52 protein-coding genes (1 of these 52 cut by a window edge) are annotated in these 56317 nt (G+C 67.0%); 27 read left to right on the top strand and 25 right to left on the bottom strand.

The window, feature by feature from the left end; all coding sequences use genetic code 11:
* Positions 1–179: 179 nt before the first annotated feature.
* From AC1DXS_RS15265 to AC1DXS_RS15290, 6 genes are all read left to right on the top strand, one after another.
* Entirely contained in the window at positions 180–1286 is a 1107-nt protein-coding gene (locus AC1DXS_RS15265; protein ID WP_477738333.1) for an efflux RND transporter periplasmic adaptor subunit, read from the top strand.
* Entirely contained in the window at positions 1283–4411 is a 3129-nt protein-coding gene (locus AC1DXS_RS15270) for an efflux RND transporter permease subunit (protein WP_477738334.1), read from the top strand. The genes AC1DXS_RS15265 and AC1DXS_RS15270 overlap by 4 nt, the downstream gene beginning before the upstream one ends.
* Positions 4412–4466: 55 nt before the next feature.
* On the top strand, positions 4467–5297 hold the full coding sequence (locus tag AC1DXS_RS15275; protein WP_477738335.1) for an oxidoreductase: 831 nt from the start codon (positions 4467–4469) through the stop codon (positions 5295–5297).
* Positions 5298–5408: 111 nt separating this feature from the next.
* The gene (locus tag AC1DXS_RS15280) at positions 5409–5816 is read left to right on the top strand and encodes a BLUF domain-containing protein (RefSeq protein WP_477738336.1); all 408 of its coding nucleotides are present in this window, start codon (positions 5409–5411) and stop codon (positions 5814–5816) included.
* Between the two features lie 26 nt (positions 5817–5842).
* Entirely contained in the window at positions 5843–6823 is a 981-nt protein-coding gene (locus AC1DXS_RS15285; RefSeq protein ID WP_477738337.1) for an alpha/beta hydrolase family protein, read from the top strand.
* A 414-nt stretch (positions 6824–7237) separates the two neighbouring features.
* A complete protein-coding gene (locus AC1DXS_RS15290) occupies positions 7238–8050 on the top strand; it encodes a hypothetical protein (RefSeq protein ID WP_477738338.1) in 813 nt (270 codons plus the stop codon).
* Positions 8051–8898: 848 nt separating this feature from the next.
* Here AC1DXS_RS15290 and AC1DXS_RS15295 read toward each other — a convergent pair.
* The 10 genes from AC1DXS_RS15295 to AC1DXS_RS15340 form a co-directional block, all read right to left on the bottom strand.
* Positions 8899–9399, bottom strand: a complete 501-nt coding sequence (locus AC1DXS_RS15295) for a universal stress protein (RefSeq protein WP_477738339.1) — start codon at positions 9397–9399, stop codon at positions 8899–8901.
* A 122-nt stretch (positions 9400–9521) separates the two neighbouring features.
* Entirely contained in the window at positions 9522–10883 is a 1362-nt protein-coding gene (locus AC1DXS_RS15300) for an MBL fold metallo-hydrolase RNA specificity domain-containing protein (protein ID WP_477738340.1), read from the bottom strand.
* A gap of 117 nt (positions 10884–11000) precedes the next feature.
* Complete coding sequence (locus AC1DXS_RS15305; protein ID WP_477738404.1) at positions 11001–11987, bottom strand: zinc-dependent alcohol dehydrogenase family protein; 987 nt, start codon at positions 11985–11987, stop codon at positions 11001–11003.
* A gap of 133 nt (positions 11988–12120) precedes the next feature.
* Positions 12121–13308 (bottom strand): efflux RND transporter periplasmic adaptor subunit, encoded by a 1188-nt coding sequence (locus tag AC1DXS_RS15310; RefSeq protein ID WP_477738341.1) that lies wholly within the window; start codon positions 13306–13308, stop codon positions 12121–12123.
* 162 nt (positions 13309–13470) lie between these two features.
* Positions 13471–15834 carry an ABC transporter permease gene (locus AC1DXS_RS15315; RefSeq protein ID WP_477738342.1) on the bottom strand — a complete coding sequence of 788 codons (2364 nt, stop codon included), beginning with the start codon at positions 15832–15834 and terminating at the stop codon, positions 13471–13473.
* Positions 15835–15838: 4 nt separating this feature from the next.
* Positions 15839–16534, bottom strand: coding sequence for an ABC transporter ATP-binding protein (locus AC1DXS_RS15320; RefSeq protein ID WP_477738405.1), 696 nt, complete (start codon positions 16532–16534; stop codon positions 15839–15841).
* A 240-nt stretch (positions 16535–16774) separates the two neighbouring features.
* The gene (locus AC1DXS_RS15325; protein ID WP_477738343.1) at positions 16775–17422 is read right to left on the bottom strand and encodes a nitroreductase family protein; all 648 of its coding nucleotides are present in this window, start codon (positions 17420–17422) and stop codon (positions 16775–16777) included.
* A 37-nt stretch (positions 17423–17459) separates the two neighbouring features.
* Complete coding sequence (locus AC1DXS_RS15330) at positions 17460–18383, bottom strand: ribose-phosphate pyrophosphokinase (protein ID WP_477738344.1); 924 nt, start codon at positions 18381–18383, stop codon at positions 17460–17462.
* On the bottom strand, positions 18380–19909 hold the full coding sequence (locus AC1DXS_RS15335) for a thymidine phosphorylase family protein (protein ID WP_477738345.1): 1530 nt from the start codon (positions 19907–19909) through the stop codon (positions 18380–18382). Before AC1DXS_RS15335 ends, AC1DXS_RS15330 begins: the two co-directional genes overlap by 4 nt.
* A 76-nt stretch (positions 19910–19985) precedes the next feature.
* Complete coding sequence (locus AC1DXS_RS15340) at positions 19986–21449, bottom strand: bifunctional aminoglycoside phosphotransferase/ATP-binding protein (RefSeq protein WP_477738346.1); 1464 nt, start codon at positions 21447–21449, stop codon at positions 19986–19988.
* Positions 21450–21619: 170 nt separating this feature from the next.
* Here AC1DXS_RS15340 and AC1DXS_RS15345 point away from each other — a divergent pair, with 170 nt between their 5' ends.
* Genes AC1DXS_RS15345 through AC1DXS_RS15365 form a run of 5 tightly spaced genes read left to right on the top strand, consistent with a single transcriptional unit; the run spans position 21620 to position 25364 of the window.
* The gene (locus AC1DXS_RS15345) at positions 21620–22048 is read left to right on the top strand and encodes a DUF1924 domain-containing protein (RefSeq protein WP_477738347.1); all 429 of its coding nucleotides are present in this window, start codon (positions 21620–21622) and stop codon (positions 22046–22048) included.
* Between the two features lie 34 nt (positions 22049–22082).
* A complete protein-coding gene (locus AC1DXS_RS15350; protein ID WP_477738348.1) occupies positions 22083–22562 on the top strand; it encodes a diheme cytochrome c in 480 nt (159 codons plus the stop codon).
* Entirely contained in the window at positions 22534–23301 is a 768-nt protein-coding gene (locus tag AC1DXS_RS15355) for a cytochrome b/b6 domain-containing protein (RefSeq protein ID WP_477738349.1), read from the top strand. Before AC1DXS_RS15350 ends, AC1DXS_RS15355 begins: the two co-directional genes overlap by 29 nt.
* A 33-nt stretch (positions 23302–23334) precedes the next feature.
* Positions 23335–24006 (top strand): response regulator, encoded by a 672-nt coding sequence (locus tag AC1DXS_RS15360; RefSeq protein WP_477738350.1) that lies wholly within the window; start codon positions 23335–23337, stop codon positions 24004–24006.
* Positions 24006–25364 (top strand): ATP-binding protein, encoded by a 1359-nt coding sequence (locus AC1DXS_RS15365; RefSeq protein WP_477738406.1) that lies wholly within the window; start codon positions 24006–24008, stop codon positions 25362–25364. The genes AC1DXS_RS15360 and AC1DXS_RS15365 overlap by 1 nt, the downstream gene beginning before the upstream one ends.
* Positions 25365–25460: 96 nt before the next feature.
* Here the strand turns inward: AC1DXS_RS15365 and AC1DXS_RS15370 are convergent, their stop codons facing one another.
* Together AC1DXS_RS15370 and AC1DXS_RS15375 are read right to left on the bottom strand one after the other, a co-directional pair.
* On the bottom strand, positions 25461–25919 hold the full coding sequence (locus AC1DXS_RS15370; protein ID WP_477738351.1) for a universal stress protein: 459 nt from the start codon (positions 25917–25919) through the stop codon (positions 25461–25463).
* Between the two features lie 70 nt (positions 25920–25989).
* Positions 25990–26376, bottom strand: coding sequence for a TraR/DksA family transcriptional regulator (locus AC1DXS_RS15375; RefSeq protein ID WP_477738352.1), 387 nt, complete (start codon positions 26374–26376; stop codon positions 25990–25992).
* A 239-nt stretch (positions 26377–26615) separates the two neighbouring features.
* Between AC1DXS_RS15375 and AC1DXS_RS15380 the strand changes: the two genes are divergently transcribed.
* The 6 genes from AC1DXS_RS15380 (at position 26616) to AC1DXS_RS15405 (ending at position 34100) form a co-directional block, all read left to right on the top strand.
* Complete coding sequence (locus AC1DXS_RS15380; RefSeq protein ID WP_477738353.1) at positions 26616–27221, top strand: hypothetical protein; 606 nt, start codon at positions 26616–26618, stop codon at positions 27219–27221.
* 33 nt (positions 27222–27254) lie between these two features.
* Entirely contained in the window at positions 27255–29810 is a 2556-nt protein-coding gene (locus tag AC1DXS_RS15385; protein WP_477738354.1) for a cation-translocating P-type ATPase, read from the top strand.
* A 115-nt stretch (positions 29811–29925) separates the two neighbouring features.
* The gene (locus tag AC1DXS_RS15390) at positions 29926–30456 is read left to right on the top strand and encodes a flavodoxin family protein (protein ID WP_477738355.1); all 531 of its coding nucleotides are present in this window, start codon (positions 29926–29928) and stop codon (positions 30454–30456) included.
* 4 nt (positions 30457–30460) lie between these two features.
* Positions 30461–30910: a universal stress protein gene (locus tag AC1DXS_RS15395; RefSeq protein WP_477738356.1), complete on the top strand. Its 450-nt coding sequence runs from the start codon at positions 30461–30463 to the stop codon at positions 30908–30910.
* A 33-nt stretch (positions 30911–30943) separates the two neighbouring features.
* Complete coding sequence (locus AC1DXS_RS15400; RefSeq protein ID WP_477738357.1) at positions 30944–33685, top strand: bifunctional acetate--CoA ligase family protein/GNAT family N-acetyltransferase; 2742 nt, start codon at positions 30944–30946, stop codon at positions 33683–33685.
* Positions 33651–34100, top strand: a complete 450-nt coding sequence (locus AC1DXS_RS15405) for a universal stress protein (RefSeq protein ID WP_477738358.1) — start codon at positions 33651–33653, stop codon at positions 34098–34100. Before AC1DXS_RS15400 ends, AC1DXS_RS15405 begins: the two co-directional genes overlap by 35 nt.
* Before the next feature lie 56 nt (positions 34101–34156).
* On the opposite strand, the gene AC1DXS_RS15410 is transcribed toward AC1DXS_RS15405, so the two are convergent.
* From AC1DXS_RS15410 to AC1DXS_RS15470, 13 genes are all read right to left on the bottom strand, one after another.
* Positions 34157–34810, bottom strand: a complete 654-nt coding sequence (locus tag AC1DXS_RS15410; RefSeq protein WP_477738359.1) for a BON domain-containing protein — start codon at positions 34808–34810, stop codon at positions 34157–34159.
* Positions 34811–34941: 131 nt separating this feature from the next.
* Complete coding sequence (locus AC1DXS_RS15415) at positions 34942–36384, bottom strand: trypsin-like peptidase domain-containing protein (protein WP_477738360.1); 1443 nt, start codon at positions 36382–36384, stop codon at positions 34942–34944.
* A gap of 52 nt (positions 36385–36436) precedes the next feature.
* Positions 36437–37363, bottom strand: a complete 927-nt coding sequence (gene arcC, locus AC1DXS_RS15420) for a carbamate kinase (RefSeq protein WP_477738361.1) — start codon at positions 37361–37363, stop codon at positions 36437–36439.
* A complete protein-coding gene (gene argF / locus AC1DXS_RS15425) occupies positions 37360–38358 on the bottom strand; it encodes an ornithine carbamoyltransferase (protein WP_477738362.1) in 999 nt (332 codons plus the stop codon). Before argF ends, arcC begins: the two co-directional genes overlap by 4 nt.
* 37 nt (positions 38359–38395) lie before the next feature.
* A complete protein-coding gene (locus AC1DXS_RS15430) occupies positions 38396–39604 on the bottom strand; it encodes an arginine deiminase (protein WP_477738363.1) in 1209 nt (402 codons plus the stop codon).
* On the bottom strand, positions 39604–41088 hold the full coding sequence (arcD, locus tag AC1DXS_RS15435) for an arginine-ornithine antiporter (protein WP_477738364.1): 1485 nt from the start codon (positions 41086–41088) through the stop codon (positions 39604–39606). Before arcD ends, AC1DXS_RS15430 begins: the two co-directional genes overlap by 1 nt.
* 28 nt (positions 41089–41116) lie before the next feature.
* Positions 41117–41539 carry a universal stress protein gene (locus tag AC1DXS_RS15440; RefSeq protein ID WP_477738365.1) on the bottom strand — a complete coding sequence of 141 codons (423 nt, stop codon included), beginning with the start codon at positions 41537–41539 and terminating at the stop codon, positions 41117–41119.
* Positions 41540–41573: 34 nt separating this feature from the next.
* Positions 41574–42017 carry a universal stress protein gene (locus AC1DXS_RS15445; RefSeq protein ID WP_477738366.1) on the bottom strand — a complete coding sequence of 148 codons (444 nt, stop codon included), beginning with the start codon at positions 42015–42017 and terminating at the stop codon, positions 41574–41576.
* A gap of 167 nt (positions 42018–42184) precedes the next feature.
* Complete coding sequence (locus tag AC1DXS_RS15450; protein ID WP_477738367.1) at positions 42185–42559, bottom strand: c-type cytochrome; 375 nt, start codon at positions 42557–42559, stop codon at positions 42185–42187.
* 8 nt (positions 42560–42567) lie between these two features.
* Positions 42568–43275 carry a sensor histidine kinase gene (locus tag AC1DXS_RS15455; RefSeq protein WP_477738368.1) on the bottom strand — a complete coding sequence of 236 codons (708 nt, stop codon included), beginning with the start codon at positions 43273–43275 and terminating at the stop codon, positions 42568–42570.
* A 400-nt stretch (positions 43276–43675) separates the two neighbouring features.
* Positions 43676–44365, bottom strand: coding sequence for a VIT1/CCC1 transporter family protein (locus tag AC1DXS_RS15460; protein ID WP_477738369.1), 690 nt, complete (start codon positions 44363–44365; stop codon positions 43676–43678).
* Positions 44366–44398: 33 nt separating this feature from the next.
* Positions 44399–44947, bottom strand: a complete 549-nt coding sequence (locus AC1DXS_RS15465; RefSeq protein WP_477738407.1) for a cytochrome b — start codon at positions 44945–44947, stop codon at positions 44399–44401.
* A 35-nt stretch (positions 44948–44982) separates the two neighbouring features.
* A complete protein-coding gene (locus AC1DXS_RS15470) occupies positions 44983–47841 on the bottom strand; it encodes a cation-translocating P-type ATPase (RefSeq protein ID WP_477738370.1) in 2859 nt (952 codons plus the stop codon).
* Between the two features lie 299 nt (positions 47842–48140).
* On the opposite strand from AC1DXS_RS15470, the gene AC1DXS_RS15475 reads away from it, so the two are divergent.
* The 10 genes from AC1DXS_RS15475 to AC1DXS_RS15520 all read left to right on the top strand — a co-directional run.
* Positions 48141–50426, top strand: a complete 2286-nt coding sequence (locus AC1DXS_RS15475) for a heavy metal translocating P-type ATPase (RefSeq protein ID WP_477738371.1) — start codon at positions 48141–48143, stop codon at positions 50424–50426.
* Positions 50427–50564: a cbb3-type cytochrome oxidase assembly protein CcoS gene (gene ccoS, locus AC1DXS_RS15480; RefSeq protein ID WP_007865537.1), complete on the top strand. Its 138-nt coding sequence runs from the start codon at positions 50427–50429 to the stop codon at positions 50562–50564.
* Between the two features lie 65 nt (positions 50565–50629).
* Positions 50630–52063: a cytochrome-c oxidase, cbb3-type subunit I gene (ccoN, locus tag AC1DXS_RS15485; protein WP_477738372.1), complete on the top strand. Its 1434-nt coding sequence runs from the start codon at positions 50630–50632 to the stop codon at positions 52061–52063.
* Between the two features lie 34 nt (positions 52064–52097).
* Positions 52098–52727 (top strand): cytochrome-c oxidase, cbb3-type subunit II, encoded by a 630-nt coding sequence (gene ccoO, locus AC1DXS_RS15490; RefSeq protein ID WP_477738373.1) that lies wholly within the window; start codon positions 52098–52100, stop codon positions 52725–52727.
* 11 nt (positions 52728–52738) lie between these two features.
* Positions 52739–52876: a cbb3-type cytochrome oxidase subunit 3 gene (locus tag AC1DXS_RS15495; protein ID WP_122956404.1), complete on the top strand. Its 138-nt coding sequence runs from the start codon at positions 52739–52741 to the stop codon at positions 52874–52876.
* Positions 52877–52936: 60 nt separating this feature from the next.
* Entirely contained in the window at positions 52937–53854 is a 918-nt protein-coding gene (ccoP, locus tag AC1DXS_RS15500) for a cytochrome-c oxidase, cbb3-type subunit III (protein ID WP_477738374.1), read from the top strand.
* A gap of 7 nt (positions 53855–53861) precedes the next feature.
* Positions 53862–55289 (top strand): cytochrome c oxidase accessory protein CcoG, encoded by a 1428-nt coding sequence (ccoG, locus tag AC1DXS_RS15505; RefSeq protein WP_477738375.1) that lies wholly within the window; start codon positions 53862–53864, stop codon positions 55287–55289.
* Between the two features lie 10 nt (positions 55290–55299).
* Positions 55300–55557 carry a nitrogen fixation protein FixH gene (locus tag AC1DXS_RS15510; RefSeq protein ID WP_477738376.1) on the top strand — a complete coding sequence of 86 codons (258 nt, stop codon included), beginning with the start codon at positions 55300–55302 and terminating at the stop codon, positions 55555–55557.
* Positions 55558–55599: 42 nt separating this feature from the next.
* Entirely contained in the window at positions 55600–55878 is a 279-nt protein-coding gene (locus AC1DXS_RS15515; RefSeq protein WP_477738377.1) for a hypothetical protein, read from the top strand.
* A 73-nt stretch (positions 55879–55951) separates the two neighbouring features.
* Positions 55952–56317: the beginning of a PAS domain-containing sensor histidine kinase gene (locus AC1DXS_RS15520; protein ID WP_477738378.1), read on the top strand. It continues 909 nt past the right edge of the window; the window shows 366 of its 1275 coding nt (coding positions 1–366); its start codon is at positions 55952–55954; the stop codon falls past the right edge of the window.

Below are 56317 nucleotides of genomic sequence, written 5' to 3' on the forward strand. Positions count from 1 at the left end.
GCCCATAGCTGGGCTATGGGCAAGCGCCGCGCCTTGCATCCCATCCCGAGAAGGTACTTGCGCGGCCCCGTTTAGACATTGAACAGGCTCTTAGTTAATCGGCCGCATTGATTGTGACTATTGACATATATGGTCACTAGTTCCAAAATGAAATCCTGTCTGGTTTTTACGGGATTTCCATGCCTAGCCGTCTCATTTCATTTGTTGTCCTGCCTGTACTGGCGCTGGTTTTAGCCGCTTGCGGCGACAAAAAGCCTTCAGATCCGCGTACCGAGGCACCCCTGGTGCGCGCGGCCACTGTGCGTGACGCGGCCCTTGCGTCGCGCACCTTCACCGGGACCGTGGCTGCCCGGGTGCAAAGTGACCTGGGCTTTCGCGTTCCAGGCAAGGTTCTGGAGCGCCTGGTGGACGCCGGGCAAAGCGTCAAACGCGGCCAGGTCCTTGCGCGCATCGACCCGGTTGACCTGAAGCTTGCGGCGCATGCCCAGCAAGAGGCGGTCGTTGCGGCCAGGGCGCGGGCGCAGCAGACGGCGGAGGACGAAGCCCGTTACCGCGACCTGCGCGGAACCGGCGCGATTTCGGCGTCGGCTTATGACCAGGTCAAGGCCGCGGCGGATGCCGCCAAGGCCCAGTTCAATGCGGCTGAAGCCCAGGCCGACGTGGCGCGCAACGCGAGCCGCTATGCGGAATTGGTGGCCGATGCCGATGGCGTCGTCATGGAAACACTGGCCGAAGCCGGCCAGGTCGTCAACGCAGGCCAAGCCGTGGTGCGACTGGCGCATGCCGGCCGCCGTGAAGCCGTCGTCCAGTTGCCGGAAACCCTGCGCCCCCCGGTCGGCTCAACCGGCGTGGCCGCGCTTTTTGGCAAGGAAGGCGCGGGCGCCCCTGCCAGGCTCCGGCAGATCTCGGATGCCGCCGACAAACTGACACGCACCTTCGAAGCCCGCTATGTGCTGGACGGCGAGTTGGCCGGCGCGCCATTGGGCAGCACGGTCACCATTCAGTTGTCGGATGCAGCTCCTGCCGCCCAAGGCGGTTTGTCGGTACCCATTGCCGCCCTGTTCGATGCGGGCAAGGGCCCCGGCGTCTGGGTGATCCAGGGTGAGCCGGCCAAAGTGTCCTGGCGGCCTGTCACGGTCCAGCGCCTGGGTGACGACAGCGCGCGCGTAACCGGCACCCTCAAGCAGGGTGAGCGTATCGTCGCGCTGGGCACGCACCTGCTGCGCGAAGGCGAGCAGGTCCGGGTCGCGGGCGAGGCCACCGTCGTCGCGAAAGCCAAGCCATGAGCGAGGGCCGCTTCAACCTGTCGGCGCTCGCCGTTCGCGAGCGCTCCGTCACCCTGTTCCTGATCTGCCTGATCTCCCTGGCCGGGCTGGTCTCCTTCTTCAAGCTCGGGCGGGCCGAAGACCCGGCCTTCACCGTCAAGGTGATGACCGTCATCACCGCCTGGCCCGGCGCCACCGCGCAGGAAATGCAGGACCAGGTCGCCGAAAAACTGGAAAAGCGGCTGCAGGAACTGCGCTGGTACGACCGCAGCGAAACCTACACCCGGCCCGGCCTGGCTTTCACCACCCTGAGCTTGCTCGACACCACGCCGCCTTCGGAAGTGCAGGAGCAGTTCTACCAGGCACGCAAGAAAGTGGGCGATGAAGCGGCCAATCTTCCGTCAGGCGTGATCGGGCCCATGGTCAATGACGAGTATGCCGACGTTACCTTTGCCCTGTTCGCGCTCAAGGCCAGGGGCGAACCGCAGCGCCTGCTGGTGCGCGACGCCGAGACGCTGCGCCAGCGGCTGCTGCACGTGCCGGGCGTCAAAAAAGTGAACATCGTCGGTGAGCAGCCCGAACGCATTTACGTCGAGTTCTCGCACGAGCGCCTGGCCACGCTGGGACTGGGCTCGCAGGAGGTGTTTGCTGCGCTCAACGGCCAGAACGCATTGACGCCGGCCGGCTCCGTGGAAACCAGGGGGCCGCAGGTGTTCATCCGCCTGGACGGCGCTTTCGACGAGCTGCAGAAAATCCGCGATACGCCGATCGTGGCGCAGGGGCGTACGCTGAAACTGTCGGACATCGCCACCGTCAGGCGCGGGTATGAAGACCCGGCAACCTTCATGATCCGCAACGGCGGCGAGCCCGCGCTGCTGCTCGGCGTGGTCATGCGCGACGGCTGGAACGGCCTGGACCTGGGCCAATCGCTCGATAAAGAGATTGGCGCGATCAACGCCGACCTGCCGCTGGGCGTGAGCCTGACCAAGGTCACGGACCAGTCGGTCAACATCAGCTCGTCGGTCGATGAATTCATGGTCAAGTTCTTCGTCGCGCTGCTGGTGGTCATGGTGGTGTGTTTTGTGAGCATGGGCTGGCGCGTGGGCATCGTCGTCGCCGCCGCAGTGCCGTTGACGCTGGCGACCGTCTTCATCGTGATGGCCGCGACGGGGAAGAACTTCGACCGCATCACGCTGGGCTCGCTGATCCTCGGGCTGGGCCTGCTGGTGGACGACGCCATCATCGCCATCGAAATGATGGTAGTGAAGATGGAGGAGGGCTACAGCCGCACCGCCGCGTCCGCCTATGCCTGGAGCCACACCGCCGCGCCCATGCTCTCCGGCACGCTGGTCACGGCTGTCGGCTTCATGCCCAACGGCTTTGCCCGATCCACCGCGGGCGAATACACCAGCAATATGTTCTGGATCGTCGGCATCGCGCTGATCGCTTCCTGGGTGGTCGCCGTGGTGTTCACGCCTTACCTGGGCGTCAAGATGCTGCCCGACCTCAAAAAGATCGAGGGCGGCCACGAAGCCCTCTACGACACGCCGCGCTACAACCGCTTGCGCCGGATGCTGGGGCGCGTCATCGCCCGCAAATGGCTGGTCGCCGGCGCGGTGGCAGGTCTTTTTGTGGTTGCGGTGCTCGGCATGGCGGTGGTCAAGAAACAGTTCTTCCCGATCTCCGACCGCCCCGAAGTGCTGGTGGAAGTGCAGATGCCTTATGGCACATCGATTGTGCAGACCAGCGCCGCCGCCGCCAAGGTGGAGGCCTGGCTGGCCCAGCAGCCGGAAGCCAAGATCGTCACCGCCTACGTCGGCCAGGGCGCGCCGCGCTTCTTCCTGGCGATGGGCCCGGAGCTGCCCGACCCTTCGTTTGCCAAGATCGTGGTTCGCACCGACAACCAGGATGAGCGCGAGGCCTTAAAGATTCGGCTGCGCAAGGCGATTGCCGACGGCATCGCTCCCGAGGCGCGCGTGCGCGTCACCCAGCTGGTGTTCGGCCCGTACTCGCCATTCCCCGTCGCCTACCGCGTCAGCGGGCCGGATGCGCAGACGCTGCGCAATATCGCCGCCGAGGTGCAACAGGTCATGGATGCCAGTCCCATGATGCGCACCGTCAACAACGATTGGGGCACGCGCAGCCCGACGCTGCATTTCACCCTGCAACAGGACCGCCTGCAGGCCGTGGGCCTGAGTTCCAGCGCCGTGGCGCAACAGCTGCAGTTTTTGCTGAGCGGCGTTCCGCTGACTGCCGTGCGTGAAGACATTCGCACGGTGCAGGTCGTGGCCCGTTCGGGCGGCGGCACCCGGCTCGATCCGGCGAAGATTGCCGACTTCACCCTGACAGGCGCCAGCGGGCAGCGCATCCCGCTGTCGCAGGTGGGAAAAGTCGAGGTGCGCACCGAGGAGCCCGTCATGCGACGGCGCGACCGCATGCCGACCATCACCGTGCGCGGCGACATCGCCGAAGGCTTGCAACCCCCCGATGTGTCCACCGCCATCAGGGCGCAGCTGCAGCCCATCATCGACAAGCTGCCGGGCGGCTACCGCATCGAGGAAGCCGGGGCCATCGAGGAAGCGGGCAAAGCCACCAAGGCCATGCTGCCCCTGTTCCCCATCATGCTGGCCATCACGCTGCTGATCATCATCTTCCAGGTGCGCTCGATCTCTGCGATGGTCATGGTCTTCCTCACCAGTCCGCTGGGCCTGATCGGCGTGGTGCCTACCTTGATCCTGTTCCAGCAACCCTTCGGCATCAATGCGCTGGTCGGCCTGATCGCACTGTCAGGGATCCTGATGCGCAACACCCTGATTTTGATCGGGCAGATCCACCACAACGAGCAGGAGGGTCTGGACCCGTTCCGTGCGGTGGTCGAGGCTACCGTGCAGCGTTCCCGCCCTGTGATCCTGACCGCCCTGGCCGCCATCCTGGCCTTCATCCCGCTCACCCATTCGGTGTTCTGGGGCACGCTCGCTTACACGCTGATAGGCGGCACCTTTGCAGGGACGGTTCTCACGTTGGTATTCCTGCCCGCCATGTATTCCATCTGGTTTGGGATCAGGCCGGCCGCGGACGAGGGCCCGCGGGCTCCCAGCCCGCATGAAGGCAAGCCCGATGTGGCGGATGCCGCATTGGCCCACTGATTTTCTTTTTCACCGCTTTTCTTTTTAAACACTTATCCATATCGAGGGATCTGTCATGTCAAATTCTCAAGTTGCTGCTAAAGCTGCGGCCCCAGTTGTTGTTGTCACAGGTGTGTCGTCAGGCATAGGCCGTACCACCGCGGAAAAGCTCGCAAGGCAAGGCTGCCAGGTCTTCGGCACCGTGCGCAGCATCGCAAAAACAAAACCGCTGCAGGGCGTTGAACTGGTGGAAATGGACGTTCGCGACGATGCATCGGTCAAACAGGCCATCCAGTCCATCGTCGACCGGGCAGGGCGCATCGACGTGCTCGTCAACAACGCGGGCGTGACCATGGTCGGCGCGGTGGAAGAAACCGCGATCCATGAAGCTGCGTCGCTGTTCGAAACCAATGTCTTCGGCATCCTGCGCACCGCGCAGGCAGTGCTTCCGCATATGCGCGCCCGGCGCTCGGGGCGTATCGTCAATGTCAGTTCCGTGCTCGGTTTGCTGCCTGCACCTTACATGGGACTTTATTCGGCGTCCAAGCATGCGGTGGAAGGATTGTCTGAAACCCTGGACCACGAGGTGCGCCAGTTCGGTATACGCGTCACGCTGGTCGAGCCGCACTACACCCGCACCAACCTGGACCTCAATTCGCCCCAGGCCAGCTCAACAATCGCCGCCTATGACCGTGAACGCGGCCTGGTGTCCCAGGCGGTAGCCGACAGCGTCAACAGCGCCCCCGAACCCGACGGCGTGGCCAACACCATCGTCGAAGCCGCCCTGGGCCCCTGGCGCATGCGGCGCACGCCTGCGGGGCAAGCATCGCTGCTCAGCAAATTGCGGCGGTTCATGCCCGCTGGTCCTGTGGATTCAAGCCTGAGGAAATCATTCGGGCTTGGCTGAGCGATTCCGCTGTTCAACAGGTGAGCAGAGTGGGATGATGGGTTCAAACACCCAGGGGAGCCAAGTTTCCCCGTCCCGATACTGCCAGTCCTGTTCAAGGAGCTCCGCGCCATGCTCAGACTACTCTATATCAGCGACGCCAAGGAAGGCATCAATGAAGATGCCGTGAACGGCGTCCTGAAAAGCGCGGCCAAAAACAACCCGCCCCTGGGCATCACCGGCCTTCTGGTATTTGGTGGCGGCGTGTTCGCCCAGATCCTTGAAGGCCCGGAGCAGGCGGTGCTGCGCAAGTATGTCCAGATCGCGACCGACATGCGCCACCACAACTGCCGCATCGTCTACATCACGACCACCAGCGAACGCATTTTTAAGGACATTTCCATGGCAGCGCTTGAAGCGCAGCCCATGGAGATGGCGCACATCGCCGAACTGGATGCCCGCCGGCACGAAACCATCCCGGCGGATGCGTTCACCGACCTCATGCACGTGTTTTTTTCAAGGATACAGGCGCTTCCTTGATCCGGGGATGAACTTAAGGCGAGGTCATGCGCACGCTACTTTTGGGTCTTATTCTTCTTTCGTTTGGACCGTTTTCTATTGCATATGGTCAAACTCAATCGTTCCGTGCGGGGATCGCCCGCATCGAGGTGCCGGCMGCGACACCTTTCGAGGCGCTCATTTGGTACCCGACGCAAGCGGATGAAGTTTCATGGCAAACCGGACCGGTTCTCGTTCCGGCGACACATGACGCACAGCCGGCCGCGGGAAACTTCCCTGTGGTGCTGCTGTCGCATGGTGGCGGCCTGACCGGAGGCAGCCCACTGCTGTTGAAGGAGTTGTCCGCGTCGCTTGCTCGGCAGGGCTTCATTGTGGTTGCGCCATTTCACGGGACCGCCGGCCTGCCTGTTCGACCATTCCAGGTCCAACTTGCGTTGGCGGCGATGCTGGACACCCCTCGTTTTGCAATGCATGCCGACCCGGCGCGACTTGGCATGGTCGGTTTTTCCCTGGGAGGGGCGGTCACGTTGAAGCTTGCAGGCGCCATACAGGATGAGGCTCACTTTGCAGCGCACTGCGTCGCTCATCCTGAAGACGTGATGTCATGCAACAACGCGCCCAGTGGACGCCGTTCCGGCGCGCCAAGCCCTGGCCCCTTGACGCGAGAGCGGGAGACACCCTTGCCTCCTCATCTCGCTTTGAAGGCTGTCGTGTTACTCGACCCATTGGCGGCGCTATTTCCTCGTGACGGCCTGCGGGCTGTGACGATGCCTGTCCTTCTCATCCGGCCCGAGCAGAGCAAGCTTTCAGGTGAAGGAAATGCCGATACCCTGGCGCTTACGTTGCCGGTTCCGCCGCTGTATCAGAAGATTTCGGGAGGGCACTTCGTGTTTGCCGATCCATGCACACCTTCGCAGAAGACAGCCTCGCCTGAAGTGTGCCTCGACCCTTCGGACGTTGACCGCGCGGCGGTACATGCCGGCGTCGAATCAATGGTCACAAAGTTCCTGGCCGAGAAGCTGCAATGAGCGTCACCGCTTGGGCTTGTTTTTGCCACGCACCGTTTCTATTGCGGTGGCTTTGAGCTTTCTGTGTGCACAGCCATCGACACCCCATTTTTCAAGAATACAGGCGCTGCCCAGATCCGCGGAGTCCGGGGCCGGAGTGGCAGTTTGTCACGCTTATGGCTACGCTTGCCACCTAATATTCGGGTCAACCCTCAGTAAAAAGTAGCATTTTTGGCAAGAGGCGTCAGTATGATGGCCCGAAGCGTGCTTGTGACGTTTTGTTACTAATTCGGCGGCCACAGCCCGGCTGCCTCCACATCAACGCCACTGCTTCAGGAGCCCAACATGCGTTATCTGTCCCTCATTTCCTTTTTACTGGCCGCCGCTTGCCTGACACCGGCTGCCCAGGCTCAAAGCTGCGATGGAGGGGCCTACATGAACCCCCAGCTCTTCCGCGGTGAAGCCGCCTACCAAAGCGCCGTGGCCGAACAGGAAATGCATGCCTTCATTGGCCGCGCCGGCCTGCCGCAGGCGCCCCTGTATGCCATCAAGAAAGTGGACGACATCACCTCGTCGGGGCGGACACCCTATTGCTGGGTCTACACCAACCAGGTCACCGGCCTGATGAGCGGCTACAAGCTCGCGGTGTTCAACAATGAAGTGGTCCAGCCCGCCGTGCTGGCCATCACCGTGGTCGGCAAGGCCGCGACGGACGCGGGCGCCGTGGCGCTGAAAACCCTGCCGCCGGCCGAGCAGAAAGCCGTGCTCGACCAGCTCCAGCGCTCCAAATGCTTCGGCACAGCCGCCGGCGTGGAAGCCGCCATCGCCAAAGCCGAGGGCCTGTGCGGCAATGTGGAGGACGTCGCGCCGCAAGCCACCGTCGGCCAGCAGGGCCTGATCGCCAAAGCCGTCTTCGCCTGGGAAGAGCAGTCCTGGGCAGGCGTCGTCACCCGCGAGCCCGCCGCCCTGGGCGCCAGCCTCAAAGGCCTGGCCGGGCGCTCCGAAAAGGTGCACCAGGCACGCCTCGTGGTGGTTCCGACCAAGGCCACCAGCGTCGGCTTTGGCTTGTACCTGCACGCCAGCGTGCCGGATGCCGCCGTCAAAAAAGCCATTGCCACCTTCCAGGGCCTGACGGCACCGTCCAAACCGCTCGCCGTCGCACTCGACCTGGGCCCGCAATTCTCCTTTGTGGTGCCGACCGCGGAGCAGTTGGAGAAGATGCGTGCGGCGATTGGGTTGGGTAAGTAAAGCCGTACGGATGCAGCTTCAGGCGGCCGCGACCTGCATGCGCTGGTGCGTGGCTTTTGCATGGAGGCACTCGAAGCCCAGTCCATGAAATGGCGCACATCGCCGAACTGGATGCCCCGCCGGCACGAAACCATTCTGGCGGATGCGTTCACGGACCCATGCGTGTTTTGCGAACTACACGGAGACGCAGTGCACTTACCGTGGTGGCTGACACTTCGGACCAACGGGTCGGGGCGATGACTTCGGTGCCTCCCAAAACAATTGCATCGAACTCGTAGCTGCGCGTGCACTCAGGAGGGTAGATCGGCTTGCCATCGACACCAAGAACGAGCGCAGGGGAGCACGCAGGAGCGTTGTGCTCTCAGCCCCCGTCGCCACGATGGCGCTGCTTTTCTGCTTCCAGGCGCTCTGCTTCTCGTGCCAAGTCGCGTCTGATCTTCTCAATGCGCAAAGCTTCTTCGGCAAGCTGCGCGAGTTCCTTCTCACTGAACCTCAGTGTGGAAGGAAGTGGCGCTTTGCAAGCTTCACACGTGGTGACCCGACGGTTGAACACCGAGAACCCGCACGCTGGACATCTGAATCGATTGGCTGCCGTCATCGGTGCGACAAGGTTTGCGGGGGTGGCATTCGCGAGCCTAACGAATGGAAGGGACTTCCCCGTCCCAAGCGAGCCGCACCCCGTCAGGGATGCGGTTTACGGCAACAAAGTGCCACGATGGAGAGGTCAAACTTTTAGCTCCGACGTAACTTGAGTACAAGTTAGTCTGCACTGAAACTGCGTTTTCATCAACTCACCTGGAAGGGGAAATCATGGCTATCGTAACCGTTGGAATTGACCTCGCCAAGAACTAGAGTGATGCCATGATCTCAGCACCCCTGCCATTGCCCGCCGCCTGATCCCCACCCTCCGAAGCCGCATCCCGAACCACCAGCACAGGCACGGGCGCCAGCCGCAAAATCTGCTCCGCGCCGCTGCCCAGCAGCACACGCCCCAGGCCGCGCCGACCGTGGGAGCCGACGACCACGAGGTCGGCGCCCCAGCGTTTGGCGGCTTCGGCCACGACTTCGCCCAGGCGTTTGCCGGGTTCTTCGCACAGGCTCTGGTCGGCTGTTATGCCGGCCGACTGCGCGATGGCTGTGGCGTCCGACAGCACTTTGGCGCCGCCTTCGCGCAGCATGCCGGCCAGGTCGCCTGAGTAAGTGCCGTCCGCCGCCACGGCTCCCAACTCATTGAGGGCATGCAGCAGCCGCACGCTGGCACTGGTTTCGCGCGCCATGCGCAGGCCGGCGACCAGGGCCTTGTTGGAGGTCTCGCTGCCGTCTACGGGGATCAGGATTCGTTTGAACATGGTGACTGCCTCGGTCTGAAGTTGCGATAAAGACAGTGTTGGCTGTTTTGGGGCCGGTGATGTTGACGTGCGTCAACCGAAGGTGACAGGGGCGCCTCAGCAGCGTGCGGTGGCGGGCACGTTCAAACCAGCGCTGCCGACTCCAGGTAGCCGGGAATTCTGCATGTCCAATGCAGCTCGCGTTCTATGCGCTGGCGCATCGCGTCGGCCGCTGCCGGCTCGCCGTGGGTGATGAAGGTCTGCCGGGGCGCGGACTTGAAGCCACGTAGCCAGCCCATGATCTCGGCCGCATCCGAATGGGCCGACAGGTCGTCCAGCATGGCCACTTCGGCGCGCACCGGCACCTCCTGGCCGTGGATGCGCACCGTGGGCGCGCCGCCGGCGATAAGGGCGCCGCGTGTGCCGCCGGGCTGGAAGCCGGCAAACACAATGGTGTTGCGCTTGTCGGGCGCGAAGGCCTTGAGGTGGTGGACCACACGCCCACCGGTGGCCATGCCGCTGGCGGCAATGATGACCATGGGGCCGTGTTTGGCATTGAGCAGGCGCGACTCTTCCGGTGATTCGACGATGTGGGCCGTATGCGCCATGGCTTCGCATTCGGCCGACGTCAGCCGCAGTTCGTTTTTGTGTTTCAGGTAGACCTGGGTGGCCTTGGCCGCCATGGGGCTGTTGAGGTAGACCGGCAGCTTGCGCGCAATGACGCCCTGGGTCTTGAGCACTTCGATGCAATGCAGCAGGCTTTGCGCGCGCCCCACCGCAAAGGCCGGGATCACCACCACGCCGCCGCGCGCTGCCGTGCGATTGATCACCTGGCCCAGCGCGAGCAGGGGGTCGGAGTCCTTGTGCAGCCGGTCCCCGTAGGTGGACTCCACCACCAGGTAGTCGGCGCCGTCCATGGGCGAGGGCGGCTTGAGCACCAGGTCGTTGGGCCGGCCTATGTCGCCGGAAAACAGCAGGGAGCGCGAGCCGTTGTCCAACCGCACGAAGGATGAGCCCACCATATGGCCCGAAGGCGTGAGGCTGGCGTTCAGACCCGGCGCCGGCTGCCAATGCTTGCCGGCGGGCACCGGGTGCAGCAGCTTGAGGCAGCGCAGCGCATCCTCGCGTGTGTACAGGGGCAGCGCCGGCGCGTGCTTCGAAAAACCGTGCCGGTTGGCGTATTCGGCTTCTTCCTCCTGCAGGTGGCCGGCGTCGGGCAGCAGGATGCGGCACAGGTCCGCCGTGCCCGGCGTGCAGAACACCTTGCCCTTGAAACCCTGGCGCGCCAGCAGCGGCAGGTAGCCGCTGTGGTCGATGTGGGCATGGGTCAGGATCACGGCGGCTATGCCGGCCGGATCCACAGGCAGCGGCGACCAGTTGCGCAGGCGCAGCGGCTTGTAGCCCTGGAACAGGCCGCAATCGACCAGCACAGCGGCATCGCCGGAGCGGACCAGGTATTTGGAGCCGGTGACGGTGTCGGTGGCACCCAGGAATTGGACTTTCATGGCGCCAGCTTAGGCGTGCCGCAAACCGGCCTGTTTGACATAGCGCAGAGAAACTGCATTTGACGGTGTGAGGGCGAGGGGGGAGGGCGGGCCGACCCGGCTGATGTGGCGGCGGGCTCAAGGCACGAGTACGGCGGCTCCGTTGAGCCGGCCGGCCCGCAGGTCCGCCAGCGCCTCGTTGGCCTGCTCCAGCGGGTAGGTGGTGGTCTCTGCGCGCAGCGGATGCGCCGCGATGAAATGCAGGAAGCCCGCCGCATCGGCGCGCGTAAGGTTGGCGACCGACACCAGTTGCCGCTCCTCCCAGAGCAGCCGGTAGGGAAAAGACGGGATGTCGCTCATGTGGATGCCGCCGCAGACGACGCGGCCGCCCTTGCGCACCGCGCGCAGTGCCATGGGCACCAATTCCCCCACGGGCGCAAAAATGATCGCCGCATCCAGGCGCTCGGGCGACGTCTCGTTCGACCCGCCGGCCCATACCGCGCCCAGCGAGCGCGCGAAGGCCTGGCCCTGGGTATCGCCCCGGCGCGTAAAGGCGTAGACCTTGCGACCCTGCCGCTGCGCGACCTGGGCGACCAGGTGGGCGGCCGCCCCGAAGCCGTAGAGCCCGAGCTTTTCCGCGTCGTCGCCCGCCATGCGCAAGGACCGCCACCCGATCAGCCCGGCGCACATCATCGGCGCCGTATGGACGGCGTCGGCCGATCGCGCCAGGGGCATGCAGAAAGCGGCCTCGGCAAGCACGTGGGTCGCAAAACCGCCGTCGCGCCCGTAACCCGTGAAGGTCGCGTGGTCGCAGAGGTTTTCGCGTCCCAGGCGGCAGAAGGCGCAGTCTCCGCAGGTATGCGCGAGCCAGGGCACGCCGACGCGATCACCGGCGCGCAGGGCGAGCACGCCTTCGCCCAGGCATTCGACGATGCCGACGATCTCATGGCCGGGCACCAGCGGCAGGCGCGGAAGGGGCAGTTCGCCGTCCACGATGTGCAGGTCGGTGCGGCATACCGCGCAGGCTTCGACGCGCAGCCGCACCTCGCCGGCCGCGGGCGCCGGAATCGGGCGTGTCTCCGGGCGCAGCGCCCGGCCGGGTTTATGCAGAACCATTGCGCGCATCATGGATTGGCCTCCAGTGGGGAAAGGACACTCTAGGCGCTTGCCCGCAGGGCGCATTGCGCTGCGTCAAGCGGACGGCGCATCGGCCGGCTGCCGGGAATCCCCGGGTACCGCCAGGCCGTCCGGCCCGCGCTCAGGGCACGCGGGCGCGCACCCGTGCCCCGTCCCGCACTTGCGCCGCCGGATAGAGCACGACTTCCTGGCCTTCGGCAAGGCCTCCTCGCAGCCAGGCATCGCTGCCGTTGCGCGCCCGCACGTCCACCGCCCGCACCTGGGCCCGCCGGCCTTCAACGACGTAAACCGCCATCCCTCCAGCATGGGGAAACACGGCGCCCACCGGAACCATGAGCGCCCCGGGAACGCTGGCCGTGACGATGCGCACATTGACGCGGAAACCGTCGCCCACGGCGCGCCAGGCTTCGCTGGGGTTTTGCACATCGATGACGGCGTTGGCGCGCTGCTCCTCGATTCCCAGGGCGGACACTTTGGTGAAGGCGGCCGGCTCCACCTGCCGGATGCGTCCTTCCAGCGCGGGACCGCCCCAGCGGTCGATGATGACGCGCGCGCCCTCGGGCGCCTGCACGGCATCCGCGGTGAGCAGTTCGCTGACGACTTCGAGCCGCGCCGCGTCCCCGATCTCCAGCAATGCGGCTCCGGCGGCCAGCGTCACCTCGCTAGGCTGCGCGACCCGAAGAACCCGGCCGGAGACGGGGGAGCGCAGAACCAGGGGCCGGCCCGCGCGCCCGGGCTCGGACGGCGCCAGCGCGGCACGCGCGAACTCCTGCTCATGCGCCGCGGCTTCCTGCGCCGCGATGGCCGCATCCAGCGCGCGGCGGTTCGCCGTGGCGGCCAGGCGCGCAGTATCCATGCGCGAGGGCGACACAAAACCCACGGCCGCCAGCTCCTCGGTTCGCTGCAGGTCCAGCAGGCTTTCATCCAGCGCCGCCGTCGCCTGGGCCGTCTGGGCTTTCGCGCGGACCAGCGCCGCGTCCGCCGCACCCAGGCGCGCCACGGCCTGCTGCAGGCTGCGGCCGTCCACCATGGGCGACATGGCCGGGAGCAGTTCGGCGACCACGTCCCCCTGGTTCACGGCGTCGCCCGCGCGCAGCGCAATCCGGGTCAGTCTTGCCGCCACGGGCGCCGAGATGGTGTAGCGGTCCCTCAGCCGGGTGCGCCCGTCCTCTTCCACCGCCTGCTCGAACAGGCCGGTGCGCACCCGCGCGGTTTCGACCTCGACGGGGCGGGGCGCGAAAGCCCAGGCCAGGGCCGCCGCGAGGGCCAGCACGGCCGCCGCGGATATCAGGTATTGCTTGCGCTTCATGGGCGCCACCCGTGCGCGCCGGATGCGGCGGGGCGTTGGTGAAACTTCATGGTGATTTCCTCAAGGCTGGACATAAGCTGCGCGTGCGGCCAAGAGTAGGCGGATCCGCCTGCCTGTGCTCTGATCTGGATCAAGGCACGGCGTGAAGGCCCGCATGCCGCCTTACTCCCGCGTCTTGAGGGCGGCCACCATGTCCAGCGCATCGATCCGCCGGCGCACCACGAGCGCGCTGGCCACGCCGGCGGCCACCACGCACAGCGCGGCCCAGGCATAGGTGCGCGCGCGGATCAGCACGGGAAAGTAGAACTGGTCGGAACGCATCAGCTCGACGATGCCGTGCGTCAGGGCCCAGCCCATCGCCATGCCCAGCGGCAGCGCGACGGCAATGCCCAGCGCCAGCTCGCCCAGCAGCAGCAGGGAGACTTCGGCGCGCGTGAAGCCCAGCACGCGCAGGCTCGCCAGTTCCCAGGTCCTCTCGGACAGCGCGATGCGCGCGTTGTTGTAGACCACGCCCACGGCGATCACGGCCGCGAAGGCCGTGAGCACGCTGCTCATGATCAGGATGTTGCGCGCCGTGACTTCCCGCATGTTGCGCAGCATGGTGGCCTTGCTGAAGGCCCCGGCGATGCGCGGCATGGCCTGCGTGGCCTGGAGCACCGCCGGGGCAGTCCCTTGCTCCACATACAGGCTGAACAGCGACGCGACATCGCCCTCGCCGAGCAGCCGGTTGAGCGCGCGGCGGTCCATGTAGGCGTTCAGGCCCATCATGTCGCGCACGATGCGGGTGACCACCACCTCGCGCACCGGGCGCCGGCCTTCCCGGACCTCCACGGTCACCGTGTCCCCGACGCGCAGGTCGAGCTTGGCCGCAAGCCGGTCGCTCATCAGCAGGCCGTCCGGGGCCGGCACCACCTCATGCCGGTCCACGTTGATGACGCGGCGCAGCGATGGGGGCTGGGCATAGCCCTGGATGGTGCCGGTTTCCCGGCGCTGGCCGTGCACGAAGCGCACCGCCGCGCCGCGGCCCGCCTCGACCTGCAGCACCCCCGGCAGGCGCGCCAGCAGCCTTGCCGCCCCGGCGTCCACCGGGTCGGTCGTCCATACCGCGATGTCCGCGCGCATGGCGAGGTTGAACGAGGTGTCGACGATCACCTCGATGGCGTCGCGAAAGAAGTTTCCCATGATGACAATGGCCACCGCCGCCGCGATCCCGCCCGTCGTCACCGCCGCCCGCAGCGGCCGGCGCTCGATGTTGCGCAGGATCATCCGCAAGGCCGCCGCGGGCCGCAGGTGCGGCACGCGTTCGAGCAGCGAGCGCCGGAAACGGCCGGGCGCCGGGGGTTGCATCGCCTCCGCCGGCGCAAGCCGGACCGTCGCGGCGATCGCCGTGAGCGTGCCCAGCGCGGCCGTGACCGAGACGATGGCCAGGCTCGCCACCACCAGCGGCGGCGAAACGATGTGATCGAACCCCGGGAAAAAAAAGATCTGCGCATACAGCCCCGCCAGCATCACGCCCAGCCACTTGCCCAGGGCCAGGCCGGCCAGCCAGCCGGCGCCGACCATGGGCGCCATGAGCTTGAGGTAGTGCAGCGCGATGCTGCTGTTGCGATAGCCCAGCGCCTTGAGCGCCGCAACCTGCTCCCGCTGGGTTGCCACCAGCCGCGCGGCCACCACGTGCAGCAGGAAGGCCGCCACCGCCAGGAAAATCAGCGGCAGCACGGTGCCGAGGATGCGTTGTTCGTGGATCTCGTTGTCCAGCATGGCATGGGAGGTCTGCTCGGTTCGCCCGTGCGCCGGCTGGCCTCCACTGTCCGACAGCAGCGCGTCCACCGCCTCGGCCACGGCGGATTCCGAAGCCTGGGGCGTCAGCTTCAGCGCCACATGGTTAAAGGCCCCGTCCATGTCCATGGCGGCGGCCAGCTCATCCTTGTCTACCCAGAACACGCCGAAGGCGCGCAGGTCGGGCATGCCCCACAGCCCCGCGAAGATGTATTCGGGCGACAGGGCGATGCCGGTGATGCGAAGCACGCGCTGCTTGCCGTTGACCAGCGCCGTCACCTGCGAGCCCGGCTCCAGGTGGTGTGCCAGCGCGAATCCCCGCGACACGGCCGCCTCCAGGGCGCCCGCGCGCGAGCCCGTCGCGGGCAGCCGGCCCGCGTACAGCCTCACGAGGTTCAGCCGCTGCGGCGCGCGGCTATCCAGCCCGATCAGCTGGCCCACGACCGGCTCCGTGCTGCCGGGCACGGAAACGCGCGCGGAGGCCTCCACCGTGGACTGGACGTCGACCACGCCGGGCACTTCGGCCAGGCGCAGCGCCAGTTCCTGCGGGGCGCGCCGCACCACCGCGAAGACGTCGGCAAAATGCCCGTCCGCGTAGAAGCGCTCGCGCGCCAGCGACAAAGTGTCCACGGCCGAAAGGCAGGCGATAAAACCGCCTATGCCGCTGGCCACGACCAGCGCGATCGTCAGCGCCTGGCTCCACAGCAGGCGCAGGTCGCGCAGCACTTTGCGGTCCAGCGCCGTCATGCCGTCACCATGACAGTTCCGCCGGTGTCAGCTTGCGCGCGGGCACCTCGATGCCTGCGACGCGGCCGTCCACGAGCCTGACCACGCGGTCCGCCATGCCCGCGATGGCCGCGTTGTGCGTGATCACGATGGCCGTGGTTCCCAGGCTGGTGTTGATTTGCGCGATCACTTCCAGCACCAGCTTGCCGGTGGCGTAGTCCAGCGCGCCTGTCGGTTCATCGCACAGCAGCAGGCGCGGCCGCTTCGCGATGGCGCGCGCGATGGCCACGCGTTGCTGCTCGCCACCGGAAAGTTGCGACGGAAAATGGTCGCGCCGATGCGACAAGGCCACCAGGGCCAGCGCCTCGTCCGCCGGCATAGGCTTGTCCGCGATGTCGGTCACCAGTTCCACGTTCTCGCGCACCGTGAGGCTGGGGATGAGGTTGTAGAACTGGAACACAAAGCCCACATGCCCGCGCCTGTACGCGGTGAGCTCCGCGTCGCCGGCGTCGTGCAGCGCACGGCCGTCGAATTCAAGCTCGCCGCTGGTGGGAACGTCCAGCCCACCGATGATGTTGAGCAGCGTCGATTTCCCGCTACCCGATGCGCCCAGAAGCACGATGAACTCGCCGGACTGCACCTCCAGATTGACGTCGCGAAGCGCGCGCACGGCCGTCTCGCCCGCGCCATAGGTCTTGCAAAGCTGGTGCACGGCGAGCACCGGCTTGCCGGCCGCCGGCGGCTGCGTGTCAGGCGCGCCCGCAGGGGTTTGCGGCTGGCCCGTGATGGCGGCAATGTCATGAAAGTGGCTGGACACGGAAATTTCCTTGCGCTACGGCTACCGCACAGGTGGGCAAATCAGCGCGAGATGCGGTCGTTGCAGCCGTAGCGGCGACTCTAGGCCGTGCCCGGCGGTGATGGCTTGATTTCCATCAAGGCCCGCGGCTTTGGTGGGCGCGGATCATGCCGCCGCCGGGTAGCCAACGGTCTGCGAGAGCAGGACCTGCTGGTCGTGCGTCAGGCCCAGCGCGTCGGCGATCGCCTCGCGGTCTATCCAGGCGCGCAGCACCGCGCCCAGGCCGCTGCTGGCGGTATAGAGGTAGACGTTTTGCGCCATGGCCCCGGCCGCGACGTGGGCGTAGGCCTCGCGCCGGCCGGCGGGGATGAAGCCCATGCGCGCCTGGTTCACGACATAAACCAGGTCCAGGGGCGCGTCATCGACGAAGTCCTGGTAACCCGTGACACGCCGCAGGTCGGCGCCCGCGGCCAGCTGCAATTCATGCCTGGCGGCGTCGTAGCGATAAGCGCCCGTGGGCAGGGCGGCAAAAATATCGATTTCGTGCGAGCCGAGCGCCGAAGGCGCCGTGCGCCCGCCCCCGTCGCGGTTGACGCCGCCGGCCGCCCACAGCAGGTTGGACAGCAGTTGCCGCGGCAAGTTGTCCCGTTTGTATTCACGGCGGGAGCGGCGCGCGGCCAGCGCTTCCATCAGCGGCAGGCCGCCCAGCCTGTCGGGCGGCGGCAGGGTGAGCACGGGGGCCGCATCGCCCAGCGAAGGCAGGGGCCGCAGTTTGCCCATCAGGCCGAGGGCGAATTTACTCATGGTGGTCATGCTGTTGCTCCTTGGGATGTTGCTGAAGTCGCGGGTTTCAGGCCGGCTGGCTTGTTGCGCCCTGGTCCGCGTAGATTTGGCGCACGGCGCAAGCCAGCAAGGGGGCCATGCGAATGGCGTTGGAGGGGTGGCTGATCGTGTCACAGCTCAGTACGCGCGACACACCCGCTTCAAGCAACCGGTGCTGGGCCTGTGCGTCAAACAGAGCATGCACGGCGATGCAAATGGGGGCGCCCAGCCCGTTTTTTTTCAGCAGGCTCGCCGCGGCGAGCATGGTTTCGCCCGTGGAAACAATGTCGTCGAGCAGCACCGGCACGTGCCCCGGCCAGCGTTCGGGGCTTGCCAGCCTGACGCCCACGTCCCGGTCGCCGCGCCGCGTTTTGCGCAGCACGCTCCAGGGGGCGCCGGCCAGCCTAGCGACTTCGGCGACCCACTGCGCGCTCTCCTCGTCGGGCCCGATCAGCCAGGGCGACGCGACATGGCCGCGCAGCCAGCGGGCAATCAGGGGGGCCGCCGGTACCACCTGCGTGCGGATGGAATAGATCTCGCCCAGCCCGTGCACGCGGTGCAGGTGCGGGTCGACGGTCACCAGGAAGTCCAGCGACGCGGACAGCAGCCGCGCGTAGCTGCGCGAGGTGACGGCTTCGCCGGGATGAAAGCGCTTGTCCTGCCGCATATAGGCCAGGTAGGGCGCCACCAGGCCGACCTGCGAGGCGCCCAGTTCGCGCGCCGCGTCCGCCGCAAAAAACAGCGGCAGTGTCTTGGCGTCCGGCTGGTCCAGGCTGCCGGCCAGCATGACGCAGCAGCCCTCGACCGCGGCGTCTATGCGTACGCCGGTCTCGCCGTCGGGGAAATGGTGCAGCGCCAGCTCGCTCCAGCCGCAGCGCAGGCTGCGCGCCAGCGCCGCGGCCAGCGGCGCCCCGCCGGGCAGGGCGAGGACCAGCATCGGTTCGCGCTTCATCGCGCATCCTCCATCACATGCACGGCTTCGGCCTGCGTGGTGGCGTATTCCAGCGCATAGGCCAGCTCGCCCGGCGAGGCCGCGTGCAGCGTGAACAAGGGCTGGCCGCGCTCCACGACCGCGCCCAGCTGCACATTCATGGCGATGCCGGCGCAAGCCGAGATGGGCGCTCCCGCGAGTTTGGCGATGCGGGCCAGGCGCCGGTTGTCGATGGCGATCACGGTGCCGGCGCGCGGCGAAGGCACGGGCTGGCGGCAAGCGGCCAGCGGGGGTTCGCGCAGGCCGCCCTGCGCTTCGCAGATCTCCTGGAATTTTTTCCAGGCGCGCCCGTCCTCGAGCACGGCGGTGGCCAGCGCGATGCCGCCGCCGGCCGGCGCGGCGCCGCCGAACTCAAGAATCTGCCCGGCAAGGTGCAGGGAGCGCTGCGCGAGATCGGCCGGCGCGCCATCCTCGCGGCGCAGCACCGCCAGCACATCGCGCGCCTCCAGCGCGGGGCCTATGCCGCGGCCCACGGGCGCCACACCGTCCGTCTGCACCACGCGCATCCGCAGGCCCAGGGCCTGGCCCACTTGCTCAAGTTGCCGCGCAAGCTGGTGGGCGGCATGCGCGCTGCGAACCTTGGCGGTCAGCCCGACGGGCATGTCGATCAGCACATGCGTGGCACCGGCTGCAGCCTTCTTCGACAGGATGGAAGCGACAAGCTGCCCCTGGCTGTCCAGGTCCAGCGGGCGCTCGACGCGGATCAGCACATCGTCGGCCGGACTGAGCCGCACGGCGCCGCCCCAGACGATGCAGCCGCCGGTGCGCTCGACCGTGCGGCGTATCTGCGCCACGTCCAGGTCCACCGGCGCCAGGGTCTCCATGGTGTCGGCCGTTCCGGCGGGTGAGGTGATGGCGCGCGACGAGGTTTTGGGCATGCGCAGCCCGCAGGCCGCGATGATGGGCACGATGACCATGGTGGTCCGGTTGCCGGGCAGGCCGCCCACGCAATGCTTGTCCATGACCGGTCCTTCGCCCCAGTGCATGCGCTCGCCGACGTTGACCATGGCGCGCGTGAGCGCGATGGTTTCGTCCGTATCCAGGTGCTCGCCCGCGCAGGCGGTCACAAAGGCTGCAAGCTGCAGGTCCGAATAGCGGCCCGCCGCAACGTCCCCGATCACGGCATCAATGGCCGCCTGGCCCAGGCGCTTTCCGTAGACCTTGGCGCGCACATGGCCCAGCGATTCGAGCGGCGCGGGGTGGTGCAGCGAAACCTCCGCATCCGGCCTCGCGCCAAGCAGGCGCCAGGCGGCCTCGGACAAGCCGGCTTCATCCGGCGACAGAAAGTCGCCGCTGACCACATTGAGCGTCGCCACGATGGTGCGGCCGTCCAGCCGCAGCTCCACCCGCGACTGCGCTTCGAAGCCTTCCGAGCGGCAGACGGGGCAGTCGTGGTGCATGTAGAGCACCGGTTCCTGGTAGGTGTCTATGCCCAGCCTGCGCAGGCGCAAGCGGTTGGCGGTGGGCGTGTGGGGAGTTTCTTGCATGGCGGTGTTTCCTGCCACTGTAGGCACGGTGAGCGCCGCCGGCCTTGATAAAACGCAAGTGCGGGCCGCGTGCGCGTCACCCGGGCGGAGGCGGCGCTTGCGTGAAAGCGCGTTCCCGCGCGGACAGCGCTTGCGCCGTCTCCCGCAGGCGGTCCAGCACGGCGGCGTCGGCTTCGGAGGCATCCCCCCGGCGGGCCAGCAGGCGCGCGCGCAGCACGGCCAGGGGCGCTTCACAGGCCACGATGCAAAACGGCACCCCCAGGGCCAGCGCCAGTGCATGCGCCCGCTCGCGCTCGGTGCGGCGCAGGAAGGCCGCGTCGAGAATCACCGGGTATCCCGCTTGCAGGGCTGTGCGCGCCACGGCAAAGAGGTGCGCGTAGATACGCACTGTGGTGTCGGCCTGGTACAGGTCCACCCCTTTGGCACGCGAATCCTCCAGCATGCCCAGGCCGTGCAGGCGTTTGCGTTCAACGTCGGAGCGCAGGCGGATCGCGCCCTCCCGTTCGACGATGCGCTGCGAGGCAAAGGTTTTGCCGGAGCCCGGCAAGCCATGGGTGATGAACAGGCGGGCATTGCCGGGTGCGGCCCAGGCCAGCGCCGTGTCCAGGTAGCGGCGCGCGGCTGGGCTGTCGGCACTGCGCAACTGCTCCACCTGAGCCCGGACCAGTGCCCGGTAGACGACGGAAAAGCGCAGCGCCGGCAGGCCGCCGTGGTCGCCCGTCACATCCAGCCAGGCATTGAGGAAGCGGAAACACAGGTCCCGCCGCTGATGGGCCCAAAGGTCCATCACCACAAAAGCGATGTCGTCCAGCACGTCTATCCAGCGCAACGCCGGCTCGAACTCAATGCCGTCGAAGGCCGCAACACCGCCCTCCAGGCGCACGACGTTGGCCAGGTGCAGGTCGCCGTGGCATTCGCGCACATGGCCGTCCGCCAGCCGCGCGGTCCACAGCGGCGCGAGGACCATCGCCTCGGCCTCGAGCCAGGCCTTGAGCGCGGCGTGCGCGGCCTCGTCCATCAGCGGCCGCGCGCCGTCAAGCGCGGCCAGCGCCGCCTGCCGGCGTTGCGGTGGGCCCGCGAAACCACCGGCGGCCTCGGCACGCGGCGCGCTTGCATGAAAGCCGGCCAGCAGCGCGGCCAGTTCGTCAATGTCCGCCGCACCCAGATCGCCCGCCTCGGCTTTTTCGCTGAACAGGGCGCCCGGCGCAAAGCGGCGCATGCGCACCGCGTATTCGAGCACCGGTCCCTCGCCATCCAGTTGCGGTGAATGCGGCGCTCCCGTGATGCGCGTGACCCCCAGGTACAGCGAAGGCGCGAGCCGCCGGTTCAGGCGGACTTCTTCTTCGCAGAAGTGCCGCCTGGCCTGCAGGCCGGCGTAGTCGACGAAGGGCAGTCGAAGCGGCTTCTTGATTTTCCAGGCCAGCTCCGGCCCCAGCAGCACCCAGGAGATGTGCGTCTCTATCACCCGCGCGCCCGCAACACCGGCCAGCGTATGGACCAGCTCGCGGGCGGAAAGAAGGGCCTCGTCTTGGATGGGCATGGCAAGAGGATAGGCCGGGACCGGGAACTCCGTTTGATTCCGGTCAAACGGGCGTGTCAAACAGGGTCGGCGCCTCCTGCGGCCGCAATTTCGGGCACAGCGCATTCCGCTTAAGAAAACCCTAAGGACGGCGCAACATCATGAAGCCATTCAAAAAAGAGGTATCTCCCATGAACTTTTCGTCGTCGCCCCCATGCCGCAGGGGTCTCCGCCTCGCAATCGCCGCAGCCTGCCTCACCGGCACGGTATGTACGCAGGTCGTCCGGGCAGCCACGCCGGCGGAGATGTTGGGCGGCTACACCGCCCAAGCCGGTGCGCCTGCCGTGCCGGCCCGGGGCCAGCAGCTGTTCACCACGCGGCAGGGCCGCGAATGGAGCTGCGCTTCCTGCCACGGCACCGTGCCCACGCAGGCTGGCAAACACGCCTCCACCGGCAAGTCGATCGGCCCCTTGGCGCCGGCCTTCAACCCTGAGCGTTTTACGGATGCAGTGAAAACCGAAAAATGGTTCCGCCGCAACTGCAACGACGTGCTGGGCCGCGAATGCAGCGCAGCCGAAAAGGCCGATGTGCTGAGCTGGCTGCTCACGCTCAAGCCCTGACGCCGGCAACACACCCTCCGGAAAGGAAAACATCATGGTTCTTCATCTTCGTTCCCGCTTCTACACCTACTGCGCCGGCCTGCTTGCCGCAGTGGGCGTTGCGCACACCGCGCTGGCCGACGGCGGGCGTCTGGTGCCGCTGCTGCCGAAGTACCAGCAGGAATGCGCCGCCTGCCATGTGGCTTACCCGCCGGGCATGCTGCCTGCCGCGTCGTGGCAGCGCGTAATGGGCAACCTGAAGAACCATTACGGCACCGACGCTTCGCTGGACGCGGCCACGGTCAAGGACCTGTCCGTCTGGCTGGACACCCACGCGGGTACCTACAAACGCGTGAGGCAAGAGCCGCCGCAGGATCGCATCACCCGTTCCGCGTGGTTCATCCGCAAACACGATGAGGTGGCACCCGCCACCTGGAAACTGCCGGCGGTCAAAAGCGCAGCCAACTGCATCGCCTGCCATACACGAGCTGACCAAGGAGAATTCAATGAGCGCGACATCCGCATCCCCCGCTGACACGGCGGGCACCCCTTCGGCCGACCCTTCGGCTGAAATACCCGCTCAAGCACAGGCCGCGGCCAGGGTGCTTGTCTGGGACGCGCCGGTGCGTGTTTTCCACTGGTTGCTGGTGCTCAGTTTTACGGGGGCCTACATTACCGCCGAAAGCGAAAGCTGGCGACTGCTGCATGTCACGCTGGGCTACACCATGGCCGGTTTGGTGATCTTTCGTGTGCTCTGGGGCCTGATCGGCACGCGTTACGCGCGTTTTTCCAGCTTTGTGCGCGGACCGCGCGCGGTGGCAGGCTACCTGCGTGCCCTGCTGCGCCGCCGGCCGGAGCGCCATGTCGGACACAATCCGGCCGGCGCGATGGCCATCGTGGCGCTTTTGGGGCTGGCCGCGCTGATCGCGGCGACGGGCTGGGCCACCTACAGCGATCTTGGTGGCGGCTGGCTGGAAGACCTGCATGAGCTGGCCGCCAACACCATGCTGGCGGTGGTGGGGCTGCATATTGCCGGTGTGCTGGCTGCCAGCTGGTTGCACCGTGAGAACCTGGTGTGGGCCATGGTCACCGGCTACAAGACCGGCCGCCCTCAGGACGCTGTTGCACGGGCCTGGCGCAGCGTGGCAATCCTGATGCTCGTGGCGGTGCTGGGCTTCTGGTGGCTGCAATGGCAAGGCGCTCCCTCCGGCCGCCTGATGGACCGGCCCGCAGCAGCGGCGAAAGCTGCCGGCGTGGAGGGTGATCACGACTGAGCGCCTCCGTGGAACAAATGGGACAATCGCCGCATGCGCATCCTGCTTGCTGAAGACGACACGCTGCTGGGTGACGGCCTGCAGTCCGGCCTGAGACAGCTTGGCTTTCAGGTTGACTGGGTTCGCGATGGCATGGCCGCGGAACGCGAGTTGCGCGCACAGGTCTATGACGCCGCCGTGCTCGACCTCGGATTGCCGCGCAAGGACGGCCTGGAGGTCCTGGCCGGCATCCGGCGGGCGGGCTTCTTGACCCCTGTGCTGGTACTGACAGCCCGCGACGCGGTGCCGGACCGCATACGCGGGCTCGATGTCGGGGCCGATGACTACGTTGTCAAGCCGGTCGATATGCAGGAACTCGCCGCCCGCCTGCGCGCGCTGGTGCGCCGTGCGCACGGCCAGCCGCAGGAGTGCCTGCGTGCGCAGGATGTCGTGCTCGACCCGGCCGCCCGCTCCGTGCACCAGGCTGGCCAGCCCGTCACACTGTCTACCCGCGAGTTTGACCTGTTGCAAGCGCTCATGCTCAGCGCCAACCGTGTCCTTTCCCGTGAACAGCTTGAGCAGCAGCTCTACAGCTGGGGCAAGGAGGTGGAGAGCAACGCCGTGGAAGTTCATGTCCACAACCTGCGGCGCAAGCTGGGCAGCGCGCTGGTCCATACGGTGCGTGGTGTCGGTTATATGTTGCAGCGCGACGCGCCGAAATCGTGATTCCGCGGCCGAGCTCCCTGCAGGGCCGCCTGATGGCCATGGTGCTTTCCGTGGTGCTGACGGTCTGGCTGGCGACCGCGGCGCTGACATGGCTGGATGCGAGCCATGAACTTGACGAGCTGCTTGATGGCCACCTGGCCCAGGCTGCCGCCCTGTTGGTGGTGCAGCAGGCCAAGGAGCTGGAGGAGGGCGACCGTGGCGTTGATACGCCCACACTGCACCGCTACGCGCCCAAGGTGATGTTCCAGGTGTTTCATGAGAACCGGCTTACGCTGCGTTCTGCCAACGCACCTGTCATGCCCATGGTCGAGCGCAGCAAACATTTCAAAACCGGCTTCACCACCGTGCAGATCGCCGGCTCAGCGTGGCGGGTGTTTGCCACCTACGGCGCAGAGGAGGATGTGCAGGTGTATGTGGGGGAGCAAACGGGCTCCCGCAACGACATTTTGCTGGCGGTGCTGCGCAGCACGCTGTGGCCCATGGCCCTGGCGCTTCCTTTGCTTGCCCTTGCGCTGTGGTGGGCCGTGTACCGCGGTGTTGCACCCATGCGCCGGCTCGGCCACGCGCTGGCCGAGCGGCAACCGGCGTCCATAGTGCCGCTTGCCGTGAACGACGTGCCATCGGAGATGGTGCCCATGGTTGATGCCCTGAACGTCCTGTTTGCGCGCATCGCTGCGCTGCTGGAATCTGAACGGCGCTTTACCGCCGACGCCGCCCACGAATTGCGCACACCGATTGCCGCCATCCGGGCACAGGCCGAGGTGGCGCTGGGCGAAACCGCCGAAGGGCCGCGAAGGCTCGCGCTGCACAACACGCTCGAGGGCTGCGACCGGGCGGCACGGCTTGTGGAGCAACTGCTGACCCTGTCGAGGCTGGATGCGGTGGCACTGCCGGCGTCTGCGCCAGTGAACATGAGTGCATTGGTGCGGCGCGTGGTCGCAGAGCTGGCACCCAAGGCCATCAGCAAAAACCAGACGCTGGAGCTGGACGCCGCGCAATCCTGCCATCTTCAGGGCGACGAAATCCTGCTGACCGTGCTGGTGCGCAACCTTATAGACAACGCGGTGAGATACAGCCCTGGGATGGCGCGCGTGAAAGTGTCGGTTCAGCAGCAGGATGGACGGGTGGTTTTGCGTGTGGAAGACAGCGGCCCGGGCATGACCGAAGGCGAACGCCAGCGGCTGGGTGAGCGGTTTTTCCGGGTGACCGGCAACACCGAAAGCGGCAGCGGGCTAGGCTGGTCCATTGTGCGGCGCATCGCGGCCGTGCATGGGATGCTGCTGCAAGTTGAAGCTTCGACCGAACTGGGCGGTCTTATGGTGCGGGTGCTTGGGCCGCAGGAGTTGAGCCCGCCTTAAATGGCCGCGCGGATTCCCGTTGCTGGACCTTACCGTGTTGAGTCCCGTGGTCCTGTCCGCGGTTCACGCCACAAGTGAGCCGGCTTTCGGCGAAATTCAACTCTCTGGATGCGCGCTGCGGACCACCAGGACCGGCACAGGCGCCAGCCGCAGGATCTGTTCCGCGCCGCTGCCCAGCAGCACGCGCCCCAGGCCGCGCCGGCCGTGCGAGCCGACCACCACGAGGTCGGCGCCCCAATGCCTGGCCGCCGTGGCCACGGCTTCGCCCAGGCGACTTCCGGGTTCATCGAGCAAAACCTGGCTGACCTCCACACCCGCCGACTGGGCCACGGCCATGGCATCGGCCAACACCTTGGCCCCGCCCTCGCGCATCATGCCGGCCAGATCTGCCGGATAGCCGCCATAGGGGTCCATGCCGCCCAGGTAGGCCATCTCGTTGACGAAATACACCAGCCGCACGCTGGCGCCGGTCTCACGCGCCATTTGCAGGGCGGCGACCAGGGCTTTGGTGGAGGTGTCGCTGCCATCCACAGGGATCAGGATTCGTTTGAACATGGTGAGCGCCTTATCAGGATTGGAACGTCATGAATGTTGACGACGCCTGGGGATGGTGTATTGACGCGGATCAAGCGCCGGTGAATGGGTGCGATGTTGTTTCGCCGGCGGTCTGGCAGGCCACGCAGAACGCGGCGGCCGGCAGCGCTTGCAGGCGGCGCAGGTCGATGGGCTTGCCGCATTCAACGCATTGGCCGAAGCTGCCCTCCCGCAAGCGGCGGCTGGCCGCCAGCACCTGGGACAGCTCTATCGCGGCGCGCGCCTCATCCATGGCCGCCATGTCGGATTGCGACTCCCGCTCGGCAAGGTCCTTGAAGTCCTGCACCTCCCCGTTGCCGGGCTGTGCATCGCTGAGTGCCTTTTTGTTGCCCGTATCCAGGGCGGCCCTTAATTCGGTTTCGCGCCGGGCCAGGATGTCGCCGAAGTGTGCTGCCAGTGAGTTGTCGTAGTGCTTCATGAGGAGGCCTGGAAAAAGTGAAGGGTCTTTGTGTCTGTTTCAACCATGATTTTCATGACGCTTGAGAACACTGATGTTGATCTGGCGCAAGCAGGGGTGAAGCAGGGGGGCGCCCCGGGCCTGAATGACGCTTCCAATCCTGCATAAAGCTGTCATTGCGCGCCGGTTGCGCCAAGTCAAGTGCTTTGTCGCCCGGCCTGGCCATCATGGCTGACCCCGACTCCATTGAAAGGCTCACCGTGAATACCAACACTTTTGTGATTGCCGCCGCCTTTGCCGCAGGCGCCATGGGCTGCGCGGCCGGTGACGCCCGGGCCCAGGCCCCTGAAAAAACCCAGGCGCCCACCGCAGCCTCCAGCGCGCCGGCGGGTGTGGCCGCGCGTTCAAAGGCGGTCGCGCAGAAAGCCGCGCAGGAGGCGGCCGATTCCGCCCGCGCGGCGGCCGACCTGGTCAAGCTCACGCTGCAGCTGGCCGAAACCGCCGCCCAGGATGTTTCGCATCGAGCCGCCGCGAATATCCGGGAGCAGGCGCTCAAGGCGGACGAAGCCGCCGCAAAGGCCCGCGAGAAAGCCGAGCAGGCGGCTGCCGCGGCCACCGACGACATGAAAAAGCTGGCGGCGAAGGCGGCCGAGGCGGCCAGGCGGGCCRCATCCGCCGTGCGCGCGGCATCGGGGCGCGCCGAGGACGCCCTGCGCAAGGCCGGCCGGCCCGACGAGGCGCAAACGCGCAAAGCCATGAAGGCAACGCAGGATGCCCTGAGAAGCGCGGAAAAAGCCGCTCAGGAGTCGGCCGAGGCCGGCCGGCAGGCAGCGGACAAGGGCGCGGATTCCGGCGCCAAAAAATAGGTGGCGGATCCGCTTGCCGGTCCCCCCGGAAAAATGAGCACCGTAGCTCGAACCACCGGCTCGCGAAAACCCGCACCCGGTGTCCTGGGGCTGAGTGACGAGGAAGCCGCCGCGCGGCTGCGGGCGGACGGCCCCAACCTGCTGCCCGGCAGCGAGCGGCAAAGCTTCTGGCGAACGGCCGTGGGCGTTGTGAAGGAGCCCATGTTCCTCATGCTGCTCGCGGCGGGCGGGGGTTATCTGGTGCTGGGGGACACGGCCGAGGCCGCGTTTTTGCTGGCCTCGGTTTTCCTGATCGTTGCGTTGACGCTGTTCCAGGAGCGCAAAACGCAGCGCGCGCTGCAAGCCTTGCGCGAGCTGTCGGCGCCTCGTGCGCTGGTCCTGCGGGACGGCAGGGAGCTTCGCATCGCCTGCCGCGAAGTGGTCCGCGGTGATGTCCTGGTGCTGCGCGAGGGGGACCGCATCGCCGCCGATGCCGACTTGCTGGAAGGGGCCCTGGAGGCCGATGAATCGCTGCTGACCGGCGAATCCGTGCCCAGACCCAAGCTGCCGCGTTCAGAGACCGGTCGCGGCGACGAGCCCGACGGCGAAAGCGGCGCGGCGCTGTATGCTGGCACCGTGGTCACGCAGGGAAGGGGACTCGCGCGGGTGCAGGCCACTGCGGGCCGGACCGCGATGGGCCGCATCGGCGTGGCGCTGGCGACGACGCAGGCCCCGGCCTCGAGGCTGTACCGGCAGTCACGGCGCATTGTGCGGGGTTTCGCCGCCGCCGGGCTGGCGGTGGCCGTGCTGCTGGTCCTGCTGGGCTGGCTCAGGGATGGGCAGGGCTTTGTCGCCAGCCTGCTGCCGGCGATCGCTTTTGCGATGGCGGTATTGCCGGAGGAGATTCCCGTCGTTCTCGCGGTGTTCCTGGCGCTGGCGGCCTGGCGCCTGTCACGGCAAAAAATCCTCACGCGCCGGGTCGACGCCGTCGAGGTGCTGGGCGCCATCACGGTGCTGGCCGTGGACAAGACCGGAACCTTGACCTTGAACCGCATGGAACTGGTGGAGCTGGCGGGCGCCACCACTGTGTTCAGGGCCGGCAGCAATGCGCCGCTTCCCCAGGCGCTCACGGAACTGGCCGAATGCGCCATGCTGGCCACGCCGCTCAAGCCTTTTGATCCCATGGAAAAAGCCATACGGGTACTCGGAAACGGCCGCCTGGCCCCGGATTCCAGGGCGCGCCTGGGTATTGAGCCAGTGCGGCAATACCCGCTCACGCCGCAGTTTCTGGCCGTCACCCATGCTTACGACAGCGGCGCGCCCGGGCGGTATTTCCTGGCCTGCAAGGGGGCGCCGGAAGCCGTCATGGGCCTGTGCCGGCTTGAGGCGCACAGGCGTGAGGCCGTGCAATTGCAGGTGCAGGACATGGCCGCCAGGGGTTTGCGCGTCCTCGGCGTGGCGTGCGGCGACTGGGTGGGGACCGGTTTGCCCGCGGGCCAGCAGGAACTTGCCTTGCGCTTTGTCGGCTTGCTGGGCCTGGCCGATCCGCTGCGGCCGACGGTGCCGCAAGCGGTCCGGGATTGCCGCGAGGCGGGCATTCGCGTGATCATGATGACGGGGGACCACCCCGTGACAGCCAGCGCGATTGCCGGCCAGGCGGGCCTGCCCAATCCCTCCGATGTGCTCACGGGCAAGGACATCGATGCGCTCGATGATGACGCGTTGCGCATCCGCTTGAGGAGCGCCTCCATCTGCGCGCGGCTGCGGCCCGAGCAGAAATTGCGGCTGGTGCGCGCGCTGCAGGCCGACGGCGGCACGGTGGGGATGACGGGCGACGGCGTCAACGACGCGCCAGCGCTCAAGGCCGCCGATGCCGGGATCGCCATGGGCGAGCGCGGGACCGACGTGGCCCGTGAAGCCGCCGCCCTGGTGCTGCTGGACGACAGCTTTTCCAGCATCGCAACGGCCATACGCCAGGGCCGCCACGTCGACGACAACATTCGCAGCGCCGTGCGCTTCATCTTCGCGGTGCACGCACCCATCGTGGCGCTGGCCCTGGTTCCGGCCTTGCTGCGCTGGCCGGTTCTGCTGTTGCCGGCGCAGATCGTGCTGCTTGAACTGATCATCGACCCGGCCTGCTCCATCCTGTTTGAGGCGCAGCCGGCGGATCCCGAGCTGATGCGCCGCCCGCCCAAGCCGGCCTCGGATTCGCCCTTCGCCTTGCGCAACATGAGCTACGGCCTGCTGCAGGGCTTCGGCCTGGCGCTGGCCCTGCTCGCGGCCAACAGTTTTATGCTGGGGCAGGGCTGGCAGGCGGCCGAGATACGCACGACGCTGTTCCTGGGCCTGGTCGCGGGCCTGTTTCTTCTGGTGCTGGTCCATCGCCATGCGGTGGACATCCTCAGGAACGCCTGGCTGCCGCGCCTGGCCACGGCGGTTGTCCTGGTTCTTTTGCTGGTGCTGTGGCAGCCCTGGCTGCGAGGAGTCATGGGTTTTGTCCTGCCGTCCGGACGCGGCGGCGCCTGGCTGTTGCTGATCCTGGGTGCCATGACGCTGTGGCTGCTGGCCTTGCGCCAGGTTTCAGTGGCCCTGCAAGGCCGCCGCCCTTGATTTAGCTCAAGGGCCGGGCCGGCGGTTCGCCATACCCTTTGCCGGTGGCCGATGCCCGCGCAGCGCCCGGCCGACCGCAGCTTTGTTTGCGCGCAACCCTCCAAGGAGCACAACCATGTCCGAGCGAACACTCATCGTTTGTTATTCCAACACCGGGACATCGCGCCGCGTGGCCGATCTCCTGTCGAGCAAATTCAAGTGGCCGTGCGGCCAGGTCAGCGAGGCGCGATCGCGCACCGGCGCTGCAGGCATGCTGCGCTGCGTGATGGATTCGCTGTTCAAGCGCCATCCCGCGATTCGTTATGAAGGGCCGGACCCGCGGGGTTTTGAGACGGTTGTGCTGATCGCGCCCATCTGGCTTGCAGAGCTGGCGGGGCCCATGCGCAGCTTTGTGCGGGACCATGCGCGAGGCCTCCAGCGCGTGGCGGTCATCTCGGTGATGGGCGGGCAGGGCGCGACCAATGCTTTCGCTGAAATCGACCGCATTCTCGGCCGGCCTCCGATCCTGTCGACCTCCTTCACCGCGCGCGCGGTGGACGACGGCAGCTATTCGTCCGCCCTGGAGGTGTTCGGCAGCGCGGTCCGCGACAGCGCGGGAAAAGAGGAAACGGTGCGTCCGACGACTTTGTCGCCCAGCGCCGTCTGATCGCATGGCCTCAATACACCAACTGCTGGTGCCGGTTGACGGCAGCCCGACCTCGACCAAGGCGCTGGAGACCGCCATCGGACTCGCGCGCCTGAACGGCGCGCACATACGGCTTTTTCATGTGATCGACGAGCTGGACCATGTCAATGGCTTTGAGACCCCCAAGGCGTATCGCGAGGACCTGCTCCCGCTCATGCGCGCCGGCGGTGAAAAAATGCTGGCGCAAATGCGGCGCCGTGCCACCGAGCAAGGCCTGGTGTGCGACAGCGTGCTGGTGGAGTCGGGCGCCGGTCGTGTTTGCGAGCAGGTCGCCGAGGAGGCCCGCCTGGCCCATGCCGACATGATTGTGCTGGGCTCGCACGGCAGGCGCGGCCTTTCGCGCATGTTGATGGGCAGCGATGCCGAGCAGATCGTGCGGCATGCACCGGTACCGGTGTTGGTGGTCAAGGGCTGAAGCCCGCCAACGCTTCTCACTGGGGAATCATCCATGAGTGTGCGTAACCTGGAAGCGCTGTTTCAACCCCGCTCGGTCGCCCTGATAGGCGCGTCCGACCGTCCGAACAGCGTGGGCGCCGTCGTCCTGCGCAACCTGAAGGCCGGGGGCTTCAAAGGCCCGATCTGGCCGGTCAACCCGAACCACGCGCGCGTGGGCGGGGAGCAGGCCTGGCCCGATGCGGCATCGCTGCCCGGCGTGCCCGATCTCGCAGTCATCTGCACGCCCGCCGCCTGCGTTCCCGCCATCGTCGCCGAACTGGGCCGGCGCGGCACGCGTGCCGCCATCGTCATGTCGGCGGGGCTGCGGCAGGCAAAGGAAGAGGGCGCCCAGACCTGGGAAAGCGCCATGCTGGACGCCGCGCGCCCCCACCTGCTGCGCATCGCCGGGCCGAACTGCCTGGGCCTCCTGGTGCCCGGCATGGGCCTGAACGCCAGCTTCGCGCCCGGCAATGCCTTGCCCGGCAACATCGCCTTCGTCACGCAGTCGGGCGCGCTGGCCACGGCCATGCTCGACTGGGCCAACGGCCGGGGCATAGGGTTTTCGCATTTCATCTCGCTGGGCGATGTCGCCGACGTGGATTTCGGCGACGTGCTCGACTACCTCGGCAGCGATCCCGCGACCCGCGCCATCCTGATGTACATGGAGTCCGTGACCTCGGCGCGAAAGTTCATGTCGGCCGCGCGCGCCGCCGCGCGCAACAAGCCGGTGATCGTCGTCAAGGCGGGGCGCGCGCCCGAGGGCGCCCGCGCGGCGGCCTCGCATACCGGCGCGCTCGCCGGGTTGGACCTGGTGTTCGACGCAGCCGCGCGGCGCGCCGGCATGCTGCGCGTGGACACGCTGGAAGACCTGTTCGGCGCAGCCGAGACCCTGGCGCACCGGCAGGACTGGCTGGGCGACAGGCTGGCCGTGCTCACCAATGGCGGAGGCGCCGGCGTGCTGGCGGCCGACGCGCTGGCCCTGGGCGGCGGCAAGCTGGCCGAACTCGCGCCGGACACCCTGGCCGCGCTGAACACCTGCCTGCCGCCTGCCTGGTCGCACGGCAACCCGGTGGACATCGTGGGCGACGCGCCGGTGGCGCGTTACCAGGACGCGCTGCGCATCCTGCTGGCGGCGCCGGAAGTCGACGGCGTGCTCTTCATGCACGCGCCCACGGCCATCGTCCCGGCCTACGACATCGCCGCGGCCTGCCTGCCGCTGGTCGCGCAGCGCGGCAAAACCGTGCTGGCCTGCTGGCTGGGCGCGCCTTCGGTGGCTTCGGCCCGCGCTGCTTTCTCGGCCGCCGGCGTGCCTTGCTTCGACACACCGGAGCGCGCCGTCACGGCATGGCTGCACCTTGCCGCCTACGCCCGTAACCAGGCCGCATTGCGGGAATTGCCGGGACTGGGCGAACAGGCCGGCCCGCCGGACACGCAGCGGATAGGCAAAATCCTTCAGGAGGCCGCGGCCTGCGGGCAACGCTGGCTGGACGCCGTGCAGGTCCAGCAAGTCCTGCAGGCCTGCGGCATCGCGGCCTTGCCGATGGGGCGGGCCCGGGACGCGAACGAAGCCGCGGCGCTCGCGCGGCGCATCGGCTTCCCGGTGGCGCTGAAGGTCATGTCGCCCGACATCGTCCACAAGTCGGATGTCGGCGGTGTCGAGATCGGGCTCACCTCCGCCGACGAGGTGCTTGCGGCGGCATTGCGCATGGACGAGAGCCTGGCGCGGCTGGCGCCGCATGCGGCGCTGCAGGGCTTCGTCGTGCAGGCCATGGCCGACAGGCCCGGGGCGCTGGAGCTGATCGCGGGCATGGCCAGCGACCCGGTGTTCGGGCCGGTCATTCTTTTCGGTGAGGGCGGCACGGCGGTCGAACTCCACGCGCGCCACGCCGTCGCCCTGGCGCCCGTCAACGATGCGCTCGCGAAGGACCTGGTGTCGCGCGCCGGCATGGATGTATTGCTGGGCGGCTACCGGGGAAGCCGGCCGGCAGACACCGCCGCCGTGCGCGACGTGCTCCAGAAGATTTCACGGCTGGCATGCGAGCAAACCCTGCTTGCCGAGCTCGACATCAATCCCCTGCTTGTGGACGAGCACGGAGTTTTGGCGGTGGATGCCCGTATGGGCCTTCACGCTCCTGGGGCCGCGCCATTGCCGCCGGCAATCAGCCCGTATCCGGCAAACCTGGAGGCGGAGGTGCAACTCAACGGCATCAGCCTGTCTTTACGGCCTATCCGGCCGGAAGACGGGCGGCGGCTGGCCGCCTTTTACGCGCGCGCCACCCCGGCCGACATGCGCCTGCGATTCTTCATGTCGCGCCGCGAGGTGCCGCACTCGGAGCTGGCCCGCTACAGCCAGATCGACTACGACCGCGAAATGACTTTCATCGCCCTGGCGCCCCAGGCCGGCGCCGAGCCGGAGATGGTGGGCGAGGTGCGGGCCGTTTGTGATCCCGACAACGAACGCGCGGAGTTCGCCATCCAGGTCGCCGCGCCGTGGCAGGGAAAAGGGTTGGGCCGGGTACTGATGGACAAGCTGCTGCATTACCTGCGCGAGCGAGGCACCGCCGAGGTGGCCGGGCAATGCCTGCGCGAGAACACCGCCATGGCCGGGCTGGCGCGCTCCGCCGGTTTCGACATCACCGCCGACGACAGCTCAGGCACTTTTTCAATGCGACTGGCACTGAATCCATCCCCAGCCGCGCCATTGGCGCCAGGAGCCACACATGGCCTCATTACACCAATTGCTTGTTCCGGTTGACGGCAGCCAGACTTCGGTCAAAGCGCTGGAAGCCGCGATTGCACTGGCACGCCTGAACGGCGCGCGCCTGCGGCTTCTTTACGTGATCGATAAGCTGGACCATGTCAACGGCTTCGAGACGGCCAGGGCCTATTACGAGCAGACACTTCCCTTGATGCACACCGACGGCGAAAGGTTGCTGGCCCAGATGCGCAGCCTGGCCGAGGCAAAGGGCGTGGCCTGCGACAGCGTGCTGCTGGAGTCGGGCGCCGATCGCCTCTGCGATGTGGTGGCGGAACACGCCAGGCGGGTGCATGCCGACATGATCGTGCTGGGCTCGCACGGGCGGCGCGGCCTGAACCGCGTCTTGATGGGCAGCGACGCCGAGCAGATCGCGCGGCATGCACCGGTTCCTGTGCTGGTCGTGAAGGGCTGAGGCCGGCTGCTTGCCGCAGCCCTTGCTGCCTGGCGGGTCCTCGCTTGAGGTGCTGCTCAGGCGTCGACTTCCAGCTTGTTGACGATGCGGGTGACGCCTTTGGCGGCGAACGCGGCGCCGGCGGCGGCTTCGCGCTCGGCCAGGGAATGCACCTTGCCGTGCAGGGTGACGACACCGCCTTTCACGTCGATCTGGATGTGCCGGGCCTCGCGCTCGGCCTGGCGTTCGAGCGCGGCGGAGATTTCCGCCGCCACGTCCCGCGTGCTGACGGTGGGCTTGACGACTATGTTGTTGGACAGGCCGCGCACACCCACCAGGCCGCGCACGCATTTCTCGGCGGTGCTGCACTGGTAGGCCCAGTCGACGTCGCCCGTGAGGGTGACCCAGCCTTTTTCCACTTCGACCTTGATGCGGTCGGGCGGTAACATCGCGCTCCAGCGCAGGGCGGACGCTGCGACCGACGCAATTTCAGAATCACTGCGATGGTGGTCCGCCACCAGTTTCACATCCAGTTCGATGGCCAACCCGCGCACCCCCGCCACGCGCCGGACGGCCTTTTCCGCCGCGACTTTTTCGGCAAATGTGTCCAGATGACCCGTGAGCGTGACGATACCGTCATTGACGAGAACGCCTATGGCGGCTGAATTGACGGCGGGTTCCCAGGCCAGTTCGGCGGTGACGTCGGCCTTGAGTTGCAGATCGGTTTTCATGGCTTGTTCCTTGGATGAGGTGATCACCACCACAGAGTGGTGATGCCACTTTAGACAGGCGAGGGGGAACCCGTCTTGATATTCCTCAAGCGTTTGCTCGTTGCGCCAGCCGGCGCCTGCTTCAGGGCCCGCTAAAGTTTCTTCGCTGCGGGAATGCGCAGCGGCACATAGGCCGCATGGCCGTCCCGCAACACCAGCAGCGCGACGCCGGCGCCGGGCTCCAGGTGCGACAGCACGCGATCAAAATCCGCCACGCTGTCCAGCCGGAGTTCATTGGCGGCGATGATCACGTCGCCGGGCTGTATGCCTTCGCTGCGCGACTGTCCCGCGGCCTGGCGGACCAGCAGGCCGCCGTCTATCCGCAACTGCGCGCGCAAATCCTTGCCGGTTTCGGTGAGCGCCAGGCCCAGGTTCGGGAGAGCGCTGGAATCCGCAGTGGCCGGCGCGCGGAACCCTGCGGCGGGTGACTCCGCCAGCACGACGGATACGGTGGTTTTGCGGCCCTGGCGCCAGACCTCCAGCGTCGCGGGAATGCCCGCGCCGTGATCGCTCATCTGCAGTGCCAGGCTGCTGAAATCCCGGACCTTGGCCCCGTTAAATGCGGTGATGATGTCGCCGAGCACCAGACCGGCCCGCGCGGCGGGGCCGCCCGCCGTGACCTGGACCACCAGCGCCCCGGTAGGGTCGCGCACCCCGAAGGACTGCGCGAGTGCCGCGGTCATGCCCTGCAGCCTGGCCCCCAGCCAAGCGCGCCGTACTTCCCCGTGCGAGCGCAGGCGCCCCGCAATGTCCACGGCCAGGTTGATGGGCACGGAGAACGACACGCCCATATAGCCGCCGCTGCCGCTGTAGATCAGCGAGTTGAGGCCGACGACCTCGCCGTCGGCATTAAAAAGCGGGCTGCCCGAGCTGCCGGGATTGATCGCCACGTCGGTTTGGATGAAGGCGGTTTCGCCGCTGCCGGACAGAAAGCGGTTTTTCGCGCTGACGATGCCCGCGGTGACCGAGCCCGGAAAGCCGAAGGGCGAGCCTATCGCCGCGACCCAGTCGCCGACGGCGAGCCTGGAGGAGTCGCCGATCGGGACGGGCGACAGGCCCGTGGCCTCGATTTTCAGCAGGGCCACGTCGGTGATGCGATCCATCCCGACCAGCCGGGCGGGAAAGTGGCGGCCGTCCGCAAGCCGCACCTGGGCCTCTTCCGCATCCCACAGCACATGCGCGCTGCTGACGATATAACCGTCGGCCGTGAGCACAAAACCGGAGGCCAGGTCGCGTACCTCGCCGCGAGACAGGCTGATGGGTTGCGGCCGCGCCAGCTGGTCGCCAAAGCTGTCCTGCGGGGCGAATTCCGGTTCCGGACTGTCGCTGCCGCCGCGCACCCACGCGCTGATGGTGCTGATTTCCACGACGCCGGCGCCGCGGCTGGCCACAATGGCACCGGCCGACACGGAGGTCCGGCGGCCCGCCGGCTCCGCATGGGCGCCTTCCAGAACCAGGGCGGCGCAGGCCAGCAAGGCTGCGAGCAAAAAACGGTGGAATTTCATGCGCTCATTGAACACGGCGCCGGTATCCATTCATTTGCGCCAACGCAAGCCCGATGAAAAAACGCAACGGGGATGTTGCGTCTCAAGCCGCGGGGCCGCCGCCGGGACTGACCTCGGTGCCGGCGCGGCCCGCCAGCATCTCCTCGATCCCGGCCAGCGAACCTATCAAGGCCTTCTTTCCCGTCTTGAGGACGAAGCTGGCGGCGGCCTGCACCTTGGGGCCCATGGAGCCCGCGGGGAAGCTGTGGCCCAACAGTTCCCGCGCCCCGACCTTGCCGAGGGCGCGCTGCGACGGCAACCCCCAGTCGAGGTAGACGGCATCCACGTCGGTGGCGATCACCAGGCAGTCGGCATCCAGCTCCAGCGCGAGCAATGCGCTGGTCAGGTCCTTGTCAATCACGGCTTCCACGCCTTCCAGGGCCCGGCCGCCGGCCGTACGCGCCACCGGGATGCCGCCACCGCCCGCGGCGATGACCACGGCCTGGTGTTGCAACAGCCAGCGCAGCGGATCCACGGCCAGCACGCGCAGGGGCAGGGGCGAAGCCACGACGCGCCTGAAGCTTTCGCCGTCGGGCGCGACATGCCAGTGCATGGCTTGCGCAAGCCGCTGCGCTTCCTCCTGGGTGTAGACGGGCCCTATCGGTTTGGTGGGTCGACCGAAAGCCGGGTCGGCGAGATCGACTTGCACGCGCGTGAGCAGGGTGACCACGGGGCGGTTGGGCGCAAGCCGGTTGGCGAGTTCCTGCTCCAGCAGGTAGCCGATCATGCCCTCGGTCTGCGCGCCCAGCATGTCGAGCGGATAGGGCGCCACCGCCGCGTAGGCCGAGTTCTGCAGGGCCAGCAGACCTATCTGCGGCCCGTTGCCGTGCGTCACCACCAGCTCATGGTGCAGCGCGACGCGCGCCAGCTGGGCCGCCACGCCCTGGATGTTTTCGAGCAGGTGCTGCGCGCTGGGCGACTGGCCCCGGCGCAGCAAGGCGTTGCCCCCCAGCGCCACGATCAGCCTCATGCCAGCGTGGCCACGAGCACGGCCTTGATGGTGTGCATGCGGTTTTCCGCCTGCGTGAACACGATGGATGCGTCGGATTCGAAAACCTCGTCGGTCACTTCGATCTCGCTGAGGCCGTAGCGCTCGTGGATCTGGCGCCCCACCTCGGTATCCAGGTTGTGGAAGGCCGGCAGGCAGTGCATGAAGCGGGTGCGCGGCTTGCCTGTGGCCTTCATCAGCGCGCTGTTGACCTGAAAGGGCAGCAGCTGCTCGATTCTGAGCTTCCAGGTTTCGTCAGGCTCGCCCATGGAGACCCAGACGTCGGTATAGAGAAAGTCGGCGCCCTTGACGGCTTCGGCGGGATCGCTGCTGAGGGTGATGCGCGCGCCTGTCGTTTTCGCCAGTTCGCGCATGTCAGCGACCAGGGCCGGCGGCGGCATCAGCGCGGCGGGAGCGGCGATGCGCACGTCCATGCCCATCTGCGTGCCGCCCACCAGCAGGGAGCAGCCCATGTTGAAGCGGGCGTCGCCCAGGTAGCAAAAAGACAGTTCGTGCAGCGGCTTTTCGCCGAACTCCTGCATGGTCAGCAGGTCGGCTAGCACCTGGGTCGGGTGCGATTCATCCGTGAGCCCGTTCCACACCGGGACGTGCGAGAAGCGCGCGATCTCTTCCACCACCGTCTGGTGAAAGCCCCGGTACTCGATGCCGTCATACAGCCGGCCCAATACCCGGGCCGTGTCCTTCAGGGATTCCTTGTGGCCCAGCTGCGAGCTGACCGGGTCGATGTAAGTGACATGGCCGCCCTGGTCGTGCACCGCGACTTCGAAGGCGCAGCGCGTGCGGGTGGAGGCTTTTTCGAAGATCAACGCGATGTTTTTTCCCTTCAGGCGCGCCAGTTCGTTGCCCGCGTATTTGGAGCGCTTGAGCTCGGCGGCCAGGTCCAGCAGGAAACGGATGTCCCGCTGGGAAAAATCCTTGAGGTCCAGCAGGCTGCGGTTGTGAAGGTTAAAGCTCATGGGGGAGGGCCGTCTTTCGTTTTGTCGCGGTGACAGGTCAGGCGGCGTCGCGCTCGATGGGGCAGGACATGCAGTGGCTGCCGCCGCGCCCGCGCCCCAGCTCGCCGCTGGGGATGGTGATGACCTCGACGCCGGCCTTGCGCAGCAGGGTGTTGGTATGGGTGTTGCGGTTGTAGGCCATGACGACGCCGGGCGACAGCGCCAGCACGTTGTTGCCGTCGTCCCACTGCTCGCGCTCGGCTTCGTAGGCATTGCCGCCGGTGGCGACGACGCGCAGCTTGGGCAGGCCCAGCGCCTGCGCGAGCACCTCCAGCAGGGGGGCGGTTTCGGCCCTGACGTCCAGCTCACCCGGCTTCTCGCCGGGGCGAAGGCTGAACACGCGAGTCGACTGCACGATTTCCGGGAACACCGTCACCAGGTCGCGGTCGCAAAAAGTCAGCACCGTGTCCAGGTGCATGGCGCCGCGCGATTTGGGCAACTGGGCGGCCAGCACCCGGGTCGCGGCGCCGTGGGTAAACAGGCTGCGCGCGAGCTGGGTCACGGCCTGCGGCGAGGTCCGCTCACCCATGCCGACCAGCACCAGTCCCTTGCCCAGCGGCATGACGTCGCCGCCTTCGAGGGAGGCCTGCGCGTGCGGCTGTCCCGGGTCGCCCCACCATTCGGTGACCTTGCCCGCGAACGCCGGGTGGGAGCGGTAGATGGTCGCCATGAGCAGGCTTTCCCGCCGGCGCGCGGGCCAGTACATGGAGCCCAGCGCCACGCCGTCGCCTATCCAGCAACTGCTGTCGCGCGTGAACAGGGTATTGGGCAGGGCGGGCAGCAGCAGGTCCGAGGGGCTGGCGCAGGCGGCCGTGAGGCCGGGCAGCTTGAAGGGCAGGTCCGCCGGCGTCAACCCGCCGATCAGGAATTCGGCCAGCCGGGCCGGCGGCAACTCCTGCAGCCAGGGCCGCAGCACACCAGCGGCTTCAAAGTCGGTGCCGGCCAGTTCGCGGTCCAGCAGCCGGTCGCGCGTCATCGGGTTGCCGACCGTGACCGTCAGAAGGTCGTGCAGTTCCAGCACTTCCACGCCGTGCTCCGTCATGGCGCTGGTAAAGGCATAGTGGTCGTTTTTGGCCTGCGCGACCCACATCACGTCGTCGAACAGCAGCTCCCGGCAGTTCGCGGGCGTCAGGCGCGTGTGCGCCAGGCCCGGCCTGCAGACCAGCACCTTGCGCAGCCGGCCCGTCTCTGAATGGACGCCGGCCATCACAGGCTCAACTTTCCGGCGGCCAGCATCCAGCCCGCGATCACCGCGAGTGCGAGCACCGCGGCCAGCATGGCTTTTTCACCCGGGGTGAAGGGCTCACGGCGGGCCTGCCGTTTGGCGATGAAATACAGGGCCGCGCCGGGGGCGTAGAGCAGGGCGCTCAGCAGCAGGTATTTGGCGCCGGCGGCATACAGCAGCCACAGGCAATACACCGAGGCGAGCGCGGCCACCGGCAGGTCCAGCGCGCCGCGGGCGCCTTCGGGCGCCGGGCCCGCATCTTCACCGCGCATCGCCAGCTTGAAGCCGTAGAGCGCGCTGAACAGGTAGGGCAGCAGGATCATGGCGGTCGACAGCGAGATCAGCGCCAGGTAGGACGCCTTGGACACCAGGGTGACGATGAGGAAGAGCTGCACCATGGCGCTGCTCAGCCACAAGGCATTGGCCGGCACGCCCTTGCCGCTCTGGCGGCCCAGCCATTCGGGCATGACGCCGCTGTTGGCCGGCGTGAACAGCGACTCGGCGGCCAGCAGCGTCCAGGCCAGGAAACCGCCGCCCACGGAAACGATCAGCCCTATATAGATGAGCACGGCGCCCCAGGTGCCCACGGCTTTTTCCAGCACGCCGGCCATGGAGGGGTTTTTCAGCCCGGCCAGTTCCGGCTGGGTGAAGATGCCCAAGGACAGCAGCGAGACGGCCATCAGCAGGGCCAGGCAGATCAGAAAGCCTATGACCGTGGCTTTGCCGACGTCCTTGCGCTGTCGCGCGCGCGCCGAATAGACACTCGCGCCCTCGATGCCGATAAAGACCCACACGGTCACCAGCATGGTGCTTTTGACCTGGTCCAGTATGGAACCGAGTTTGGCGCCGCCCCAGAAGTCCAGGCTGAAGGTGGGCGCCTGGAAAGCGGCCGCGGCCAGCACGATGAACAGCAGCAGCGGAATGACCTTGGCCACCGTGACCACGGCATTGACCCAGGCGGCGGTGTTGATGCCGCGCAGCACCAGCGCATGCACCACCCACAAGACCACCGACGCGCCGGCGACGGCCGCGGGGGTGTTGCCTTCGCCGAAAGCCGGGAAGAAATACCCGAGTGCGCCGAACGCGGCCACCAGGTAACCGACATTGCCTATCCAGGCGCTGATCCAGTAACCCCAGGCGGAGTTAAAGCCGATGTAATCGCCCGAGAGCGCATGCGCATAGGCGTAGACACCGTTGTCCAGTTCGGGTTTGCGCAGCGCCAGCATCTGGTAGACGCGCGCCAGCACCAGCATGCCCACGCCGGTCACCAGCCAGCCGATCAGGATGGCGCCCGCGCCCGCGCCGGCCGCCATGTTTTGCGGCAGGCCGAAGATGCCGCTGCCGATGATGGAGCCGATGACCAGCGCGACCAGCAAGCCCAGGCCCAGGGTGCCCTGGGACGGCCGCGTGGTGGGAATGGCGGGCCGCGGCGACGCCGGGGATGGGGTTGTTGACGGTGTGGTCATGGAGTGCTTTCAGTCGGGAGATAAACGGCTACTTGACCAGCAGCACCGGCACGTCGATGTCCGCCACCACGCGCTGGGCGACGCTGCCGAGCAGGGCGCGGCCCAGCAGGCCATGACCGTGGGTGCCCATGACCAGCATGTGAACTTTTTCGCGTTTCGCCGCCTGCACGATCTGCGTGGCTGCCGTGCCGGCGACCCAGGAGGCCTTGAACGTGATGTTGTGGCGCTGGAGGAAGCGCTCTATGGGATGCAGCACTTTTTCGGCTTCCTCCTGGTGCCAGGCACGCACGGTGGCGGCGCCCAGCATGGTCTTGACGCGCGGGGAAACGGCGGGCTGCACATTCAGCACGACCAGTTCGGCGTCAGGGCCCATCAGGGTTTCATGGGTAGCCAGGAAGGCCAGGGCTTTTTTGGTGAACTTGCTGCCGTCAACGGCCAGAAGGATTCTCATGGTGTTCTCCGGAAAGGATTTGTTCGGTGCGGACTCAACGCAGGRCCAGCACGGGAATGCTGCTGTGCGTGAGCACCTGCTGGGTCTCGCTTCCCAGCAGGATGCGCGACAGGCCTTTGCGTCCGTGCGAGGCCATCACGATGAGGTCGCACTTGTTCTTTTTGGCGGCGGCCATGATGGCCGTGGCGACGAGGTCGGACTTGGCGGTCACGGCCTTGGCGGTGACGCCGGCGGCTTGTGCGGACTTTTGTGCCGCGTCGGCAATGGCCTGGCCCTTGTCGGCCCAGTCTTTTTCGATGCGCCCGACTTCCTGCGGCGAGATGGTGGCGCCGCCCTCGAAATAGCTCATGGGGTAACGCGGAACGACGTTGAGCACCACCAGGGCGGCCTCCAGGGATGCCGCAAGGCCGATGGCCTCTTTGACCGCTTTTTTGGAAAGCGTGGAGCCGTCGGTGGCAACAAGAATGCGCTTGTACATGGTGGTTCTCCTGTGTTGTTCGCYTGCAGTCTAGGAGCGCCGCRGCKGCCCGCKCTTGATYCATGTCAAGGGCGCGGCACATGATGGCTCTCCCCTGTTTCGGCGCTTTTGAGGAGGCCTTGCGATGCGTGCAAGACCGCATCGGCCTCAAGATGTCCGGGGCGGTTTCAGCGCGCGGCGGAAATACCCTGAGGCGCGTCGGGCAAGCCAAGCCCGACGGGAGCGGTGCGCGGATACCGGTAAACCGAGTCATTCAGGTAAGCCGCCACTGCCGCGATATCCGCCTCATCCCATTGCAGCCCGGTGTTGCCCTGCCACAGGCGGACCTGCGCCTTCAGGCTTTCCCAGTCATGGGCGCGGCGGTTGTTGCGCCAGTGCATCTCCGCGGTGTGGCAGGCAATGCAATGCGTCGTGTACAGCAACTCCCCGCGGCTGGGTACCGGCGTCGTCTGGGCATGCGCCGCCAGGCAGGCAAGCGCTATGGCGGCCGGCGCAAGACAGCGGCCCGCAAACCTCGTTGGCGATAGCGATGGCGATGTCATGGGAGCCATCAATGCACCGCGACACCGCTCGCGGGGAGACGGGCCCGCAAACGTGTTCCGCTACCCGGCTCCGACTCCACGATCAGCGTTCCGCCGCACGCTTCAATCCGGTGTCGCATGCCGAGGAGGCCGTGCCCGAAGTTTTCGCCGGTGTCGGCATGAAAGCCGACGCCGTCGTCTTCTACTTCGACTTGCACGCCGTTATCAGCTTCACACAGGGTGATGGAGAAACGGGAGGCGCCTGCATACTTGCCGATGTTCGTCAGCGCCTCCTCTGCCAGCCTGTAAACGGCGAGCCGCGCGGAAGCGGGCAGGGCAACGTCGGCCAGGCTGGTCGTCACGCCTATCCCGGACGCCGAGGAAAAATCCTGCGCCAGCCGCGCGACGGCTTTGGCCAGCCCTTGATTCAACAGCAGCGGCGGCTCCAGGCCATCGATGATCCGGCGCTTGAGCGCCATGGCCTGATTGAGGATATCCATCAGGTGGTGGAGATGCCCGGACGCCGCCGGCGACATCCCGGCCAGCTCCGGCTGTATGCAGGCAATATCAAGCTTGGCGCTCATCAGGAGGCTGCCGAGCGCGTCGTGCAGTTCCCGCGCGAGATGCTCGCGTTCCTGGACGCGAACCTGTTCCTGGCAGCTTTGGCAGGAAGGCAATGGCAACGAAACCGGGTCGGAAGATCCATCGGAGCGTTTCATTCGTATTTCAGTGGCCATTTGGGTACTTCCTGGTTGCGTGGCTCGCATGAGGCTGCGGCAGGAAACAGTGAGGTGAAACGAGGCTGGCGGGCTGTCGCCCCGCCAGGCACACGGATCGTTCAAATGTTAGCCCTGCCCCAGGAACACGCACCGACAGATTGATCTGCATATGCGATGAGACAACAAAAGGAAAGATTCAGCTTTCGGGTGCACGACATTTGATCTGGCGCAAGGCTGCGGACTTTCCGCCGTGGTAAGGAGCGATCGGTGCGCAGAGAAAACCCATTGAATTCCTGGAATCCATCGCTGAACGGGCGATCCCGTTTTGGGCGCTACCGGCCGGCAAACCTGTTGTGGACAGTGATGACATGGCGTTACTCTGCGCGCCGCATCCGGATGCGTCTGTGCGCCAGCGAACTTAGACGACTGCGCCGAACAGCGCGCCCACGCCCGCGGTAATGCCCATGGCCAGCGCACCCCAGAAAGTCACGCGCCATGCGCCTGGCAGAACTGCCGCGCCGCCCGCCCGAGCGGCCATCGCGCCCAGGCCGGCCAAAAATACCAGGGAGGTTCCGGACACCCACCAGATCAGCGTGCCGCCGGGCGCCACTGCGGTGACGGCCAGCGGCAAAAGCGCGCCGGCCGCAAAGCTGGCCGCCGACGCGAGCGCGGCCTGCAGCGGCCGGGCCGCCATGGTGTCGGAGATGCCCAGTTCGTCGCGCGCGTGCGAACCCAGCGCGTCATGGGCCATGAGCTGCTCCGCGACCTGCCGGGCCAGCGCGTGGTCCAGCCCGCGCGCGGCATAGATGGCGGTCAGTTCGCGGTGCTCGGCCACGGGGTCCTTCGCCAGTTCGGCGCGCTCGCGGGCCAGGTCGGCCTTCTCGGTATCGGACTGCGAGTGCACCGACACGTATTCGCCCGCGGCCATCGACATCGCCCCCGCCACCAGCGCGGCCACGCCCGTCATCAGTAGATTGCCGTGGGTGGCGCTGGCCGCGGCGACACCCACGATCAGGCTGGCGGTCGATACGATGCCGTCATTGGCGCCGAGGACGGCCGCGCGAAGCCAGCCTATGCGTGCGGTTCTGTGCCGTTCAATATGTCTCATGCATCCATCCTTTGTTCCAGGGTTTCATTTGAATCAGCGGCGGCCGGGCAGCATGCGGGCCAGCGTGTTGTCGCGCAGCAGGTAGTGGTGGTACAGGGCCGCCAATGCGTGCAGGCCCACCAGGAAATACCCCGCCGTCGCTCCCGCTTCGTGGATGTCCTTGATCCAGCCCGCCGCATCTTTGTTCTCGGCCATCAGCGCGGGCAGTTGCAGCCCGAAAAAAGGAATGGGCTGGCCGCGGGCGCTGAGTATGAACCAACCGACCAGGGGCAGCCCGATCATCAGCACATAAAGCCCGGCCTGCACCAGCCGGGCGAGGCGGCTTTGCCAAAGCGGCGGCGCCGGGGCTATGGGTGGGGCGCGCTGCAGGAGATTGACCGCCAGGCGAAGCCAGGCCAGTACAAAGACAGACAGGCCCAGCATGTAGTGCCAGGTCCTCAGCCCGCTGCGCATGTCGCTGCCCTTGGGGAAGGTGCCGCTGAGCTCCATGCAGATGTAGACCGCCGCCAGCAAGGCAAGCATGAACCAGTGCAAGCCGATGGAGAGCATGCCGTAACGGTTTTCGGGGTGGGGTTTTGACATCATGGTGTTTCTCCGCTGTCGTTAAGGTGAAGTGTTCATTGCGGGCCGCCGGCTGCGGCGGTTCGCGTTTGCGCATACCGGCGCCAGGCCCGGCCAGCCAGTTTGCGCAATTCAGCGTGCCACAGGACCGTGCTGGCCATGGCGGCGCACAGCAGCCATTGTTCAAGGGTAAGGGGCGCCGTGCCGAAAGCGTAGTTCAGAAACCCCAGGTTGACCACCGCGATCTGCAGGCCCAATGACAAGCCCAGCGCGGCCCACAACCAGGGGTTGGAGAAAAGGTGGCGAAACGCCGTGGCGGTTTCCGAGCGCGCGTTGAAGGCATTGAACAGGTGCGCCAGCACCAGCACGGTGAAGCCGGCGGTGCGGGCGACGGCCAGGTCCTGGTCGCCCTCGATCAGCCCGCCCGGCATCAACATGTCCATGGTCAGGAGCGTCACCACCGCGATGACGGCGCCGGTTTGCAGTATCCCCGACCACATGCGGGCGTCGATCACGCGCGCATCGCGGGCGCGGGGCTTTCGCGCCATGACGTCGCCGACCGCGGGGTCTATGCCCATGGCAAGCGCCGGCCAGGAGTCGGTGATGAGGTTGAGCCAGAGAATCTGTGTGGCCAGCAGGGGCAGAACCACCGCAACGCCGGGGGCTTGAAGCCCGATGACGCCGGCGCCCACCACACCCAGGAACACCGTCAACACCTCCCCCATGTTGGAGGACAGCAGATAACGCAGGAATTTACGGATGTTGTCAAAAATGCCGCGCCCTTCGCGCACCGCCTCCACGATGGTGGCGAAGTTGTCGTCGGCCAGGATCATCCGCGCGGCCTGCCGCGTCACTTCGGTGCCGGTCAGGCCCATCGCGATGCCGATGTCCGCGGACTTCAAGGCGGGGGCGTCGTTCACGCCGTCGCCGGTCATGGCCACCACCTGGCCGTCGGCCTGCAGCGCATGCACGATGCGCAGCTTGTGCGCCGGCGCGACACGCGCATACACCGACGTTTTGCGAACCGCGGCGGCAAACTCCGCATCGGCCAGCCGGTCCATGTCAACGCCGGTGAGCGCCGGCGATTGCGCGCCGTGGATGCCGAGGTCCGCGGCAATCCGCAGCGCCGTGCGCGGGTGGTCGCCCGTGATCATGATGACGCGGATGCCGGCGCGCTGGGCCTGGCGTATCGCCACGGCCGCTTCCTCGCGCGGCGGGTCCATCAGGCCGGCGGTGCCGACGTAGACCAGGTTTTCTTCCAGCGATGCGGATGCCGGGTCTTCACCGGCGTCCAGTGACCGGCAGGCAACGGCCAGTGTGCGCAAGGCCGCATCCGAGAGGGTGTCGATGTCGCGGAGCAGGGCGGCCTTCAGGGCGGCATCCATCGTCACGGTTGCCGTGCCCACCTTGACATGGGTGCAGCGCTCGATCAGCACGTCCGGCGCGCCTTTGCTGAAGAGCATGGCGGCGCCCCCGTGGTCATGGTCGCGGTCAATCACCGACATCATTTTCCGGTCCGAGGTGAACGGGATCTCCCGGATGCGCTCATAGCGGCCGGCGCGTGCCTGGAGTGAAGGGCCGAGCTTGCGCGCGGCGACGAGGAAAGCCGCCTCCGTGGCATCGCCTTGAATCCGCCAGACGCCGCCGGTGTCCTGCCGCAGGCCGGCATTGCCCGCCAGGCTGCCGCCCAGCAGCGTCAACGCCACTTCTTCCCGCAACGGCCCGGCGGCAAGTTCACCGCCGGCCTGCTCGACGCGGCCCTCGGGCACATAGCCCACGCCCGTCACGTCCACCATGCCGGATGCCGTGGCAATGCGCGTCAGGGTCATTTCCGCGCGCGTCAGCGTGCCTGTCTTGTCCGTGCAAATGACGGAGGCGCAGCCCAATGTTTCCACGGACGACAGGTTTTTGATGATCGCCTTGTGCCTGGCCATGCGCTGCACCCCCATGGCCAGCACAACCGACAGGATGGCGGGCAGGCCTTCCGGAACCGCCGCCACCGCCAGCGCCACGCCGAGAAGCAGCACCGCGATGACGTCGCCGGCCGTGCGCAGCTCCGACAGCATCAGGATGGTGGCCACCACCACGGTGGCAATGATGAGCACCGCGATGCCGAGCACCCGGCCCAGCCGGCTCACTTCCCGTGTCAGGGGCGTCGGCGCTTCATGCGTCGCCTCGAGCATGGCGGCAATCGCGCCCATTTCGGTGTCCATGCCGGTTGCCGTGACCACCGCGCGGCCCGTGCCCTGGGTGATGGCAGTGCCCCTGAAGACCATGTTCACGCGGTCCCCCAATGCGGCCGGGGCTTGCAGCGGCAAGGTGCTTTTCAGCACGGCCACGCTTTCACCGGTCAGCGAGGCCTCGTGGACACGCAGGGCGGCGGCCGCCACCAGCCGCGCGTCGGCGCCCACGACGTCGCCCTCGTTCAGGACCAGCAAATCGCCCCGCACCAGCGACGCCAGCGCCACCTTTTGCACGCGGCCGTCCCGCATCAGCGAAGAACTCGCCTGCGTGATTTTGGACAGGGCCTCCACCGCGCCGCGTGCCTTGGCCTGCTGCACGTAACCCAGCGCGGCATTCAACAGGACGACGACGGCAATCACCAGCGCGTCAATCGGCCAGCCGTGCCGCCCGTCCATAGCCCATGCGAACAGCGAAATGGCGATGGCCGCCAGCAGCAAATAGATCAGGGGGTCCTGGAACTGCGAGACAAAGCGCCGCCAGGCGCTCACGGGCGGCGCGGCGTTGAGGGTATTGGGGCCCTGCGCGGCAAGCCGCCGTGCCGCCTCGCCGGAAGACAGGCCGCGCAGCAGGTCCGCGCCCGTGCTTGCGGCGACGTCTTCGATCTCCCGGACCGACGGGTCAGCGGGTGTTTCGGGCTGCGGGCTTTCTTCGGCGGCGAGGGGAATTTTCATCGTTGTCTTTTTATCCGGTGTGCCCAGGCGGCGGCAAGAGACAAGAGGCAAGCCGGCCCGGAGGCTGCGTTCGGCATGTTCCAGTCTGGCGGCATCGCAAGACCGGCCGCTTGTCCTGGATCAAGCGATGCCGCTTTGACAAGCGCAAACGCCGCAGCACGCCCTGCATTGCACCTGTCGTGCGTTTATCGCAAACATCCGCGCATCGGACTGTTCGATAACGCACAGAGAGGCGCCGCACCCGCCCGGGCTTGATCCATGTCAAGGGCGCGGCGGGCCGTGCTGGCTACCCTTGCGTCATGCAAACCGCCACCGCCCTGGCTCCCGCCGGCCTGCCGCCGCCGGCCGCCGCATGGAGCGCGCTGGACGAGCCGGCCGAATGGGAGGGTTTCAGCCGGCCCGTCGCCGGGCGCGAAGGCTGGTGGGAGTCGTATCTGGCGCTCGAAGGCATGCACTGCGCGGCCTGCGCGCTCACGGTGGAGGCGGTGTTGCGCGCATTGCCCGGTGTGGACACGGTCCAGGTCAACGGGGTCACCGCCACGGCGCGGCTGCAATGGCAGCCGCAGGCCACCCGGCCTTCGGCCTGGATGGCCGCCTTGCGCCAGGCCGGCTACGGCGCCTTGCCGGCGGGCGACCTGCTGCTGGCCGGCCGCCGGGGGCAGGCCCAGCGCCTGCTGCTGTGGCGCTGGCTGGTGGCCGGCTTTTGCATGATGCAGGTCATGATGTATGCGGCGCCGGCCTACCTGGCGGCGCCCGGCGAGATCACGCCCGACATCCAGGCGCTGCTGGGCTGGGCCTCCTGGGTGCTGACGCTGCCGGTGCTGCTGTTTTCCTGCTGGCCGTTTTTTGCCGCGGCGCTGCGCGACGTGCGCAACCTGCGCATCGGCATGGACGTGCCGGTGGCACTGGGTGTGCTGATCGCCTTCGGGGCCAGCACGGCCGCAACCTTTGACCCGGCCAGCCCCTGGGGCTCCCATGCCTCGTACGACTCGGTGCCCATGTTTGTGTTCTTCCTGCTGTCGGGCCGCCTGCTGGAGCAGCGCCTGCGCGACCGCACGGCCGGCGCGCTCGAAGCGCTGATGCGGCGCCTGCCGGACAGCGTGGAGCGGCGGGAGGCCGACGGCAGTTTCCGCGCGGTGGCGGTGCGCCGCCTGGTCGCCGGCGACGTGGTGCGCGTGCTGCCGGGCCAGGCCTTTCCGGCCGACGGGGCAGTGGAGGGCGGCGAGAGCCGGGTCGACCAGTCGCTGCTGACGGGCGAGTCCAAACCGCTGCTGCGGCGCGCGGGCGACGGCGTCATCGCCGGAAGCCACAACCTCACGGGCGTGCTGCTGGTGCGTGTGGAGCGCGTCGGCGCGCAAACGCGTTACGCCGAAATCGTCGCGCTGATGGAGCAGGCCTCGGTCGAAAAACCCGGCCTGGTGCAACTGGTCGACCGCATCGCCAGCCCTTTCCTGGCGGCCGTGCTGCTGGCCGCCGCCGGCGCGGCCTGGTGGTGGTGGCCTTTCGGGCAGGCGCATGCGATGGCGGTCGCGGTGTCGGTGCTGATCGTGACCTGCCCCTGCGCCTTGTCGCTGGCCACGCCGGCGGCCATGCTGGCCGGCGCGGGCGCGCTGGCGCGGCGCGGCGTGCTGGTGCGCAAGCTGCAGGCGCTGGAAAGCTGCGCTGCGATAGACACTGTGATCTTCGACAAAACCGGCACGCTGACGGAAGACCGCATGGACGTGGTGATGGCGCACACACCGGCCGGCGTGAACCGGGATGAGGTGTGCGACATGGCGGGCGCGCTGGCCCGGCATTCGCTGCACCCGGTCTCGCGCGCCATCGCCGCGCGCTTTCCAGGTGTGGAATGGATGGCCAGCGAGGTGGAAGAGGTCACGGGCAGGGGCCTGCGCGGCAAGGTCGCGCGGCTGGACGGCAGCGGCGAGCGCTACCTCTACCTGGGCTCGGCCTTCTTTTGCAGCGCGCCCGTGCCGGGCCGCGACGTGCCGGTGCTGCAGGCACACCTGTCCGACGGTGAACATTATTTGGCGGGCTTTGAGCTTGACGAAGCGATGCGGCCCGACGCGGCCCAAGCCGTGGCCGCGCTGCTCAAGCTCGGCGTCCGCGTGCAACTGCTCTCGGGTGATACCGGCCAGGCCGTGGCCCGCCTGGCGCGCCGCGCCGGCATCGAGTGGTGCTTCGCCGAATGCACGCCGGAGGCCAAGCTGGACCACGTGCGCGGCCTGCAGCGCGAAGGCCGCCGCATCCTGATGGTGGGCGACGGCATGAACGACGGGCCGTCGCTGGCCGTGGCCGACGTCTCCATGGCCATGGGCCAGGCCGTGCCGCTGGCCCAGGCCGGGGCGGATTTCATCATGACCGGCAACCGGCTGCTCACCGTGGCGGAGGTGCTCACGCAGGCGCGGCGCACCCGGGCGGTGGTGCGCCAGAACCTGCTGTGGGCCGCGCTCTACAACGCCATTTGCGTGCCGCTGGCCATCCTGGGCTATATGCCGACCTGGCTGGCCGGCTTCGGCATGGCGGCCAGTTCGCTGCTGGTGGTGGCCAATTCCGCAAGGTTGGCGCGAAGCATTCCGGAGCTCTGAATGGACATCCTGTTTTTACTGATCCCGCTGTCCGTGGTGCTGGCACTGCTGATCATCGGCGCGCTGGGCTGGGCCGTGTGGCGCGGCCAGTTCGAGGCGCTGGAGCAGGAAGGCGAGCGCATTCTTCACGGTGATTGACCTGTATCAAGTGCCGCGCCGCCCGCCGCGCCGACACTTTGAAGCATCTAGACAAAAGGTGCTTCATGAACCAAGAAACGACGCAAGGGATCGTCTATCACGACACGGTGGTGCGCCAGTTCTCGCTGGCGGCGGTGCTCTGGGGTGTGGTGGGCATGGCGGTGGGCCTGTTCATCGCGGCCCAGCTGGCCTGGCCTGAACTGAACTTCGGCATCCCCTGGCTCAGCTACGGCCGGCTGCGGCCGCTGCACACCAATGCGGTGATCTTCGCCTTCGGCGGCTGTGCGCTCATAGGCAGCAGCTACTACGTGGTCCAGCGCACCAGCAGCGTGCCGCTGTTCGCGCCCCGGCTGGCCGCCTTCACATTCTGGGGATGGCAATTGGTCATCGTGGCGGCGGCCATCAGCCTGCCGCTGGGTTACACCACGGGCAAGGAATACGCCGAACTCGAATGGCCCATCGACATCCTGATCACGCTGGTCTGGGTGGCTTACGCGGTGGTGTTTTTCGGCACCCTGGGTGTGCGCAAGGTCAGGCACATCTATGTGGCCAACTGGTTTTACGGCGCGTTCATCCTGGCGGTGGCGGTGCTGCATGTGGTCAACAGCGCCGAGGTGCCGGCCGGCTGGATGAAGTCCTATTCGGCCTATGCCGGCGTGCAGGACGCCATGGTGCAGTGGTGGTACGGCCACAACGCCGTCGGCTTTTTCCTGACCGCGGGCTTCCTGGGCATGATGTATTACTTCATCCCCAAGCAGGCCGAGCGGCCGGTCTACAGCTACCGCCTGTCCATCGTCCACTTCTGGGCGCTGATCTTCACCTATATGTGGGCGGGCCCCCACCACCTGCACTACACGGCCTTGCCCGACTGGACGCAATCGGTGGGCATGGTGTTCTCGCTGATCCTGCTGGCGCCCAGCTGGGGCGGGATGATCAACGGCGTGATGACGCTGTCGGGCGCCTGGCACAAGCTGCGCGAGGATCCCATCCTGCGTTTCCTGATCGTCTCGCTGTCCTTTTACGGCATGAGCACCTTCGAGGGCCCGCTGATGTCCATCAAGACCGTCAACGCGCTGTCGCATTACACCGACTGGACCGTGGGCCATGTGCATTCGGGCGCGCTGGGCTGGGTGGGCCTGATCTCCATGGGCACGCTGTACTACATGATCCCGCGCCTCTTCGGGCAAAAGCGGATGTACTCGGTGCGCGCCATCGAGGTGCATTTCTGGGTCGCCACCGTGGGCATCGTGCTCTACATCGCGGCCATGTGGATCGCCGGCGTGATGCAGGGCCTGATGTGGCGCGCGCTGAACGCCGACGGGACCCTGACCTACACCTTCGTCGAATCGGTGAAAGCCACCTATCCCTTCTACGTGGTGCGCTTCTTCGGCGGCGTGCTGTACCTGGGCGGCATGGTGCTGATGGCCTGGAACGTCTGCATGACGGTGGCCAAGGGCCGGCCCGTGCGGGTGCAGGTTCCCGCTCTGGCCCACGCATGACAAGACGCAAGCAAAAGCGAAGAAAGCTCATCCCATGAAAAACGACGACACAAGCACCGCCGGCTTCTCGCACGAGAAGATAGAGACCAACAACTTTCTGATGATCATCCTGATCCTGCTGGTGATCGCCGTGGGCGGCCTGGTCGAGATCGTGCCGCTGTTCTTCCAGAAGTCGACCACCGCGCCCATCGAAGGCGTCAAGCCCTACAGCCCGCTGCAGCTGGCCGGCCGCGACATCTACCTGCGCGAGGGTTGCTACAACTGCCATTCGCAGATGATCCGGCCCTTCCGCGCCGAGACGCTGCGCTACGGCCACTATTCGGTCGCCGGCGAGTTTGTCTACGACCATCCCTTCCAGTGGGGCAGCAAGCGTACCGGCCCCGACCTGCAGCGCGTGGGTGGCAAGTACACGGACGAGTGGCACCGCATCCACCTGAACAATCCGCGCGACGTGGTGCCCGAATCGAATATGCCGGCCTACAGCTGGCTCGAGAAAGCGAACGTCAACCCGGCCGACATGGCCCCGCGCATGAAAGCCCTGCGCACGGTGGGCGTGCCTTACACCGATACCGAAATCGCCCAGGCCGCGGCCGAGGTGAAGGACAAGACGGAAATGGACGCCCTGGTGGCCTATCTGCAAATTATGGGCAAGGCCCTGAAGTAAAGGAGGACGCCATGGACGTCAACACACTGCGCATCATCGCCACCCTGCTGTGCTTTGCCACCTTCATAGGCCTGCTGGTATGGGCCTATTCAAAGCGCAACCGCGAGCGCTTTGAAGAGGACGCAAAGATCCCCTTTCTGCAGGACTAGGGCCATGCCAGCCATTCCCAAGGTTTCATTTTTTAATCCCCAACGCATCGGGTGCGGCTTATGAGCGATTTCACCGACAACTTCTGGTCCTGGTATGTGGCCGCGCTGACCCTGGTCGGCATCATCGGCGCGCTGGTGCTGCTGTGGGCCACGGCCCGCAAGAAAATGCCGGAACGCAGCGATAACACCACGGGCCATGTCTGGGACGAGGACCTGCGTGAGGCCAACAACCCCATGCCGCGCTGGTGGATGTGGCTGTTCGTCTTCACCGTGATCTATTCGCTGCTCTACCTGGTTGCCTATCCGGGCCTGGGCGCTTACCCGGGCGAGATGGGCTGGAGCACGCGCGGCGAATACGACAACGCGATGGTCAAGGCGGACAAGGAGCTTGCGCCGTTGTATGCCCAGTTCACCGCCAAAAGCGCCGAGCAGCTCGCGGGCGACACCAATGCGATGGCCGTGGGCGAGCGCCTCTTCATGAACAACTGCGCCCAGTGCCACGGCTCGGACGCGCGCGGCAGCAAGGGCTTTCCCAACCTCACCGACACCGACTGGCTGCATGGCGGCTCGGCCGAAAAAATCAAGGAAACCCTGACCCAGGGCCGCAAAGGACAGATGCCCCCCATGGCCGCGGCCGTGGGGTCACCCGAGGACGTCAAAAACGTGGCGCAGTACGTGCTGAGCCTGTCGGGCGGCCCGCACGATTCGGTGCGCGCCCAGCTCGGCAAGTCGAAGTTCACGGCCTGCGCTGCCTGCCACGGCGTGGACGGCAAGGGCAATACCGCGATAGGCGCGCCCAACCTGGCCGACGACATCTGGCTGCACGGCTGGGGCGAGCAGGCCATCGTCGACATCGTCAACAAAGGCAAGACCAACGAGATGCCCGCGCAGGCCGGCAAACTCACGGAAGCGCAGATCCACGTGCTGACGGCCTACATCTGGGGGCTGTCCAACAAGGCCCCCGCGGCCAAGCTTTGAGGCGACAGTGACACAACCGGCCTTGCGCAAAATCATTCCCATCGTGCCGGTGAGCGAGCCGGCAGGCGGATCCCTGTACGAGGCGCAAAAAAAGATCTACCCGCGCTCGGTCAGCGGACGTTTCGCGCGCTGGCGCTGGGTTTTTGTGGCCCTGACCCAGCTGGTGTTTTACGGCCTGCCGTGGCTGCAGTGGGGGCAGCGCCAGGCCGTGCTCTTCGACCTGGAGGCCAGGCGCTTTTACCTGTTCGGTTATGTGCTGTACCCGCAGGACTTCATCTACCTGACCGGCCTGCTGGTGGCCAGCGCCTTGTCGCTGTTCCTGTTCACGGCGGTGGCGGGCCGCCTGTGGTGCGGTTTTACCTGCCCGCAGACGGTGTACACCGAAATCTTCCTCTGGATAGAGCGCAAGGTGGAGGGCGACCGCACGGCCAGGCTGAAGCTGGACGGCGCGCCTTTTTCGCTGGAAAAACTGGTCAAAAAATGGTTCAAGCACATCCTCTGGATAAGCGTGGCCATGTGGACTGGTTTTACCTTTGTCGCTTACTTCGTGCCGGCGCGCGAGCTGATCCTGCAGTTCCTGCAAACCAAAATGGGCGGCTGGGAAATCTTCTGGGTGCTGTTCTACGGCTTTGCCACCTACGGTAATGCCGGCTTTCTGCGCGAGCAGGTGTGCAAATACATGTGCCCCTATGCGCGATTCCAGAGCGCGATGTTCGACAAGGACACGCTGATCGTGAGCTACGACCCGGCGCGCGGCGAGCCGCGCGGCGCCCGCTCTCGCCATGCCGACATCACCACCTTGTCCCTGGGCGCCTGCGTCGATTGCACGCTGTGCGTGCAGGTCTGCCCGACCGGCATAGACATCCGCGAGGGCCTGCAGTACGAATGCATAGGCTGCGCGGCCTGTGTGGACGTCTGCGACGGCGTGATGGACAAGATGGGTTATGCGCGCGGCCTGATCCGCTTCACCACCCAGAACGCGCTGGCCGGGAAATGGACCGCCTCACACATGCTGCGCCGCGTGCTGCGCCCGCGTGTGCTGGTCTACACCACGCTGCTGGGCGTGCTGTGCCTGGCGCTGCTGTGGAGCCTGGTGGCGCGCATGCCGCTGAAGGTGGACGTGGTGCGCGACCGCGCGGCGCTCTCGCGCATCGCGGCCGGCGGAAAGCTGGAAAACGTCTACCGCCTGCAGATCATGAACGCCACGGAGCAGCCCCAGCGCTATCGCATCGTGGCGGCCGGGCTCGAGGGCCTGGCGGTCGCCTCGGAGCCCGAAGTCGGCGTAGGCCCCACCGAATCGCGCTGGGTCGCGGTGCGGCTGCAGATTCCCTATGGCTCGGCCGAGGCCGGCTCGCACCCCATCATGTTCCGCGTCGCCGATGAAAGCGGACGCGCCCATGTCGAAGAAAAGTCCGTGTTCCTGGTTCCACGATGAAAGGCCTTTCATGACAAGCATTCCCACCCAAGCCGCTCCCTGGTGGAAACACGGCCATGTCTGGCTGGTGATTTCCGGGCCCGCGATGGTCGTCGTGGCCGGCGTCGTGACGGTTTTCCTGGCTGTCAAATACCCGGACGCCGTGATCATCGGCCAGAAGCCGGCGCGGGCCTCGCGCATCGGCGAGCCGGGGCAACCCAGGGCCCTGGCGCCGGCCCTGGAAGGGCGCAACCACGCGGCCACCCCCGACAGGGCCGCGCGGCCCTGACGGCCCCGCTGGCCCGTAATCCCCAAAAAAGGAGGCAACGTGATGTCAGCCAACAAGATACTGGGCATTGCCTGGCCGGCCTTCCTGGCGGCCTGCCTGCTGGAGCTGCTGCTGTTCGGGCTGTTCGACCCCAAGGAGATGCTCAGGGACGGGCAGCCGGCCGGGATGTCGCGCCTGGCTTTCCAGACGGCCGTGTTTTTTGTTTTCTGGGTTGCCTGCGCGGCCTCCAGCGCCCTGAGCGTGCTGCTGGCCGGGCCCGCACCGGACGAGGGGCCGGAAGCTTCACGCCGGACGCGGGCGGATCCCGCAGATGAGGACTGAAAGCGGCACAGGCGCGCCGGTGTCCGGAACAGGGCAGGGCGGTAAGATCGGGCCCTCACTCCCGAACTGCGCCATGTCCCTTTTTCCCCACGTTGGCGATGCGGTGCCCAAACGCCGGCGCTCCACGGCCATTGTGCTGGCCGTGTTGGCGACCCTGACGCTGCTGGCCGCCCTCCATCTGGTATCCAGCCCGCATTCGCTGCCGGGCCTGCCGCTGGTGGCGGCGCTGGCTGYCGCCACCTGCGGCATCGCCTGGCTGGTGGCCGGGCGCGATGCAGCGCGGGACCGCGCCGGCAAGCAGGCCCTGGAGGGCGCCGACGCCAGGCTGGCCGGCCTGCTGGACTCGGCCATGGACGCCATCATCACCGTGGACAGCGAGCAGCACGTGATCCTCTACAACAAGGCCGCCGAAAAAATCTTCGGCTGGCCCACGCGCGAG

The organism is Polaromonas sp. P3_B1 (genome assembly GCF_056402935.1).

Excerpts from the sequence above, each read along its gene's own strand:
- AC1DXS_RS15265 (WP_477738333.1), top strand. The coding sequence starts at position 180 with ATGCCTAGCCGTCTCATTTCATTTGTTGTCCTGCCTGTACTGGCGCTG.
- AC1DXS_RS15270 (WP_477738334.1), top strand. The coding sequence starts at position 1,283 with ATGAGCGAGGGCCGCTTCAACCTGTCGGCGCTCGCCGTTCGCGAGCGC.
- AC1DXS_RS15275 (WP_477738335.1), top strand. The coding sequence starts at position 4,467 with ATGTCAAATTCTCAAGTTGCTGCTAAAGCTGCGGCCCCAGTTGTTGTT.
- AC1DXS_RS15280 (WP_477738336.1), top strand. The coding sequence starts at position 5,409 with ATGCTCAGACTACTCTATATCAGCGACGCCAAGGAAGGCATCAATGAA.
- AC1DXS_RS15290 (WP_477738338.1), top strand. The coding sequence starts at position 7,238 with ATGAACCCCCAGCTCTTCCGCGGTGAAGCCGCCTACCAAAGCGCCGTG.
- AC1DXS_RS15295 (WP_477738339.1), bottom strand. The coding sequence starts at position 9,399 with ATGTTCAAACGAATCCTGATCCCCGTAGACGGCAGCGAGACCTCCAAC.
- AC1DXS_RS15300 (WP_477738340.1), bottom strand. The coding sequence starts at position 10,883 with ATGAAAGTCCAATTCCTGGGTGCCACCGACACCGTCACCGGCTCCAAA.
- AC1DXS_RS15305 (WP_477738404.1), bottom strand. The coding sequence starts at position 11,987 with ATGCGCGCAATGGTTCTGCATAAACCCGGCCGGGCGCTGCGCCCGGAG.
- AC1DXS_RS15310 (WP_477738341.1), bottom strand. The coding sequence starts at position 13,308 with ATGAAGCGCAAGCAATACCTGATATCCGCGGCGGCCGTGCTGGCCCTC.
- AC1DXS_RS15315 (WP_477738342.1), bottom strand. The coding sequence starts at position 15,834 with ATGACGGCGCTGGACCGCAAAGTGCTGCGCGACCTGCGCCTGCTGTGG.
- AC1DXS_RS15325 (WP_477738343.1), bottom strand. The coding sequence starts at position 17,422 with ATGACCACCATGAGTAAATTCGCCCTCGGCCTGATGGGCAAACTGCGG.
- AC1DXS_RS15330 (WP_477738344.1), bottom strand. The coding sequence starts at position 18,383 with ATGAAGCGCGAACCGATGCTGGTCCTCGCCCTGCCCGGCGGGGCGCCG.
- AC1DXS_RS15335 (WP_477738345.1), bottom strand. The coding sequence starts at position 19,909 with ATGCAAGAAACTCCCCACACGCCCACCGCCAACCGCTTGCGCCTGCGC.
- AC1DXS_RS15340 (WP_477738346.1), bottom strand. The coding sequence starts at position 21,449 with ATGCCCATCCAAGACGAGGCCCTTCTTTCCGCCCGCGAGCTGGTCCAT.
- AC1DXS_RS15345 (WP_477738347.1), top strand. The coding sequence starts at position 21,620 with ATGAACTTTTCGTCGTCGCCCCCATGCCGCAGGGGTCTCCGCCTCGCA.
- AC1DXS_RS15350 (WP_477738348.1), top strand. The coding sequence starts at position 22,083 with ATGGTTCTTCATCTTCGTTCCCGCTTCTACACCTACTGCGCCGGCCTG.
- AC1DXS_RS15355 (WP_477738349.1), top strand. The coding sequence starts at position 22,534 with ATGAGCGCGACATCCGCATCCCCCGCTGACACGGCGGGCACCCCTTCG.
- AC1DXS_RS15360 (WP_477738350.1), top strand. The coding sequence starts at position 23,335 with ATGCGCATCCTGCTTGCTGAAGACGACACGCTGCTGGGTGACGGCCTG.
- AC1DXS_RS15370 (WP_477738351.1), bottom strand. The coding sequence starts at position 25,919 with ATGTTCAAACGAATCCTGATCCCTGTGGATGGCAGCGACACCTCCACC.
- AC1DXS_RS15375 (WP_477738352.1), bottom strand. The coding sequence starts at position 26,376 with ATGAAGCACTACGACAACTCACTGGCAGCACACTTCGGCGACATCCTG.
- AC1DXS_RS15385 (WP_477738354.1), top strand. The coding sequence starts at position 27,255 with ATGAGCACCGTAGCTCGAACCACCGGCTCGCGAAAACCCGCACCCGGT.
- AC1DXS_RS15390 (WP_477738355.1), top strand. The coding sequence starts at position 29,926 with ATGTCCGAGCGAACACTCATCGTTTGTTATTCCAACACCGGGACATCG.
- AC1DXS_RS15395 (WP_477738356.1), top strand. The coding sequence starts at position 30,461 with ATGGCCTCAATACACCAACTGCTGGTGCCGGTTGACGGCAGCCCGACC.
- AC1DXS_RS15400 (WP_477738357.1), top strand. The coding sequence starts at position 30,944 with ATGAGTGTGCGTAACCTGGAAGCGCTGTTTCAACCCCGCTCGGTCGCC.
- AC1DXS_RS15405 (WP_477738358.1), top strand. The coding sequence starts at position 33,651 with ATGGCCTCATTACACCAATTGCTTGTTCCGGTTGACGGCAGCCAGACT.
- AC1DXS_RS15410 (WP_477738359.1), bottom strand. The coding sequence starts at position 34,810 with ATGAAAACCGATCTGCAACTCAAGGCCGACGTCACCGCCGAACTGGCC.
- AC1DXS_RS15415 (WP_477738360.1), bottom strand. The coding sequence starts at position 36,384 with ATGGATACCGGCGCCGTGTTCAATGAGCGCATGAAATTCCACCGTTTT.
- arcC (WP_477738361.1), bottom strand. The coding sequence starts at position 37,363 with ATGAGGCTGATCGTGGCGCTGGGGGGCAACGCCTTGCTGCGCCGGGGC.
- argF (WP_477738362.1), bottom strand. The coding sequence starts at position 38,358 with ATGAGCTTTAACCTTCACAACCGCAGCCTGCTGGACCTCAAGGATTTT.
- AC1DXS_RS15430 (WP_477738363.1), bottom strand. The coding sequence starts at position 39,604 with ATGGCCGGCGTCCATTCAGAGACGGGCCGGCTGCGCAAGGTGCTGGTC.
- arcD (WP_477738364.1), bottom strand. The coding sequence starts at position 41,088 with ATGACCACACCGTCAACAACCCCATCCCCGGCGTCGCCGCGGCCCGCC.
- AC1DXS_RS15440 (WP_477738365.1), bottom strand. The coding sequence starts at position 41,539 with ATGAGAATCCTTCTGGCCGTTGACGGCAGCAAGTTCACCAAAAAAGCC.
- AC1DXS_RS15450 (WP_477738367.1), bottom strand. The coding sequence starts at position 42,559 with ATGACATCGCCATCGCTATCGCCAACGAGGTTTGCGGGCCGCTGTCTT.
- AC1DXS_RS15455 (WP_477738368.1), bottom strand. The coding sequence starts at position 43,275 with ATGGCCACTGAAATACGAATGAAACGCTCCGATGGATCTTCCGACCCG.
- AC1DXS_RS15460 (WP_477738369.1), bottom strand. The coding sequence starts at position 44,365 with ATGAGACATATTGAACGGCACAGAACCGCACGCATAGGCTGGCTTCGC.
- AC1DXS_RS15465 (WP_477738407.1), bottom strand. The coding sequence starts at position 44,947 with ATGTCAAAACCCCACCCCGAAAACCGTTACGGCATGCTCTCCATCGGC.
- AC1DXS_RS15470 (WP_477738370.1), bottom strand. The coding sequence starts at position 47,841 with ATGAAAATTCCCCTCGCCGCCGAAGAAAGCCCGCAGCCCGAAACACCC.
- AC1DXS_RS15475 (WP_477738371.1), top strand. The coding sequence starts at position 48,141 with ATGCAAACCGCCACCGCCCTGGCTCCCGCCGGCCTGCCGCCGCCGGCC.
- ccoS (WP_007865537.1), top strand. The coding sequence starts at position 50,427 with ATGGACATCCTGTTTTTACTGATCCCGCTGTCCGTGGTGCTGGCACTG.
- ccoN (WP_477738372.1), top strand. The coding sequence starts at position 50,630 with ATGAACCAAGAAACGACGCAAGGGATCGTCTATCACGACACGGTGGTG.
- ccoO (WP_477738373.1), top strand. The coding sequence starts at position 52,098 with ATGAAAAACGACGACACAAGCACCGCCGGCTTCTCGCACGAGAAGATA.
- AC1DXS_RS15495 (WP_122956404.1), top strand. The coding sequence starts at position 52,739 with ATGGACGTCAACACACTGCGCATCATCGCCACCCTGCTGTGCTTTGCC.
- ccoP (WP_477738374.1), top strand. The coding sequence starts at position 52,937 with ATGAGCGATTTCACCGACAACTTCTGGTCCTGGTATGTGGCCGCGCTG.
- AC1DXS_RS15510 (WP_477738376.1), top strand. The coding sequence starts at position 55,300 with ATGACAAGCATTCCCACCCAAGCCGCTCCCTGGTGGAAACACGGCCAT.
- AC1DXS_RS15515 (WP_477738377.1), top strand. The coding sequence starts at position 55,600 with ATGTCAGCCAACAAGATACTGGGCATTGCCTGGCCGGCCTTCCTGGCG.